Origin of the sequence: Stenotrophomonas sp. PE591 (assembly GCF_018320795.1) — a bacterium.
GTDB classification, from domain to species: domain Bacteria; phylum Pseudomonadota; class Gammaproteobacteria; order Xanthomonadales; family Xanthomonadaceae; genus Stenotrophomonas; species Stenotrophomonas maltophilia.
Genome location: NZ_JAAOKO010000010.1, coordinates 57069 through 112346 on the forward strand (window position 1 = coordinate 57069; position 55278 = coordinate 112346).

Below are 55278 nucleotides of genomic sequence, written 5' to 3' on the forward strand. Positions count from 1 at the left end.
GCCGACCATGAAGCCGGTGATGTTCTGCAGGAACACCAGCGGAATGTTGCGCTGGGTGCACAGCTCGATGAAGTGCGCGCCCTTCAGGGCCGACTCGGAGAACAGGATGCCGTTGTTGGCGATGATGCCGATCGGGTAGCCGTTCAGATGCGCGAAGCCGGTCACCAGCGTCGCGCCATAGCGCGGCTTGAATTCGTCGAAGCGCGAGCCATCGACCAGGCGCGCGATCACTTCGCGCACGTCGTAGGGCTTGCGCGTATCGGCCGGGATCACACCGTACAGTTCGTGTGCCGGCAGCAGCGGTTCTTCGCTGGCCTGCACCGCCATCGCCGGTTCCGGCTTGCGCCAGTTCAGCTGCGCGATGATCGCACGCACCCGTGCCAGTGCCTGCAGATCGTTGTCAGCCATGTGGTCGGCCACGCCGGATATGCGCGTGTGCACGTCGGCGCCGCCCAGTTCCTCGGCGGTCACTACTTCACCGGTGGCCGCCTTCACCAGCGGCGGGCCGCCGAGGAAGATCGTGCCCTGCTCGCGCACGATCACCGTCTCGTCGCTCATCGCCGGCACGTAGGCGCCACCAGCGGTGCAGCTGCCCATCACGCAGGCGATCTGCGGAATGCCCTGCGCCGACAGGTTGGCCTGGTTGTAGAAGATGCGGCCGAAATGGTCACGGTCGGGGAAGACTTCGTCCTGCAGCGGCAGGAACGCGCCGCCGGAATCGACCAGGTAGATGCACGGCAGGTGGTTCTGTTCGGCAATCTCCTGCGCGCGCAGGTGCTTCTTCACCGTCATGGGGTAGTAGGTGCCGCCCTTGACCGTGGCATCGTTGGCCACGATCACGCACTCCACGCCGCTCACCCGACCGATGCCGGCCACCACGCCGGCGGCCGGCACGGCGTCTTCGTACATGCCATGCGCGGCCAGCGGCGCGATTTCCAGGAAGGCGCTGCCGGGGTCGAGCAGGGCGTCGATGCGGTCACGCACCAGCAGCTTGCCGCGTGCGGTGTGCTTGGCGCGTGCGGCTTCGCTGCCACCCAGCGCGGTGCGCGCCAGGGTGGCGTGCAGATCGTCAACCACGGCCTGCATGGCCGCGCGGTTGGCTTCAAAGGTATCGCTGCCCGGTTGCAGCTGGCTGTTCAGGACGGTCATCGCGGTGGCCTTACAGGGTGCGCTGGAACAGTTCGCGGCCGATCAGCATGCGGCGGATCTCCGAGGTGCCGGCGCCGATTTCATACAGCTTGGCGTCGCGCCACAAGCGGCCGGTCGGGTATTCGTTGATGTAGCCGTTGCCGCCCAGGATCTGGATCGCCTGGCCGGTCAGCCAGGTGGCCTTCTCGGCGGCGTACAGGATGGCACCGGCGGCGTCCTGGCGGGTGGTGCGGCCCTGGTCGCAGGCGCGCGCCACGGCATAGACATAGGCGCGGCAGGCGCCCAGGCCGACGTACATGTCGGCGATCTTGGCCTGGATCAGCTGGAAGCTGCCGATCGCCTCACCGAACTGGTGGCGCTCGTGCACGTACGGCATCACCACGTCCATCGCCGCGGCCATCAGGCCCAGCGGGCCGCCGGACAGCACAACGCGCTCGTAGTCCAGGCCGGACATCAGCACGCGCACGCCACCACCGACCTGGCCCAGCACGTTTTCTTCCGGCACTTCGCAGTCCTGGAACACCAGCTCGCAGGTGGGCGAGGAGCGCATGCCCAGCTTGTCCAGCTTCTGCGCGGTGGAAAAGCCCTTCATGCCCTTCTCGACCAGGAACGCGGTGATGCCCTTGGCGCCGGCGTCCATGTCGGTCTTGGCATAGACCACCAGCACGTCGGCATCCGGGCCGTTGGTGATCCACATCTTGTTGCCGTTGAGCACGTAGCGGTCGCCGCGCTTGTCGGCGCGCAGCTTCATCGACACTACGTCCGAACCGGCACCCGGCTCGCTCATTGCCAGCGCGCCGACCAGGCTGCCGTCGCACAGGCCGGGCAGGAAGCGCTGCTTCTGTTCTTCGTTGCCGTTCTTGCGCAGCTGGTTCACGCACAGGTTGGAGTGCGCGCCATAGGACAGGCCGATGCCGCCGGAGGCACGCGAGATTTCTTCCATCGCCACCACGTGGGCCAGGTAGCCCATGCCGGTGCCGCCGTATGCTTCTTCCACGGTGAGGCCGAGCAGGCCCTGTTCGCCCAGCTTCGGCCACAGGGCCAGCGGGAACTGGTTGCTGGCATCGGCCTCGGCGGCCAGCGGTGCGACCTCGGCGGCGGCAAAATGGGCCACGCTCTGGCGCAGCAGGTCGATGTCTTCGCCAAGGTCGAAGTTCAGGGATGGCACGTGCATTGTGGTGGCTCCACGACGGGATGGCAGGAAATGGACGCACCCGGCGGGGGAGCGGGCGGCGGTCTGCAGGACCGCTGCCCGCACGGGCGATTGGACCCAGCGTAGCGGGGTTCGGATAAGAAGTGAATACAAATTCAAAAATTGAAACCAGAATCAAAACATGGCCTACAAACGCTCTGCACTGATGGAAGAACGCCTGGCCGGGGCCCGTGAACGGATCCTGCTGGCCACTCGCGAGCTGGTCGCCACCGGCGGCTGGCGCAATGCCCCGGTGACCGCCGTGGCAACCCAGGCGGGGGTATCCACCGGCCTGATCTATCGCCATTTCCCGTCCAAGGCCGAGCTGTTCGTGGAGGTGCTCAACGCCGCGGTGGCCCACGAGGTCGCGATCATGGAGCGCATCGCCAGTGGTCCGGAGGTGGCCAGCGAGCGCCTGCGGCTGGCGATCACCGCCTTCGTTCGCCGCGCCCTGGCCGGGCCGGGGCTGGCCCATGCCTTCATCGTCGAGCCGGTCGACCCGGACGTGGAAGCCGAACGCATGCGTGGCCGTCGTGCCTTTGGGGATGTCTTCCTGCGGCTGGTGGAGGAGGGCGTGGCCGCCGGCGAGCTGCCGGCGCAGGACGCGCATGTGGCCGCCGCCTGCCTGGTCGGCGCCTTCACCGAGGCGATGGTCGGCCCGACCGCACCCAGCCGCGAAGCGCACCGCGACGAAGACGCGCTGGTGGATGCGATCTGCAGCTTCTGCCTGCGCGCGATCGGCGCCCGGTAACGTGGTAGAGCCGGCCGCTGGCCGGCTTCTGTTGCTGGGGTCAGATCCCTTCTGCGCCGCAAAAGGGATCTGACCCCAGCCCCCGGCATGTTGCGCCGCACCAGCAGTGACGCCTGTTGTCGCACGCAAAGCGCGTTCTATACTCGGTCCATCACGCAGTCGCTCAGCCGTGGTCCAACGACTATCAGCCAGGGGTAACGAAGAGTGCGGAATTACGATCTGGAGTTCCTGAAACGCTTCTCCATGGTGATCGCGCTGCTGGCGACCATCACCCTCGGCCTCATCCTCCTTGCCGCCTACATCCACACCCGGATTCCGCCCGAGGTGTCGCCGACGGCGGCCAAGCGCACCGAACAGCGCATTTCGCCCACCGGCGCGGTCTATGCCGGCAGCACCGGCGCCGCCGCGCAGGCAGCGGCCAAGGCCGCCGCGCTGGCCAAGGCCGCGTCGCAGGTGGCGTACGGTGGCACCAAGGACGGCAAGGTCATCTTCGACAACCTGTGCACCGCCTGCCACACCACCGGCGTGGGCATGGCGCCGACGCTGGACCATTCGCACTGGGACAAGCGCATCGCGCAGGGCAAGGACACCCTCTACAAGCACGCCATCGAGGGCTACACCGGCCCGGATGGCGGCATCATGCCGCCCAAGGGTGGCAACCCGGCCCTGACCGAGGAACAGATCCACGCCACCGTGGACTGGATGCTGGGCAACCTGAAGTAAGCGCCGGAACGGCCAAACCGCGAAACGGCGGAAACGTCGAAACATGGAACCGCCGAACGGGATGGCGGAACCGCGGAACATGGAACGGCCGAATGGGATGGCGGAATCGCGGGAAGGGGGTAGAGTCGACTGCTCTTCCCAACGCCACCGAAAAAGCCCGCGCTGCGCGCGATAGTCGACTAACCGTCGACTCTACCCGCCGGTCGCCCCAATCGCCGCGGTCGTTCTCCGTCTGCCGCCGGCGGCTTTGCCGGCCAAGGCCAAAACCGCGCGCGTCGCTGGGGTTTCGCATTTCAAGGTTAGTCTGTGCGCCTCTTCCATGGAGTCGCCCGTCGATGCGCCGCCGTTCCCTCGCCCTTGCCCTGTCCCTGCTGCTGCCGGCCGGCGCCTTTGCCCAGCCGCAGGCCGCACCGGTCACGTCGCCCTCCGCTGCGCGCGGCAGCGCCACCGTGGTGCTGACCGCCGCGCCGGCCGACTGGCGTGCACTGGATGGCCAGCGCGTGCGCATCGCCGCACCGCTGACCCTGGCCGGTACCGACGGCCTGGAGCGCTTCGGCCAGCTCACCGTGGCCTTCGATGGCCGCCTCTGGCAGCCGACCGAAGTGGCCACGCCGGGCACTGCCGGCTATGAGCAGGTGAGGGCCGACAACCAGCGCCGCCGCCTGGTGCTGGAAGATGGCAGCGATGCCCGCGACCCGGCCAGCGTGGCTTACCTGCCGGGCAACCCGGTGCTGCGCACCGGCATGCAGCTGCGCGATGTGCAGGGCATCGTGCGCATGGACGCGCAGGGCCATCCGCGCCTGCAGGTCGAAGGCGCGCTGAAGCTGCCGGAACTGAAGCGCCCGGCGGTGCCGACCGTGCCGGGCAGCCTGCATGTGGCGGCCTTCAACCTGGAGAACTTCTTCAACGGCGACGGCCAGGGCGGTGGCTTCCCGACCCTGCGCGGCGCACGCACGCTGGAGGAACACAAGGCGCAGGTGGCCAAGCTGGTCACCACGGTCAACGCGCTGGGCGCCGATGTCGCCGCGCTGATGGAACTGGAGAACGACGGCTACGGCCCGCAGTCGGCCATCGCCGAACTGGTCGATGCGCTCAACCGCGACCGTGGCGCGCAGGGCGACTGGCGCTTTGTCGACGCGGGCAACGGCCCCGGTGACAACCCGATCCGGGTCGGCATCATCTACCGCAGCGCGCGCCTGCAGCCGGTGGGCAAGCCGGCCACGCTGACCGGTGGCCCGTTCGTCGAGCACAGCCGCGTGCCGCTGGCGCAGGCCTTCCGGGGCAAGCAGGGCGCGCCGTTCGTGGTGGTGGCCAACCACTTCAAGTCAAAGGGCTGCCGCGACGCCGCCGGTGCCGACGCCGACCACAACGACAACCAGGGCTGCTGGAACGCCACCCGCGTGACCTCGGCGCAGCAGCTGCACGCCTGGCTGCAGACCGACCCGACCGGTACCGGTGCAAAGGACGCGGTGCTGCTCGGCGATTTCAATGCCTACGCGATGGAAGACCCGATCCGCACCCTGCATGACCTGGGCTGGCAGGACGCGTTCAAGGTCGCCAAGGTCGAGCATCCCTACAGCTACGTCTACAACGGCTATACCGGCCGCCTCGACCACGCGCTGCTGAGCCCGGGCATGGCCAAGCGCCTGCGCGGTGCCGCCGAGTGGCACAGCAATGCCGACGAACAGGATGCCAGCGGCTATCAGGGCCGCAACGTGCAGGGCCCGTGGCGCAGCTCCGACCACGACCCGCTGTTGTTGGGTTTCGACAGATAAGGTTCGGCGGGGATCTGCTCTGGGAGGGACCTTGATCGGCACGGATCCTGCCGTTGCTTTTGATCTTCCAGTCCGTCTTCAAGCGAGCCGAGCATCGCAGGTGAATCAGGGGCGAAGAGGCGCCGATGTTTGAGCGCAGCGAGTTCGGCGCCGTCCCCTGGTTCATCGAGAAGCGCAGGGTACCGGTGCACAGCACCGGCTCGCGGCTGGCGGCGCGTTTCTTTTGGTTACTTTTCTTTTCGCGCGAAAAGAAAAGTGACATCCCACCGCGGGCGCGGAAATGGCCCTCCGCAACCAACGCTCACCCCCAGGCGATCAACCCGATCGCCAGCACCGCCAGCGCCAGGCCGGCGCGGTTCCACTTCGTGGTGGCCTCGCCGAAGGCGAACACGCCTACCAGCGCGCCCAGCACCACCACGCCGATGTTCATGCCGGCGAACACGGTGGCCGGGTTGTCCGGCATCGACTGGTGGGCGTGCACATAGAAGAGGATGTTGCCGCCATTGAGCAGGCCCAGCAGCGCACCTGCGCCGAGGTTGCGCCAGGCCAACCGGCTGCGGCCACTGGCGTGCCGCCACAGCTGCAACGCCAGCATCAGCACGAAGGCCACGCTGAAGCTGGCCAGCACCGCCGCCATCGACGGCGTGCCGGACAGCGCCACCTGCTTGAGCAGCACGTCCACCACCGCGAAGCCGGCCCATACCGCCAGCAGCCAGCCCCAGCCACCGGGCGAGGACGCCACCGCCGGTCCGCGCGGGCGCAGGCTGATGGCTACCATCGCCAGCAGGCCCAGGCCAAGCCCGGCCAGCTTCCACGGCGTGGCGGTCTGGCCGAAGAACAGGAAGGCTGCCGCCAATGACAGCAGCAGCGACAGCCGCTGCGCCACATCGCTGCGGACGATGCCGGCCACCGCCACCGCGCGGCCCAGCACCAGGAAAATCGAGGGCAGCACCACCGCCAGCGCCAGCAATGACAGCCACGGCGCGTGCGGCGCGCGCAGCGCATCCAGTGGCGGCCGCAGCACCACGGCGGTGAGCGTTGCCGCCACCAGATAGTTCCAGGTGACCATCTGCGAAACATCCAGCTGGCGGCGTCCGGCCACCTTCAACAACACCGAAACCAGCACGCTGCAGATCACGGCCAAAGACAGGTAGAGCATGGGACGGGCACAGGGCAGGGGCGGGGGACGGTATCATGGTGCCATGCACAAGCACTCGTTCCCCGTCGCCCCCGGCGAAACCGCCTGCCTCGAACTGGACGGCCCGGCCGGCCCGCTGGAAGTGGTCGTCGACCTGCCCAAGGCCGATGTGCCGGTGCAGCCGATCGTGGCCATCATCTGCCACCCGTTGTCCACCGAAGGCGGCACCCTCCACAACAAGGTGGTCACCATGACCGCCACCACCCTGCGCGAGCTGGGCATCGCCACGGTGCGCTTCAACTTCCGCAGCGTGGGTGGTTCGGCCGGTGAGTTCGACCATGGCGTGGGCGAGCAGGACGACCTGAAGGCCGTCGCCGCCTGGGTGCGCAGCCAGCGTCCGGACGACCGCCTGTGGCTGGCCGGTTTCAGCTTCGGCGCGTTCGTTTCACTGAAGGCCGCGGCCGAGTTGCAGCCGGAAGCGCTGATCTCGATCGCGCCGCCGGCCGGCCGCTGGGACTTCGACGGCATCGCACCGCCGGCCCGTTGGCTGGTGATCCAGGGCGAGCAGGACGAGATCGTCGACCCGCAGGCTGTCTACCAGTGGCTGGACTCGCTGGATTTCCCGCATGAGCTGGTGCGCATGCCCGAGACCAGCCACTTCTTCCACCGCAAGCTGATCGACCTGCGCGGCGCGCTGACCCACGGCGTGAAGCACTGGCTGGGCGCGGCGGCATGAGTGCAACCGAGCTGACCCCGTCGCAGCGGTACGCGGAAGGGGTTGCCCGTGGCGACTGGCAGAACGACCCGGCCCAGCATGCGGCGCTGGCCGAGCTGGACCGCATCCACCTGGGCCTGCTGGACAGTGCCGAGGACGGTTGGCTGGACCGCCTGTCCTCGTTCTGGAAGAAGCCCGAGCCGGTCAAGGGCCTGTACTTCTGGGGCGGCGTCGGCCGCGGCAAGACCTTCCTGGTCGACCTGTTCTACGACGGGCTGCCGATCAAGCAGAAGTACCGCACCCACTTCCATCGCTTCATGCGCAGCGTCCACGAGCGCCTGCGCGAGCACCAGGGCCAGAGCGACCCGCTGGCGAAGATCGCCCAGGAATGGCGCAGCAACCTGCGCGTGCTGGTGCTGGACGAGTTCTTCGTCACCGACATCGGCGATGCGATGCTGCTGGCGCGGCTGCTGGAGCGCCTGTTCGCCGAGGGCGTGACCCTGGTCACCACCTCCAACACCGCAGTGGAGAACCTGTACCTCAACGGCCTGCAGCGCGAGAGCTTCCTGCCGGCCATTGGCCTGCTGCAGCGCTTCTGCGTCGAGCTGTATGCCGAAGGTACCGAGGATTACCGCATGCGCGCGCTGACCCGCTCGCCGGTATACCGCGCACCGCTGGCGGCCGACAGCGATGAGTGGCTGGCCACACGCTGGAACGAGCTGAGCGGCGGCCAGCCGGCCAAGCCCGGCAACATCGAGATCGAGGGCCGCAAGATTCCGGTGCGTGGCCGCGGCAAGAGCATTGCCTGGTTCGATTTCGCCGCGCTGTGCGAAGGCCCGCGCGGGCCCTCGGATTACATCGAGATCGCGCACGAGTTCAACACGGTGCTGCTGGGCGGCATTCCCGCCTTCGACCGCCTGAACGAAGATGCCGCGCGCCGCTTCGTCAACCTGATCGACGAGCTGTACGACCGCCACGTCAACCTGGTCTGCACCGCCAGCACCTCGCCGATCGAGCTGTACACCGGCCAGCGCCTGCAAGGGGCGTTCGAACGTACCGCCTCGCGCCTGATCGAAATGCAGAGCGCCGAGTACCTGGGCACCCCGCACCGGGCGTGAGGGGGCCTGCGGGCGTGCGTTGCCGGCCAGCGGCCGGCACGACCCCCCTGGGATTCCGGTAGCGCCGGCCGCTGGCCGGCAATGATCGGGGGGAGGGCGCAACGGCGTTTCCCTGCGGCCGCTGCTCCGGCCTGGCCGACACATGCAGCCTCGGGTCGCTGCCCGGCGGGCGGTCCCGGCGTCCACCGGATTCCCACCGGCTGCCCACCACCTGTCCACAGGGTTGTCCCTAGCCAGTTTCATCACTGTCATGTGAAGCTGTCATTGTTCCGTTTTCGCGGTGCGTTGTACCACCGCAATGACGTCTTTCGGGCTTGACTGCGCAGCCCGTTCCGGCAGGTCTGAAGCGTCTGATCCGGACGCCGGTGGCACGATCCTTGCGGCGCAAGGGATTGCCGAATTTCACTACATTTGGCGTTGACGGGCCCCATCACCCCCACTATCTTGTGGCCGTCGGTCGCAGCAACCCCAATTCCAGGGATGCCCGGGTACCCATCCGCGATCGTCAACGGCAGTGGCAGGCGCAGGGTCTCATCCGCTGCGACGCCGTCCTGCCATCCTGGGCTGTCATGTCCCGGGCTGCGTCACCCGATGCATCGAGCACCCACCAATCACGCCAAGAGGACACACGCCGTGACCACCGAATCCAGCGCCACCATCGAGAAGGAAAGCGAATTCCTGTTGACGTCGCCGCCGACGGCCAACGCGATGAGTGTGACCAAGCGCAATGGCACGACCGAACTGGTGGACCTGAACAAGATCGTGCGCGCGGTGCAGCGTTCCTCCGAAGGCCTGCACGCCGTCGATCCGATGCGCGTGGCCACCCGCACCATTTCCGGCCTGTACAACGGCGCCACCACCCGCGAGCTGGACGAACTGTCCATCCGCACCGCCGCCCTGCTGATCGGTGAAGAGCCCGAGTACGGCCGCCTGGCTGCGCGCCTGCTGGCCAACTACATTGCCAAGGAAGTCTCGGGCCAGGAAATCTACGCCTTCTCGCAGTCGGTCAGCCGTGGCCATGAAGTCGGCCTGATCAACGACCGCCTGCTGAACTTCGTGCAGACCAACGCGCGCAAGCTCAACGATGCCATCGACATCTCGCTGGACCTGAACTTCGATTACTTCGGCCTGCGTACCCTGTACGACCGTTACCTGCTGCGCCACCCGCACACCCGCAAGGTGATCGAGACCCCGCAGCAGTTCTTCCTGCGCATCGCCAGCGCGCTGAGCGAGGACGTGTCCGAGACCCTGGCGCTGTACAAGCGCATGGGCAACCTGGACTACCTGCCGTCCAGCCCGACCCTGTTCAATTCCGGCACCACCCACGAGCAGCTGTCCTCGTGCTTCCTGCTGGACTCGCCGCAGGACTCGCTGGAGTCGATCTACTCCAAGTACGGCGACATCGCCCAGCTGTCGAAGTTCTCCGGCGGCATCGGCGTCAGCTACACCCGCGTGCGTTCGCGTGGTTCGCTCATCAAGTCGACCAACGGCCACTCCAACGGCATCGTGCCGTGGCTGAAGACCATGGATTCGTCCGTGGCCGCAGTGAACCAGGGCGGCAAGCGCAAGGGCGCGGCCTGCGTGTACCTGGAGACCTGGCACGCCGACATCGAGGACTTCCTCGAGCTGCGTGACAACACCGGTGACGAAGCCCGCCGCGCGCACAACCTGAACCTGGCCAACTGGGTGCCGGACCTGTTCATGAAGCGCGTCGAAGCCGACCAGGAATGGTCGCTGTTCGATCCGCGCGTCGTGCCGGAGTTCACCGACCTGTTCGGCGAAGCCTTCGAGGCCGCCTACCTGCAGGCCGAAGCCCAGGGCAAGGCCAACCGCACCATTTCTGCCCGCAAGCTGTACGCCCGCATGATGCGTACGCTGGCCGAGACCGGCAACGGCTGGATGACCTTCAAGGACAAGTGCAACCGCGCCAGCAACCAGACCCTGCGTCCGGGCAACGTGATCCACCTGTCCAACCTGTGCACGGAAATCCTGGAAGTCACCTCCAACGATGAAACCGCGGTGTGCAACCTGGGTTCGATCAACCTGGGCAACCACTTCGACGAGCACAACGAGTTCGATTTCGAGAAGCTGGCCGAGACCGTGCGCCTGGCCGTGCGCCAGCTCGACCGCGTCATCGACCTGAACTTCTACCCGATCGAAACCGCCCGCCGCGCGAACCTGCGCTGGCGTCCGGTCGGCCTGGGCTGCATGGGCCTGCAGGACGTGTTCTTCCGCAAGCGCCTGCCGTTCGACAGCGCCGAAGCCCGCGCCCTGTCGAAGAAGATTGCCGAAGCGATCTACTTCCACGCGCTGGAAACCTCCTGCGAGCTGGCCCAGGAACGTGGCAAGCACCCGTCGTTCAACGACACCCGCGCCGCCAGTGGCGAACTGCAGTTCGACGCCTGGAACGTGGTGCCGGAAGACACCGCACGCTGGGACGCCCTGCGCGCCCGCATCAAGGAACACGGCCTGCGCAATTCGCTGATGATCGCGATTGCGCCGACCGCGACCATCGCCTCTATCGCCGGCTGCTACGAGTGCGTCGAGCCGCAGGTGTCCAACCTGTTCAAGCGCGAAACCCTGTCCGGTGACTTCCTGCAGGTCAACCGTTACCTGGTGAACGAGCTGAAGAAGCTGGGCCTGTGGACGCCGGAAATGCGCGATGCCATCAAGCTGGCCGAAGGTTCCATCGCCGGCGTGGCGCAGATTCCGGAAACGCTGCGCGAGGTCTACCGCACCGCGTGGGAACTGCCGATGCGTTCGCTGATCGACATGGCCGCCGAGCGTGGCGCCTTCATCGACCAGTCGGCCTCGCTCAACCTGTTCATGGAAAGCCCGAACATCGGCGCGATGTCCTCCATGTACATGTACGCCTGGAAGCAGGGCATCAAGACCACCTACTACCTGCGTTCGCGCCCGGCCACCAAGATCGCCAAGACCACGGTGAGCGCTGCGGCCCCGGCCAAGGTATTCAGCCCGGACGAAGCCATCGCCTGCTCGCTGGAAAACCCGGAAGCCTGCGAGGCCTGCCAGTAACACACCGCGCGGTGGGTGCCGACCGTTGGTCGGCACTCGAACACCTCGCACCTGTAGAGCCGAGCCATGCTCGGCTGCGGAAAAACACCCACGGTAGCGCCGGGCCACGCCCGGCGGCTCACCCAGGAATTCAAGGAAACACCCATGGCCGACAAGCCCAAGCAGATGCTGCTCGATCCCGGTTTTGAACTGACCCTGCGCCCGATGCGCTACCCGCAGTTCTATGACATGTACCGGAACGCGATCAAGAACACCTGGACGGTGGAAGAGATCAACTTCCAGATCGACATCACCGACCTGCACAGCAAGATGTCGCCGGGCGAGCGCCACCTGATCCACCGCCTGGTCGCGTTCTTCGCCACCGGCGACTCGATCGTCTCCAACAACCTGGTGCTGAACCTGTACCAGCATCTCAATGCGCCGGAAGCGCGCATGTACCTGTCGCGCCAGCTGTATGAAGAAGCGCTGCACGTGCAGTTCTACCTGACCCTGCTCGACAACTACCTGCCGGATCCGGAAGAGCGCGCCAAGGCGTTCTCGGCGGTGGAGAACATCGACTCGATCAAGAAGAAGGCCGATTTCTGCTTCAAGTGGATCGACTCGATCCAGAGCCTGACCCGCATCGAGACCCGCGAACAGCGCCGCCAGTTCCTGCTCAACCAGATCTGCTTCGCCGCCTGCATCGAAGGCCTGTTCTTCTTCGCGGCCTTTGCCTACGTGTACTACTTCCGTTCGCGCGGCCTGCTGCCGGGCCTGGCCTCGGGCACCAACTGGGTGTTCCGCGACGAGAGCGCACATATGGAGTTCGCGTTCGAGTCGGTGCGCGTGGTGCGTGAGGAAGAACCGGACCTGTTCGACGAAGAGATGAAGCAGCAGGTCTACGACATGCTGGCCGAAGCCATCGAATGCGAAGTGCAGTTCGCCGAGGACGTGCTGTCCGGCGGCGTGGCCGGCATCTCCACCCGCGACATGCGCCAGTACCTGCAGCACTGTGCCGACCAGCACTTCGCCAAGCTGGGCATGGAAAAGAAGTACAACGTGCGCAACCCGCTGCCGTTCATGGAACTGCAGGACGTGCAGGAACTGACCAACTTCTTCGAACGCCGCGTCTCGGCCTACCAGGTCGGCGTGCAGGGCGAAGTCGCCTTCGACATGAATTTCTGATCGAACCGGCCCGGCCTGTCGCAACGAAGAACCCCGGCCAATGCCGGGGTTTTTCGTTGTGCATCAGAAGGATGAGCTATTCTCGCTGGACGCCAGTGGCGGTGCGTCGTACCCCTGCCGGGCCTGGAGGAGAAGGGGAGGCGACTGCAGGAATGACGCGCGGACAATCCCAGCGCCGGGTTCCCGTGCGCGTGGTCCTGCCATGGTGGCGCAACTGAATGGACCCTGGAGGTCGCAATGGAGACTGCAGTGCCTGGAACAGCAACCCGCAGGACCGTGTTTCGTGGGTGGACGGGAGGACTGTTCGCCGTCCTGGTCGCCTGTCCGCCCCTCGCCCATGGCACGAACTGCGATTCCAAGGTGACCAACGTTTCCATCGATGCCAGCGGCAAGGTGTTCGTGGCGACCACCGTCTCGCCCATCCACGCGGTCTGCAACATCGTCAGCAAAGGCGACTTCAGCATGCCGCCCGAGGTCTGCAAGGCAACCTATGCCATGCTGATGAGTGCGAAGGTCTCTGCCATACCCATCCGCCTGTACTACACCAGCGTGCCGCAATGTGGCGATATCAAGGCCTGGTCCGCACAACCCAGCTTCTACCACGCTGAACTGTTCTGATTACGGGGCCGGGCGTATCGCCTTGAGGGCACGCCGCGATCAGCGCCGCCCTTCCACCGCCATGCGCACCGCCAGCCCGGCCAGCACCGTGCCCATCAGCCAGCGCTGCACCATCTGCCAGGTCGGGCGTGCGGCCAGGAAGCCGGCGATGCTGCCGGCGGTCAGCGCGATCATGCCGTTCACGCTGACGCTGACCAGGATCTGGGTGGAGCCCAGCACGATCGACTGCATCAGCACGCTGCCTTCGCTGTCCGGGTGCAGGAACTGCGGCAGCAGCGACAGGTACATCACCGCCACCTTCGGGTTCAGCAGATTGGTCAGGAATCCCATCGTGAACAGCTTGCGCGGGCTGTCCTGCGGCAGTTCGCGCACCGCGAACGGCGAACGGCCACCGGGCTTGAGCGCCTGCCAGGCCAGGTACAGCAGGTACAGCGCGCCACCGATGCGCAGCGCGTCGTAGGCGAACGGTACCGTCATCAGCAGGGCGGTGATGCCCAATGCCGCGCACAGCATGTAGAACACGAAGCCCAGCGCCACCCCGCCCAGCGAGATCAGTCCCGCCATCGGCCCCTGGCAGATCGAGCGCGAGATGACGTAGATCATGTTCGGCCCGGGCGTGAGCACCATGGCCAGCGAAACCAGCGCAAAGGCCAGCAGGTCGGAAGTGGCGGGCATGGGAGGTCCTGGCAGTGGGCGTGGCGCAGTGTAACGCCTGCTGCAGGCGCGGCCTGCGCAGGCACCGCTGCCGGGTGACCGTTGCACGTGCATTCCGATGGCCGTCACGCCGGTCGCTTAGAATCCGCAGCACCCCACACCGAAGCTCCCCCATGACCCCGATCCCCGAGACCGTGCCGCCCATCGAAGTGCGCATGGCCGAAATCGTCTTCCCCAACCACACCAACCACCTCGGCACCCTGTTCGGTGGCCAGGCACTGGCGTGGATGGACAAGGCCGCATTCCTGGCCGCCGCCCGCTACTCGCGCCGTACCGTGGTGACCGCGCGCAGCGACCAGGTCGACTTCAAACTGCCGATCCGCATCGGCCAGATGGTGGAAACCATCGGCCGCATCGTCGAAGTCGGCCGCAGCTCGATGAAGGTGGAGGTGGAACTGGTCGCCGAAGACCTGCACAGCGGCGAGCGCAAGCTGTGCACCCGCGGCCACTTCGTGATGATCGCGCTGGACGAGGAAGGCCACCCGATCGCGGTGCCGCCGCTGCCGGCGGCCTGACCCGGCCAACCGACCGGCGCTTGCAGGGGCGCCGCAGCGCCCCCATCTGGCAGCCATGACCCCGCCACTGACCGACTTCATCGACCGCGCCCAGCGCCTGTTCGTGCTGACCGGCGCCGGCTGCAGCACCGCCTCGGGCATTCCCGATTACCGCGATAGCGACGGCCAGTGGAAACGCACGCCACCGGTGACCTACCAGGCCTTCATGGGCGAGACGGCTACCCGCCAGCGCTACTGGGCGCGCAGCCTGCTGGGCTGGCCGCGCTTCGGCCTGGCCCGGCCCAACGGTACCCACCAGGCCCTGGCCGCACTGGAAAGCCGTGGCAAGCTGCAGGTGCTGCTGACCCAGAACGTGGACGGCCTGCACCAGCGCGCCGGCAGCCGTAACGTGATCGACCTGCATGGCCGCCTGGACCTGGTGCGCTGCATGGGCTGCGAGCGCCGCAGTGGCCGCGAGGACTTCCAGCAGCGCCTGCTGGACGCCAACCCCGGCTGGGATGCGCTGGAGGCCGGCGTCGCGCCTGATGGCGACGCCGATCTGGAGACCGATTTCTCCAGCTTCGTGGTACCCGGGTGCCCGCACTGCGGCGGGGTGTTGAAGCCGGACGTGGTGTTTTTCGGCGAAAACGTGCCCTGCGAGCGGGTGGAGGCGGTGCACGAGCACCTGCAGCAGGCCGACGCCGTGCTGGTGGTGGGCTCGTCGCTGATGGTCTATTCCGGCTTCCGCTTCGTGCAGGCGGCGGCCAAAGCAGGACTGCCGGTGGCGGCGCTGAACCGTGGCCGCACCCGTGCCGACGACCTGCTGCAGTTCAAGGATGAACGCGATTGTGCTGAAGCGCTGGCGTCGGTTATCGAACCATCGGCTGGGTAGAGTCGACTGTCAGTCGACTATCGCGTGCAGCGCGGGCTTCTCGACGGCCGTTGGAAATGCAGTCGACTGTCAGTCGACTCTACAGGCCACCCGCCGCCGCGAAACAGCGATCCATCCAGATGGTTGATCCCGGAGCCGTGCGGCGGTGCAATACGCATCCCCTACGTCGTCCATCACTGTCTTGAGCCAGCTGTTTTCGCCGATCTCGTTCGGCCCCCTGACCCTGTCCAACCGCATCGTCGTCGCGCCGATGTGCCAGTACTCCGCCGAAGACGGTCGCGCCAGCGACTGGCATGCCATGCACCTGGGCAACCTGGCGCAATCCGGCGCCGGCCTGCTGATCCTGGAAGCCACCGCGGTCGAGCCGCGTGGCCGCATCAGCTGGGCCGACCTGGGCCTTTGGGATGACGGCACCGAGGCCGCGTTGGCACAGGTACTGGCCAGCGTCCGCCGCTGGTCGCCGATGCCGCTGGGCATCCAGCTCGGCCATGCCGGTCGCAAGGCCTCGGTGAACCGCCCTTGGGACGGCGGTGGCCAACTGCCGGCCGACGATGCGCGTGGCTGGGCCACCGTGGCGCCGTCGCCGCTGCCGTTCCATGCCGCCGACCCGGCGCCGCAGGAACTGGACGAGGCCGGCATCGCCGAGGTCGTCGCCGCCTTCGCCGCCAGTGCGGTGCGTGCCGAGCGCCTCGGCTTCGAGCTGATCGAGCTGCATGCCGCCCACGGCTACCTGCTGCACCAGTTCCTGTCGCCGCTGAGCAACCGCCGTACCGATGGCTACGGTGGCTCATTGCCGAACCGCCTGCGCCTGCTGGTGGAAGTGTTCGACGCCGTGCGTGCGGCGGTATCGGACAAGGTCGCCGTGGGCGTGCGCATCTCCGCCAGCGACTGGGTCGATGGCGGCTGGGATCTGGTGCAGAGCGAAGCGCTGGCCCAGGTGCTGGACGCGCGCGGCTGCAATTTCCTGCATGTCTCCAGCGGTGGCCTGGACGAACGCCAGAAGATCACCGTCGGTCCGGGCTACCAGGTGCCGTTCGCGGCAGCGATCAAGGCCAAGGTGCGCATGCCGGTCATCGCCGTGGGCATGATCACCGAGCCCGAGCAGGCCGAATCGATCCTGCGCCATCGCCACGCCGATGCCGTGGCCCTGGCGCGCGGCATCCTCTACGACCCGCGCTGGCCGTGGCATGCCGCTGCCGCATTGCGCGACAGCGTGGAACCGGCGCCACAGTACCTGCGCTGCGAGCCGCGCGATGCGCGCGGCGTGTTCAAGACGCGCTGAGGCTCACACCCGCCAGGCCGGCGCGATGCCGGCCTGAAGGTGTTCGAACAGCGCGCGGATCTTGGCGGTGAAATCGCGGCGGTCGCTGACGCAGAAGTAGACCTCCATCGGTTCCGGGCGCCACGCGGTGTCGGCGCCGAACACCGCCTGCAGGCGGCCCTCGCGCAGGTACGGCTCGGCCACGAATGCGGCCAGCCGGGTGATGCCGGCACCGGCCGCCGCCAGCGTCGCCAGCGCATCGATGTCATCGCAGACCATGCTCGGTGGCAGCGCGGCGTCCACGCGCTGGCCGTCCTTCAGCAGGCCCCAGCGCAATGGCCGGCCATCGGTGGGGAAGCGGTGCAGCAACCCGCGATGACCGCCCAGATCGGAAGGCTGTTGCGGGATGCCGTGCGCCTTCAGGTAGGCCGGCGAGGCACAGAACACGAACGGAACACGCGCCAGCTGCCGCGCGACCACGCCGTCCTCCAGCTGCGCCCCGATGCGGATGCTGGCATCCACCGCTTCCGGCCCATGCTGCACGGCGCGGTCGGTCAGGCGCAGCTCCAGCTGCAGTTGTGGGTAGCGCTGCTGCAGTGAAGGCAACAAGGGGGCAAGCACGTGGCGACCGAAGGCGCTGCTGCTGGCGATGCGCAGCGGCCCGGCCGGTTCGATGTCACCGGCGGTGACCATCGCCTGCGCGCGCGCCAGGTCGGCTTCGATGTGGCGCACCTGCGCCAGGTACAGCGCGCCGGCCTCGCTGAGGGCCAGCTGCCGCGTACTCCGGTTCAGCAACCGTACGCCCAGATGGGCCTCCAGTCGGTTGATGTTCTGGCCGACCGCGGTGGCGCTGATGCCAAGGATGCGGGCCGCGGCGGCAATGCTGCCGGTCTCTGCGGTGCGGGTGAAGCTGCGGATCAGTTGCAACAGGTTCATGACCGACCAGCTTGCCACGGGAAGATCCAAGTATCGCTTGGTACTGAACCAAGCAGGCCGGTTGCACCCGTGATCATCCGGCCGCTGGGCAGGGCGCTGCCCTACACTGTGGCGATGCGCCCCGATTCCATTCTTACCCTGTCCTGCCCCGACCGCACCGGCATCGTCTACCGCGTGTCCGGCCTGCTGTTCGACCACGGCTGCAACATCCTCGACGCCCAGCAGTTCGGCGATGAGGAGAGTGGCCGCTTCTTCCTGCGCGTGCACTTCGACCGCGATGCCGGCCTGCCGCTGGAAACCGTGCACGCCGCCATGGCCACGCTCGCCGAGGGCTTCGGCATGGACTGGCAGCTGCACGATGGCCGACGCCGCGCGCGGCTGCTGGTGCTGGTCAGCAAACAGGGGCATTGCCTCAACGACCTGCTGTTCCGCGCCCACAGCGGCCAGCTGAAGGTGGACATCGCAGCAGTGGCGTCCAACCACGCCGACTTTGCGCCGCTGGCGGCGTCCTACCAGGTGCCGTTCCACCACCTGCCGGTGACCGCCGATACACGCGCGGTGCAGGAGCAGCAGATCATCGACCTGGTCGAGCGCGAACGCATCGACCTGGTGGTGCTGGCGCGCTACATGCAGATCCTGTCACCCACGCTGTGCCGCGCGCTGGCCGGCCGTGCGATCAACATTCACCACAGCTTCCTGCCCAGCTTCAAGGGCGCGCAGCCGTACCACCAGGCACACGCGCGTGGGGTCAAGATCATCGGCGCCACCGCGCACTATGTCACCGAGGACCTGGACGAAGGCCCGATCATCGAACAGGACGTGGCCCGCGTGGACCATGCGATGGCACCGCGTGAACTGGTGCGGCTGGGAAGTGATACCGAATCGCTGGTGCTGGCACGCGCGGTTCGCCGCCATGTGGAGCACCGCATCCTGCTCAATGGGCATCGCACGGTGGTGTTCCGGTAATCGCCCATCCCGCGTCCGCCGGGCATGGCCCGGCGCTACCACGGGTGCTATCCGGTAGTGCCGGCCGCTGGCCGGCAACTGCAGAGATCCCGAGGTTGCCGGCCAGCGGCCGGCACTACCGAATCCTGATTTCATCCAATGAAAAGCCCCCGGTTCGGCCGTCCCGCGATCTGTAGGGGGGCGTAGTTAGGGGGCTGGATGAATCGATTGTGTTGTTGTGGGCAGGAGCGCGCAAGCGGCATAAGCGACGTGCGCGGTAGCGCCGGGCCATGCCCGGCGGTCACGCCTCAGACGATCGCGATCCCCGCCTTGCCCAGCGCCTCGCGCACCATCGCGTCGTTGGCTTCGGTCACCGGCTTGGTCAGCTCCCACAGGAACTTCACCCGGAAGCCGGACTTCACCGCGTCCTGCGCGCTCCACAGCACGCAGTAGTCACGGGCCAGGCCGCATACGTGCACTTCGCGGATGCGGCGTTCATGCAGCCAGCCGGCCAGGCCGGTGGCCGGGCGCTCGCCATCGGGGCCGTGGTTCTCGCGGAAGGCGCTGTACGAATCCACCTGTTGGCGCGTGCCCTTGCGCAGGATCAGGTCGGCTACGGTCCAGTCCACGCCCGGGTGCAGGGCGGCACCGGCGCTGCCCTGCACGCAGTGGTCCGGCCACAGGGTCTGCGGCTGCGCGTGCAGCAGGATGGTCTCGAACGGGCGTTGGCCGGGGTGCTGGCTGGCGAACGAGGCATGGTCGGCCGGGTGCCAGTCCTGTGTTGCCACCACGGTGCGGTAGCGGCGCTGCACCAGCACATCGGCAATGGGTGCCACCAGCGCATCGCCCTGGTCGCAGGCCAAGGCGCCACCGGGCATGAAGTCCGGCTGCAGGTCGATCACCAGCAGGGCGACATCGGCGGGCAGGGCGGTCATGGCAGTTCCGGTACAACAGAAGGGGCGACCAGCGTGGCCGCCCCATGCCTGCACGTCAATCGTCCTGCGGCGTCCCAGCGTCCTGCCCGTAGTACAACAGGCCGATCTTGATCCGCTCGCGGCCATTCTCGCGGCGATGGCGGTTGGCATCGCGCAGCGAGTACACGCAGCCGCAGTATTCCTGCTGGTAGAACTGCTCGCGCTTGCTGATCTCGATCATGCGGCTGGCACCGCCGCCCTTGCGCCAGTTGTAGTCCCAGTACTGCAGGCCTTCATAGCGCGAGGCGGCGCGGATGCCGCAGTCGCTGATCTGCGCCATGTTCTTCCAGCGCGAGATGCCCAGCGAAGAACTGATGGTGTCGTAGCCGTGCTCGTGCGCGTACAGCGCAGTGCGCTCGAAGCGCATGTCGAAGCACATCGTGCAGCGGATGCCGCGTTCAGGCTCGTTTTCCATGCCGCGTGCACGGCTGAACCAGTTGTCGGTGTCGTAGTCGCAGTCGATGAAAGGAATGCCGTGCTGCTCGGCGAAGCGGATGTTCTCCTGCTTGCGCAGCTCGTACTCCTTCACCGGGTGGATGTTGGGGTTGTAGAAGAAGATCGCGTAGTCGATCCCGGAGGCGGTGATCGCCTCCATCACTTCGCCGGAACAGGGCGCGCAGCACGAATGCAGCAGCAGGCGCTTGCCGTCGGCGGGCAGGGTCAGGGTGGGGCGTTGGAGCTCGGTCATCGTCAGGTACCGCATGGACCGCCGGCAACGGCGGTGGCCCATGCATCAGCGCGTGGGTGAACGGGTCTGGCCGGATACCGTGAACAGGACGCGCGCGGCCACACCGCCTGCACGCGCAGGACGACGACGGCCCCGGCAACCTCCCCGCGGAGATTCCAGGTCGAGTCAGGGGACGGTCGTGTCCCCCGGCCGGGGCCGGTATTCGGGCTGATGGACACGGGCCGCAGCCCACCTACTACCCGCCGCTTCCCAGGCGCGAGCCCAGTGCTGTTGGCAGGATTCGTTTCCATTCACCGCTGCGGGGCAGCTCCGGAATGGACGCGCGAGGCGCCTTCACCGGATTCCCGTTTAAATCCCTCCCCGCGCCGCAGCGATGGGAGGGATACCTTCGGCGTGTGCAAGGTGGACCTGTTGGTGGCGCCGGTCAAGAGCGCCGGGGTCAGAGCCCGATGCGCTGCAACGGGATCCGACCCCGGTCGGGATGCACCTTCAATGCCCCACGGCCGCCCGCGTGCGGATGTCGTCCAGCCGCTGGTCGTGCAGCAGGCGGCCGTTCTCCCACACGGTCACCATTGCGTCCTCGAAGCCGTCCGGCAGGGTGTCGTCGCCGTTGGCCGGCAGTGGCACCGTATGCAGGCTGCCATCGTCCAGATGGCGCAGCAGGCGCATGCGGCCGCGCTTGCTGGCCTTGCCGGCGTCGGTGACCGGATCCTTGTATACATCGACCCACTCACCGTCGACCCGTGCCGCCGAGCACTTCAGCGCGAACTTCTGCGTATCGCGGTCCAGCCGCTGCAGCAGTGCACCGCCCATGCCGAAGGCCACGTTGTCGGCGGCGTAGCCGCTGTCGGTGATGCGCTGCAGGATCGCGCGGATGGTGTCCGGATTGATGCCATCGCCCTGGATCACCCGCACGTGGTTGAGCACGCGATAGCCCTTGCCGTTGAGGCTGTGGCCGAAGGCTTCATCCAGCCGGCGCAGGCTTTCGGCCACCACCTCCACCGGGTCACCCGAGTCGGGACGGATGACCAGGGTGGCGCCCGACGCGATCACGTCATCGCGCAGGGTGGTGCCCCAGTGTTCGCTGATCGCGCGGTAGATGTCATAGCTGTCCGACACCACCGCCACGATCGAACCGGGCTTGCCGAACTGGCGCAGCATGTTGCGATAGGCGTCCACCTCGCGTTCGCGGCCCCAACTGGTGATGGTGCTGTGCTCGGCGGCCGGAATCGAATAGCCGGCCATCGGCGCGTGGTAGTGCGCGCGTGCCAGGCACAGCGCCGACACGGTATCGGTGCCGAGGAAGTTGACCAGGTGCGCGGCACCGCCCAACGCGGCCGATTCCAGGCTCGATACACCGCGCGCGCCGAAGTCGTGCAGCTTGAACGGCAGCTGCTCCTGCGGGTCGTCGCTGGTCTGCTGCAGGAACGCGGCGATGGTCTGCCGTGCGTGCCAGCTGATGGTGGCCACGGTGACCGGATACCACACGCGCAGCAGCAGCGTTTCCAGATACGACGGCACCCAGAACGCAGCCGGATCGGTCGACTCGATGGTCATCAGTGCCTGGTGGGTGGGCACCACGCTGCCCTCGGGAACGGCGCGGATGCGCACCGGCAGGTGGCCGCCAAGCCGGTCGACGATATCGCGCCAGCCGGCCTCGTTGAACGGTTCGCCATGCGCGGCGAATACCGCAGCAGCGTCGTCGATGTCGGCGTGGGTGACCGGTCGTGCCAGCGCGTCCTTGAGGATCGCCTGCAGGCCGAAGAACACCGTGCGATCGTGCAGGCCGCCACGTGATTCGACATAGAAGAACGTGGCATCGGTACCCGGCGGATACTGCAGCCAATGGCTGGCCTTGTAGCTGTCGGTGTTGAGGAGAAGATTATCGAGGTAGTGCATGACGGAAGCTCCTTCGCGTCGAGTGACACCAGCGGTCTGTCCGCCAGTGGGGAGGCCGGGCCTGTCAGCCGCGGCCGAGGAAATACTCCAGGATGTGCAGGTGGTCTTCGAACAGCTGCGGGCCCATGTCCAGGGCTTCGCTCACCGGGATCCAGCGCGCCTTGTCGGCGTCGTCGCCGCCGCGCACCGGCGGCAGGTCACCGGCCGGGAATTCGAAGTGGAAACCGTGGGTGATGGTGCGGCCGCGCTGGCTGCGGTCGGGGTGGTCGAAGACCTGCTGGCCCTTCAGCGAACCCTTCAGCACCGGCAGCGGAATCTTCAGCCGGGTTTCCTCGCGCAGTTCGCGCAGGCAGCTGTCGAGCAGGCTCTGTTCCTGGCCGACGAAGCCGCCGGGCAGCGCCCACAGCCCCTTGCCGGGTTCCGAGCGGCGACGCACTAGCAGCACGTGGCCTGAATGCACCACCACCGCATCGGTGGTGACGAAGGTGGGCGCGTAGGGCGCATCCTTCCAGGCGGCCTTGTACTGTTCGATGAAGCGGTACTCGGCCACCAGCTGGCCATAGGCAGGCGCGCTTTTGCGGAACGCTTCGAGCATGTCGTACACCGGCGCCGGCACATTGCCACGCAGCATCAGCAGCGCGCCGTGGAAGTCGACGTCGCCGGCTTCGAAGAGGTAGCGCCGCAGCTCGGTGGCCGACAGGGTGGCGGTATGCTGCACGTCCACCAGCGGCCACTGCGGGAATTCCCGCAGGTAGTAGCTGGACGCGTCCTTGTCCATGCCGATCAGGCCTACCTTCGCATCAGCGGCGGCGCCGTCGTTGCGCAGGGCGTCAGCCACCTGGCGCTGCACGTTGGCGATCCACTGCGCTTCGTTGTACAGGTGGTCACGCAGCGGGCGGATCAGCAGGCGGTCGGTGTGGCCATCGAGGGCGGCCTGGATCATCACGGCGCGTTCGGCCACGGTCCAGGGATTGCGCAGGCTGCGGGGGGTATCGGCAGAGCCGACCAGGAAGATCAGCTTGCGGGCCCGGCTCAGGGCCAGGCGGGCAACGGCGGCGTGGCCGTTGTGGAAGGGCTCGAATCGCCCGATGAAGACGAGATAGTCGAATTCCATGAGAATCCCTCATGTCGTTGTGGCAGCCGCGGGTCTGTCCCTTGGCTTGCTGCAGATGCTACGCCGATGGCGGGGCGGGTCAAGCCTGCAGCCGTGCTTTCTGCTGAACGGCGCATCGCGTGCGCGGACTGCGCCGTTGTTCTCAGGCCCTGAGAAGCCTCTGCGCCATACTGGCACCCACGCGGCGGACGGCATGCTCGGGGGCAAGACAGTGGCGGACAAGTACTGCGATCTGGTCATGAAAGGCGGCATCACCAGCGGCATCGTGTACCCCAATGCGGTACTGGCGCTGGCGCGCGAGTATCGCTTCAAGAGCATCGGCGGCACTTCGGCCGGCGCCATCGCCGCCGCCGTGGCGGCTGCGGCGGCCTGCGGTGATCGTCGCCAGCAGGCCGGCGAGCACCTGCCCGGCGATGCAGGCTATGGCGGGTTGTCGGCGGTGTCGGCGCAGCTGTCGCGGCGCGGCTTCATCTACAGCCTGTTCCAGCCCGCACGCGGCGCACGCGCGGCCTATCGCCTGCTGGTGGTGCTGACCGGCAATGCCAGCCTGCCGCACAAGCTGCTGTGCCTGGCCGTTGCCGTGTTCGAGATCGCGCCGCTGGAAGTGCTGGTGTCGCTGGCGCTGCTGCTCGGCCTGGGCTGGTGGGGCGGTGGTTGGAGCGGGGTGGCGGCCACGCTGCTGCCGTCGCTGCTGTGTGCGTACGGTGCGGGTGTGGCCGGTGCCGCGCTTCGTGTGGCACGCGTGGCGCGACGCAATCTGCTGGGCCTGTGCAGCGGCCTCGGCCGCGATGCTCGCACGCCGGCACTGACCGAGTGGCTGCACGAATGCCTGCAGCAGTTGTCCGGCAAGCCGCTGGATGCACCGCTCACCTTCGCCGACCTGCACGATGCGCCGCGCTATGCCGGCGAGCCGGACAGCCCGCATGCGATCAGCCTGCAGATGATCACCACCTGCGTGTCGCACAACGAGCCGCGCACGCTGCCGCTGGGCGGCGCGCAGTTCTGGTTCCTGCGCGAGGAATTCGAGCAGCTGTTCCCGGCCAGCGTGGTGCAGTGGCTGGTGACGCAGGCCGGCCCGCCGCTGGAAGTGGAAGGGCGGCAGTACTACCACCTGCCGCCGGGCCCGAAGCTGCCGGTGCTGGTGGCCACGCGCATGAGCCTGAGCTTCCCGCTGCTGATCAGCGCGGTGCCGCTGCATGAACCCTCACGCCGCGAACGACGCTGCGAGCCGACCGCGCCGGCGGCCGACCCCGAGCACAACGTGGCCGACAGCATGGAAGGGCTGACCAGCGCCGGGCAGGCTTGCGGCCCGGTGATCACCGCCTTCCGCATCTGCTGGTTCTCCGATGGTGGCATCAGCAGCAATTTCCCGATCCATCTGTTCGATGCCGCGTTGCCGCGCTGGCCGACCTTCGCCATCAATCTGGTCTACCCGCAGCACGCCGAAGAGGTGAACCACGGCAGCAGTGGCCGCCAGTCGCTGGAGCACGCGGTGTTCCTGCCCACCGAGAACCGACACGGCTGGCAGCGCACCTACCAGTCGATCGCCACACCGCTGGCGGCCGCCGAGCTGGGCCGCTTCCTGTTCGCGGTGGTGGCGACCATGCAGAACTGGCGCGATCTGCTGCAGGCGCGCGCGCCGGGCTACCGCGACCGCATCGTGCACGTCAGCCTGCAGGGCGACGAAGGCGGCATGAACCTGGACATGCCGCAGGAGGTGCTGACCCGCATCGCCGACAAGGGCAGCCTCGCCGGTGCGCGCTTCTGTTCGTTCTCGTTCGAGAACCACTACTGGATCCGCTGGCGCAACCTGGCCTCGGCCTACCAGCGCTACACGCTGGAAGTGGCACGCACCGATGATCCGGCGCAGCAGGTACTGGCCTACCGCGCGGCGTACGCGATGGTTGCCCGCGGGGAACCGGCACCGCCGTCGTACAAGCTGGGCTCGGAAGACAAGCGGCTGGCCTCGCAGCAGCTGTGGGGGTTGATGGTCGAGCAGGGACGTACCTGGGAAGACCTCGGCCCGGACCTTACCGACGGCGCACCGCGTCCGCTGCCGCAGATGAAGGTCACGCCGATCTACTGAGCCGGCAGTAGATCCACGCCATGCGTGGATGCATTTCGCGCAGGGCGAGAGCGTGCCGACCAACGGTCGGCACCCACCATCAGCATCAGCATCACCATCAGCATCAGCATCAGGTTCCAGCAGCAGGAGGAAACTGTCGAAGGCGGGGTGGTGTCGGATTGCGGGGTGTCCGCGGCATGGATGCCGGGGGTCACTTCAGGGACGAGTTCACGGCGTCCCCGCAATCCGACACCGCCCCGCCATCCCACGGAAAGCCCGCTGTTGCTTTTGAGGTTGCCGGCCAGCGGCCGGCACTACCGCAGGTGCAGGGCGCAGCCCTGCCGAACCAACCCTACCGCCCCGGCAACTGCGCGAACGCGCGCTGCATGCAGTCCTCGCGCGGGCACACCCGGCAACCCGGCCCGATCGACACCGAGTTCCCCGGGCTCTGTACATCCAGCCCCAGCGAATACACCAGTCGTTCGGCATGCTGCAGGTCGCAGCCCAACGCCACCGCGAACGTCTTGCGTGGCTGGCCATGGCCGACCGGCCCGCTGCTGACCTGCCGCGCCAGCCAGAAATGACGGCGGCCATCGGGCATGCGCGCGGTCTGGGTGAGGATGCGGCCGGGCTGGTTGAACGCCTCGTAGACGATCCACAGCGGGCACGACCCTCCCACCTGCGAGAAGTGGAAGTCGGTGGCCGAATGGCGCTTGGAGACGTTGCCGGCGCGATCCACGCGGATGAAGAAGAACGGCAGCCCGGGCGCACTGCGCCGCGCCAACGTGCTCAGCCGGTGGCAGACCGCTTCGAAGCCGACGCCGAACTGATGCGCCAACAGTTCGATGTCGTAGCTGCTGGCCTCGGCCGCACGCAGGAAACGCATGTACGGCATCACCAACGCACCGGCGAAGTAATTCGACAAGCCAATCCGCGCCTGCGCGATGCGTGCCTCATCGGTAAAGCCGGCGCGCGCCACCACCGCATCGATCTGCGGCAGATAGCCGTGAAGGGCCAGCTCGGCCGCCATCTGGAACGCCTGCTGGCCGGGCTCCAGGTAATCGGGTAGCCACAGCCGCCGCGCACCGGCATCGTATTGCCGTTTCTCGCGCCCGGCCTGCAGTGCGGCCACTTCCACCAGCACGCCATGGCGGTCGGCCAGCAGCTGGCGCAGCCGCGGTGCCACATGCCCGGGCGACAGCCCCCATTCGGCGAACAGCTGCTCGGCCAGCTCGTCCAGTTCGGGGATGTGGTTGTGCATGCGGTTGAAGAACTCGCGCACCTGGTCACCGGCCGGCAGGGTGCTGCCGGCACCGGGCTCGCCCAGCTGGAACTCCAGCGCGGCGGCATGCTCGCGCAGCGCCAGGTGGCGGCGGTGCAGGTCCAGCAGTGCGCGGCTGACCTGCGGCAGGTTGCCGGCCAGGGCGCGCAGCTCGGTCGCGCTGACTTCGGCCAAGCCGAGGTCGCGCAGGGTCTCGCCCAGCGCTTCCTGCAGGGCAGCGGGCTCATCTTCGTCGAACAGTGAGGAAACATCGCCCAGTACCTCGCCCAGCTTCTTCTGCACGGCCGGGGTGAGTGGGCGTTTGTTGCGCTCGATCTGGTTCAGGTAACTGGCCGACAGGCCCAAGGCGCGGGCCAGGTCCACCTGGCTGTAGCCGCGCTGCTCGCGCAGCCGTAGCAAGCGCAGGCCAAGCTGCCGCTGGGTGGCTGAATAATTCACAGAATTAACATGAATCGTCTGGCGTGTTGGCCAGATTAAGCGGATTCAGCCCGGAAATCGAGACGGGTGCTGTGAATAATGCCAAGCATCTTTCGCACCCCGTGGGATTGTCGTCATGACTGTTGCAGCGCCCCGTATCCGCATGCTGATCGATGGCCAGTTCGTTGAATCGGCCACCTCCCACTGGCAGGACGTGATCAATCCGGCCACCCAGGACGTGCTGGCCAAGGTGCCGTTCGCCACCACCGGCGAAGTGGACGCCGCCGTCGCCGCCGCCAAGGAAGCCTTCAAGACCTGGCGCAAGACCCCGATCGGCACCCGCGCGCGCATCTTCCTGAAGTACCAGCAGCTGATCCGCGAGAACATGAGCGAGCTGGCCCACATCCTCACCGCCGAACAGGGCAAGACCCTGCCGGACGCCGAAGGCGATGTGTTCCGTGGCCTGGAAGTGGTCGAGCACGCCGCCGCCATCGGCAACCTGCAGCTGGGCGAGCTGGCCAACAACGTGGCCAATGGCGTGGACACCTACACGATCATGCAGCCGCTGGGCGTGTGCGCTGGCATCACCCCGTTCAACTTCCCGGCGATGATCCCGCTGTGGATGTTCCCGATGGCGATTGCAACGGGCAACACCTTCATCCTCAAGCCGTCCGAGCAGGACCCGATGGTCACCATGCGCCTGGTCGAGCTTGCCCTGGAAGCCGGCATTCCGAAGGGCGTGCTGAACGTCGTCCACGGCGGCGAGGAAGTGGTCAACGCGATCTGCGACCACCCGGACATCAAGGCCGTGTCGTTCGTCGGTTCCACCCGCGTCGGTACCCACGTCTACAACCGCGCCTCGCTGGCCGGCAAGCGCGTGCAGTGCATGATGGGCGCCAAGAACCACGCCGTGGTGCTGCCGGACGCCAACAAGGAACAGACCCTCAACGCGATGGTCGGTGCCGCCTTTGGTGCCGCGGGCCAGCGCTGCATGGCCGCTTCCACCCTGGTGCTGGTCGGTGAGGCGCGCAACTGGGTGCAGGACCTGGTCGAAAAGGCCAAGACGTTGAAGGTCAGCGCCGGCACCGTGTCCGGCACCGACGTCGGCCCGGTCATTTCCTGCAGCGCCCGCGAGCGCGTGGAAGGCCTGATCGCCTCGGGCGTGGAGCAGGGCGCCAAGCTGGTGCTGGATGGCCGCAAGCCGCAGGTCGATGGCTTCGAGAAGGGCAACTTCGTCGGCCCGACCATCTTTGCCGGTGTCACCACCGACATGCGCATCTACCAGGAAGAAATCTTCGGGCCGGTTCTGGTCATCCTCGAAGCAGAAACGCTGGAAGACGCCATCGCGATGGTCAACAGCAACCCGAACGGCAACGGCACCGCACTGTTCACCCAGTCCGGCGCGGCCGCGCGCAAGTTCCAGGAAGACATCGACGTCGGCCAGGTCGGCATCAACGTGCCGATCCCGGTGCCGGTGCCGCTGTTCTCGTTCACCGGTTCGCGCGCCTCCAAGCTGGGTGACCTGGGCCCGTATGGCAAGCAGGTGGTGCTGTTCTACACCCAGACCAAGACGGTCACCGCGCGCTGGTTCGATGACGAGACGCTGAGCCACGGCGTCAACACCACGATCAGCCTGAAGTAACGGCAGGAGCAGCCATGAGCCACTCGATGACGACGGAACTGGAAGAAGCGCAGCAGGCGTACCGCGAGGCGGCGCGCGACTTCGCACAGGCCGAACTGGCGCCGCACGCCGCGCGATGGGATGCGGAGGGCATCTTTCCGCGCGAGGCGATCGCCAAGGCCGGTGAACTGGGCTTCTGCGGCCTGTACATGGACCCGGAAGTGGGCGGCAGCGGCCTGAGCCGACTGGACGCCGCCGTCGTCATCGAGGAGCTCGCCAACGTCGATCCGTCGACCGCGGCGTACATCAGCATCCACAACATGGCCTCGTGGATGGTGTCCAGGTGGGGCCAGCCGGCCCTGCGCGATGCGTGGGGCACCGATCTGTCCTCGGGCCTCAAGCTGGCCTCGTACTGCCTGACCGAACCGGGTGCGGGTTCCGATGCGGCGTCGCTGAAGACCACCGCCGTGCGCGATGGCGACTTCTATGTGCTGAATGGCTCCAAGGCCTTCATTTCCGGCGCCGGTGCCACCGAGCTGCTGGTGGTGATGGCTCGCACCGGTGGTGCCGGTGCCGGCGGTGTCAGCGCCATTGCGGTGCCGTCGGACCTGCCGGGCATCAGCTTCGGCCGCAAGGAAGAGAAGATGGGCTGGAACAGCCAGCCCACCCGTGGCATCACCTTCGAAAACGTCCGCGTGCCGGTCAGCCACCTTCTGGGAGAGGAAGGCGGCGGATTCAAGCTGGCGATGAAGGGCCTGGACGGCGGCCGCATCAACATCGCCGCCTGCTCGCTGGGTGCCGCGCAGGGTGCGCTGGATGCCGCACGCCGCTACATGGGCGAGCGCCGCCAGTTCGGCAAGGCGCTGGCCGAGTTCCAGGCGCTGCAGTTCAAGCTGGCCGACATGGTCACCCAGCTGGTCGCCGCCCGGCAGATGGTGCACACCGCCGCGCGCAAGCTCGATGCCGGTGCCAGCGACGCCAACGTGTGGTGCGCGATGGCCAAGCGCTTCGCCACCGATGCCGGTTTCAACGTCTGCAACGAAGCGCTGCAGATCCACGGCGGCTACGGCTACATCCGCGAGTACCCGATCGAGCGCCTGCTGCGTGACTGCCGCGTGCACCAGATCCTGGAAGGCACCAACGAGATCATGCGGGTGATCGTTGCCCGTCACCTGCTCAACACCGAAGAGGAACTGCGATGAAGGATTGGCGTACCCAGGAGCATGTGGGCCTGAAGGTGGAGGTGGATGGCCACACCGCCGTGGTCACCCTGAACAACCCGCCGGCGCACACCTGGACCGTGCACAGCCTGTCGGCGCTGCGCGACCTGGTGGGCGCGCTCAACGCGGACCGCGACATCTACGCGCTGGTGATCACCGGTGACGGCGAGAAGTTCTTCTCCGCCGGTGCCGACCTCAACCAGTTCGCCTCCGGCGACAAGGCCGCTGCACGCGAGGCCGCGCGCCGCTTCGGTGAAGCCTTCGAAGCGCTGTCCGGTTTCCGTGGCGTGTCGATCGCCGCGATCAACGGCTACGCCATGGGCGGTGGCCTGGAATGCGCACTGGCCTGCGACCTGCGCATCATTGAAGACCACGCCCAGGTCGCGCTGCCGGAGGCCACCGTCGGCCTGTTGCCGTGTGCCGGTGGCACCCAGAACCTGCCGCGCCTGGTCGGCGAGGGCTGGGCCAAGCGCATGATCCTGCTGGGCGAGCGCATCAATGCCGAGACCGCACTGCGCATTGGCCTGGCCGAAGAAAAGGTCGGCAAGGGCGAAGCCAAGGCACTGGCCCTGGAATGGGCGAAGAAGGCCGGCAAGCAGAGCCCGACCAGCATCGCCGCCTGCAAGACCCTGGTGCAGTCCACCCGCACCGGCACCCACGCCTCGGCGCTGGTGGCCGAGCGTGAAGCCTTCGTCGACCTGTTCGACACCGCCGACCAGGTCGAGGGCGTGACCGCCTTCCTGGAAAAGCGCACCGCGCAGTGGAAGAACGCATGAGCATCGACACCGTTGCCGACGACGCACCGGTGCTGTTCGAGGAGCGCGTGGCCGGCAACGGCGCGCGCATCGGCATCGCCACGCTCAATGCGCCGCGTACGCTCAATGGTTTCTCGCTGCCGATGGCGCACCTGCTGCTGAAGCAGTTGAATGCCTGGGCCGACGACGACGGCATCGCCATGGTGGTGCTGCAGGGTGCCGGTGAGAAGGCGTTCTGCGCCGGCGGCGACCTGCACAGCCTGTACAAGAGCATGGTCGCCTTCCGCGAGGCCGGCTGCAGCGACATCCGCGAGAACGACTACGCCGCCGAGTTCTTCGACGTCGAATACCGCGTCGATCATCTCATCCACACCTACGCCAAGCCGATCCTGTGCTGGGGCCATGGCATCGTGATGGGCGGCGGCATCGGCCTGATGTCCGGCGCCAGCCACCGCGTGGTCAGCGAGCGCTCCAAGCTGGCCTTCCCCGAAATCACCGTCGGCCTGTTCCCCGATGTCGGTGGCAGCTGGCTGCTGCCGCGCGTACCGGGCAAGGGCGGCCTGTTCCTGGCGCTGACCGGCGCGCTGCTCAACCCGGGCGACGCCATCTACGCCGGCCTGGCCGACGTGCACGTGGCCGAAGAACGCCGCAGCGCGGTGTTCGATGCGCTGCTGCAGGTGGCCTGGTCCAGTGATTCCGCACACAACCACGAACGTCTGACCCATCTGCTGCAGTCGCATGCCAGCGATGCCGCCACCGGCCCGCTGCTGGCCAATGCCGCGCAGGTCGAGGCGCTGTGCGAGGGCGATGACCTGCCCGCGATCATCAACCGCATCAGCAAGCTGCAGACCGACGATGCCTGGCTGCAGGCGGCACAGAAGACCCTGGCTGCCGGCGCACCGGGTTCGGCACGGTTGGCGTACGAACTGCAGCGCCGCAGTGCCGGGCAGGACCTGGCCGCGATCTATCGCCTGGAGTACATCGTCGCCCTGCACTGCGCCGCCCACGGTGATTTCGCCGAAGGCATCCGCGCGCTGCTGATCGACAAGGACCGCAATCCGCAGTGGAACCCGGCCACCCTGGCCGAGGCCACCGGCGCGTGGGCCGACACCTTCTTCGCTTCCCCCTGGGCCGATGCCGCGCATCCGCTGGCCGACCTGGGCACTCCCCTTGTTGAAAGGAGCCTTGCATGAGCCGCATTGCATTCATCGGGTTGGGCAACATGGGTGGCCCGATGGCCGCCAATCTGGTCAAGAACGGCCACAGCGTGCGCGTGTTCGATCTGGTCCCGGCCGCGGTGCAGGCCGCCGTTGACGCCGGTGCCAGTGCTGCGTCGTCGGCGCGCGACACCCTGACCGATGCCGAGGTGGTGATCTCGATGCTGCCGGCCAGCCGCCACGTAGAAGGCGTATACCTGGGCGACGACGGCATCCTTGCCGCGATCCCGGCCGGTGCGCTGGTCATCGACTGCAGCACGATCGCCCCGGCCAGCGCCCGCAAGGTCTCCGAAGCCGCTGCCGCACGTGGCCTGCAGATGATCGACGCACCGGTGTCCGGCGGTACCGCCGGTGCCCAGGCCGGCACCCTGACCTTCATCGTCGGTGGCGAAGAGGACGCGCTGGAACGCGCGCGCCCGGTGCTGCAGGCGATGGGCAAGAACATCTTCCATGTCGGCGCCAGCGGCGCCGGCCAAGTCGCCAAGCTGTGCAATAACATGGCGCTGGGCGTGATCATGGCGGTGACCGGCGAAGCCATCGCCCTTGGCGTGGCGCACGGGCTGGACCCGAAGGTGCTGTCGCAGATGATGGCGGTCAGCACCGGCCGCAGCTGGGCCACCGAAGTGTGCAACCCGTGGCCGGGCGTGCTGGAAAACGCGCCTGCGTCGCGCGGTTACAGCGGCGGCTTCGGCAGTGATCTGATGCTGAAGGACATGGGCCTGGCAGTGGAAGCGGCGATGAGTGTCGGCGCCTCGATTCCGCTGGGCGAAGTAGCCCGCAACCTGTACTCGATGAACCACCAGGCCGGCCGCGGCAAGCTGGATTTCTCCAGCGTCGTGCAGCTCATCACCAGCGAGAAGTGACCTGGTAGTGCCGGCCGCTGGCCGGCAACCTCATGCCCCCTGTGGGACAACGAAGGTGGGATGGGCGGATGTTCGGTTTCGACCGGCATCCGCCCATTTTTTTGCTCTTCACGTTGGTAGTGCCGGCCGCTGGCCGGCAGCACCCCATCAGGCAACGATCAGCGTCACGTCGATGTTGCCGCGGGTGGCGTTGGAGTACGGGCACACGATGTGCGCCTTCTGCACCAGCTCTTCCAGCTGCTCGCGCGGCACGCCCGGAGCGCTGATGGTCAGCTCGGCTTCGATGCCGAAGCCGGTCGGGATCTGGCCGATGCCGACCTTGCCGGTCACGGTGGTGTCGGCCGGCAGCGCGACCTTGGCCTGGCCGGCCACGAACTTCAGCGCGCCCAGGAAGCAGGCCGAATAGCCGGCGGCGAACAGCTGTTCCGGGTTGGTGCCCGGGCCACCGGCGCCGCCCAGCTCGCGCGGGGTCGACAGCTGGATGTCCAGCACGTTGTCGGAGGAGACGGAACGGCCTTCACGGCCGCCGGTGGAGGTGGCCTGGGCGGTGTACAGAACCTTTTCGATGGACATCGGGATGCTCCTGGTCGGTGGGTGGGTGGTGCGTTGGAGCGTACTTTGCCCGGTTTCCGCGTACGTTGGGTTGCAGGGCGTACGAAAAACTTGATCGATCGTCCTGGTGGCCTAGATCGTCCACTCGCGGTCGGTGGTGAACATGATGGTCAACCAGCGGTCCGGCGAGGCCTCGCCCAGCGCGTCGCCGATCTCGTCGCGCAGCTGGTCCCATTCCACCAGCGGCCGCGGCGGATCGTTTTCCGGCACCACGAAGAACAGCTCGATCTGCTCACCTCGCCCCACCTGCGCCACGTAGCTGCGGTGCTCGACGAAGCCATGCTTGGCCACGATCGCGCGTGCCACGGCATCCACGTGCGCCTGCAGCTCCGGCGGGGTGACCAGCAGGATGCCGGCCAGCGCCCGGCGCACGGTGCCGAGCGGGGCGATCATCACCAGCACGCAGACGAAGGCAAGGATGGCCGGGTCGATGTACGGCCCGACCCAGGCCCAGGACGTGCCCTGCACCAGCACGCCGCCGAGGAAGGCCAGCAGGTAGCAGGCCGACATGCTGGCCGCGATCACCCAGTTCTTCGCATCCAGTGCGATGAACTCCGAGCCGATGCGGCGGTTGGCGCGCAGGATGAACCAGGCCAGTGCGCCTTCGCCGACGATGGACAGCCCGGCGAAGGCGATGGCCGGGCCCAGCGCAATGTGGCGGCCCCCGGACATCAGTGCATCCACCGCATTGACCAGGGCATACAGTGCCGCACCGATCATCAGCGTGCCGCTGACCCCCAGCACGATCGGCTCAAGGTGCCAGAAACCCATGGTGAAGCGCTGGTTGAGCCGCGACTGCAACGCATCGGTCTGGGTGGACAGCGCGATCAGGCGTGCCACCAGCAGCGACAGCCAGGTCATCACCACGTCGATCAGGCCGTAGATGCCATCGAAGATGATCAGCGAGGAATTGGCCAGCAGGCCGAATACCACTGCGGCGGCGGCCAGCAGCAGCGAGGCGGCGATCGACAGGCGCAGCACGCCCTGTTCGGTGGCGGGGTCGAAGAACTGCGGGCGGTGGGTGGCCATGGCCCGATTGTAGAGCGGCGGCATGCTTCGCTGCCGTTGCGGCCTGCCGATGCTGTCCCTGGGCAGCTCTGTGCCGTAGACTGCGTCCCTCCCACGTACCGACGCCCGCCTGCAGTGATCACGCCACCCTGACCCTTGCCGCACATCGGCAGCCGGCCCGCCCGGCTCAGGAACCCGTGTCTTTCCACTGCAGCGCCATGCGGCCACGCCCGCCTGCGCGCGGAGTTTTCCCATGCAAACGTCCTACCCCCTGCGCCAGCAATGGCTCGGCAACATCCGTGGCGACCTGCTGTCCGGCATCGTCGTCGCCCTTGCCCTGATTCCCGAGGCCATCGCCTTCTCGCTCATCGCCGGCGTCGACCCCAAGGTCGGCCTGTATGCCGCGTTCTCCATTGCCGTCATCACCGCCATCGCTGGCGGCCGCCCCGGCATGATCTCCGCCGCCACCGGTGCAATGGCACTGGTGATGGTCGACCTGGTCAAGGACCATGGCCTGCAGTACCTGTTCGCCGCCAGCATCCTGGCCGGCCTGCTGCAGGTGCTGGCCGGCGTGTTCAAGCTCGGCTCGTTGATGCGCTTCGTCTCGCGCTCGGTCATCACCGGCTTCGTCAACGCGCTGGCGATCCTGATCTTCCTGGCACAGATGCCGGAACTGATTGGCCGCGGCCCGACTGTGTACGTGCTGTGCGCCGCCGCGCTGGCGATCATCTACCTGCTGCCGCGCCTCACCCGCGCGGTGCCGTCGCCGCTGGTGGCCATTGTGGTGCTTACCGCCGTGGTGATCGGCTTCGGCGTGGACGTGCGCAGCGTCGGTGACATGGGCCAGCTGCCCGACAGCCTGCCGCACTTCCTAATCCCCGATGTGCCCCTCACCTGGGAAACGCTGCGCATCCTGCTGCCGGTGTCGGCCACGCTGGCCGTGGTCGGCCTGCTCGAATCGATGATGACCCTGCAGATCGTCGAGGACATCGCCGAGACGCCCAGCGAGCGCAACCGCGAATGCGTCGGCCAGGGCGTGGCGAACACGGTCACCGGCTTCCTCGGTGGCATGGCCGGCTGCGCGATGATCGGCCAGTCGGTGATCAACGTGACCTCCGGTGGCCGCGGCCGCCTGTCCTGCCTGGTGGCCGGTGTGTTCCTGCTGGTACTGGTGGTGTACGGCAGCGACCTGGTGCGGCAGATCCCGATGGCCGCGCTGGTGGCGGTGATGATCATGGTCAGCATCGGCACTTTCAGCTGGCGCTCGCTGCGCGACCTGCGCACGCATCCGCGCAGCTCGTCTGCGGTGATGCTGCTGACCGTGGTGGTCACCGTGGCTACCCACGATCTGGCCAAGGGCGTGCTCAGTGGCGTGCTGCTGTCGGCCCTGTTCTTCGCGCGCAAGGTCGGCCGCATGCTGGACGTGCAGCGCGACGATGCCGGTGACACGCAGGTCTATCGCGTGCGTGGGCAGGTGTTCTTCGCTTCGGCGGGGCAGTTGGGTGCGGCGTTCGACTACCAGCACGTGGCGCCGAAGGTGCAGATTGATCTGCGCGATGCGCACCTGTGGGACCTGACTGCCGTGGCCGCATTGGAACGCGCGCAGGGAAAGCTGGCCGCACATGGAGCGGAGGTGACGGTGGCGGGGCTGAATGCCGCCAGCCAGACCCTCATCGAACAGGTGGGTGGCACGCGCGGGGGACATTGATCGCGTAGGGCATGCTGGTAGCGCCGGGTCATGCCCGGCGGGCGCAGTGGCAGCGATCATGCGGTGCCAGCGGGTGGCTTGTCGGCCTGCACGATGAGATGCACCCCGAGCGCTGACAGTACCCGCTGCACGGTATCGAAGCGTGGGTGTGCTCCCGGACGCAGCGCCTTGTACAGGCTCTCGCGTCCAAGACCGGAGACCTCGGCAACGCCGCCCATGCCGCGGGCGCGCGCCACTGTTCCGAGTGCCTCCTGGAAGTGGCCCGCATCACCTGCTGCCAAGGCCTCGCTCAGATAGGCGGCGATTGCGACGTCATCGTCCAGATAGTCTGCGGGATCGAAGGGAATCGTCTTCAGCTTGCTCATGGGGAGAGTCCGGGGAACGGCATGGAATCAAATGGTGGCTACAGCAACTCCGCGAGCCTGACCGCTTTTTCGATACCGCGACGCTGGCTCGACCTGTCGCCACCGTGCAGTAGCACGACGATGGATCTCCCGTGGCGTGTGAAATACACGCGATGTCCCGGTCCATGGTTGATACGCAGTTCGCTCACGCCATGACCCACCGATCGAACATCTCCCTCGAGACCGCGGCGACACGCTGCAGGCGTTCCACGATCACGGCTCGGGTTCCGCTGTTATTGAGCCTGCGCAGCCCGCGCGTGAACGTCTCTGTTGCCTGGAGAATCGCCATTCATCCATCGTATCCATAAGGATACAAGGTTCAATCGGCATCCGCGACGATCATCGACGCACCGTGCTCGACCCCGCTGGTCTGCATCAGGCCGACGACGGGGGCGGGCGCGAATGACGACAGCAGGCCCGTGGGCCTGCATTCCTCACGCCATCATGGCCCGCGGGCCGTGCTGCTGGGTCTGCTGGTCGATCTTCTGCTGCTCGCGCTGCTGATCGCTCACCTGCAATGCCCGCTCGCTGTTTTCCTGCACGCTCTGGCGCATCGCGTCCGCCGTCGATACCGGCGCGGTATTGCGGTTCAACGCGCTTTCGTCGTGCAGTGCATTGGCCTGCACCGCGCGCGCCATCGAGCCATCCTGGTTCAGTTCAACGCGATCAACCCGGTACAGGCCGGCACGTGCAGCTTCCACGGTAAGCGCAGCGGCCAGCTTCTCGCTGTGCTCGCCGGAGGGCAGGCCACGCGCTTCCTCGGCGAACTTCACCTGCACCAGGGTCTCGGTGTACAGCCAGTTCTGCGGGCTGCGCGGGTCGGACATCGGGTACACCGTCTCGCGCGCAGGCTCGGCCGCGGTCTGCTGTTCCGGGGTGCTGCCCTGTGCCTGCGCACGCTGCTGCACTTCATTGGCCAGCGCCTGGCGGGTTTCCGCATCGGCAATGCCGGTCGCAGGCAGGCCATGCTGCTGCTGGAAAGCGTTGATCGCATGGCGGCTGCCACCGCCCAGATAGCCATCGCTGCCGATGGCCTGGCCCTTGGCGTCGGTCAGCCCCAGCGCGGCCAGGTTGCCCTGGAGTTCGCGCGCGTCGCGGTCGATCGCGGCCAGCGTGGCTGGCCCGGCCTTGCCGTCCACCGGGTCCAGGTTGTGTGCGCGCTGGAAGTCTTCCACCGCCTTGCGGGTGGTGGCATCGAAGCGCCGGTCCGGATTCAGCGTCTGCTGGCCGCCAGCACTGGCATAGCCCAGCGTGACCAGATTGCTCTCCAGCTTCAGCACGTCACGGCCGCTGGACCCTTCCTTCAACGTCTGCGAACCGGCTTGCTGGCGCGGTGCGCCGATCTGGTCCAGCGCCACCTTGATGTCCGCATCGTTGTGCTCACCGGCGGGCGAGTAGTCGCGGCTGCTGACCTTGGCATGGGCGCGGTCCATTGCGTCCTTGTTGTTGGCGTAGGCATTTTCGTAGCGCACGGCGATGTCGCCGGCCTTGGGCGCGTCGAAGTACTGGTAGGTCTCGCGGATCTGCCCGGCCTTCGCGCGCAGCGCCTCGTAGTCACCGCCTTCTTCCAGCACCTTCTGCAGCTTGGGCAGCTGGCTGGGCAACTGGTTGGCGGTCTTGGCGATCAGGCTGATCGCTTCGAAGCGGTTTTCCTCGGCGATGCCGCTGCCGTGTGCGTCCACCATCGCCATGCCGATCCGGGTGGCGTTGCGCACCTGCGGGTAGTCGATGTTCGCGTGGATCCACTGCTTGCCCTCGGCCGAACCGGCCCAGGCGTTGATGCTGTCGCGCGTGTTGGTATCGATGAACTGGATCGAGCTGCGCCCGCTCAGGCCATTGCCGTGGCTGAGCAGGTCGCGGCGCAGGTCGGCGTGGTCCTGGGTGAAGGGCAGGTTGTGCGCCTTGGCATAGGTGCTGGCCTGATCGATCACGGCGTCGACATAGGTCGTCTCGCCCGCCTTCAGTGCGTGGCCGTCGATGGCGCCCAGCGCCCACTCGCCGCGCTGGCCGAAGTCGACCTGGATCGCGCCCAGGCTGTAACCGCTGTTCTGCGCGACTTTGTTCACCGTGCCCCAGTGCGGTTCGGTCACGCCCTGGGTGATGCCGGCGATGGCCAGATGGTAGGAGGCGGGACCCCCTTCGGTACCACGGCCGACGGCGAAATACACGGCGCCGGAGGTGGCATCGAGATCATGGGTATCGATGTTGGTTGGCATGTCTTACATCCTTGTGCAGTCAGAGGGTCTGCCCCTCAAGGGTCAGTCCAGCAGCTGCAGATACTTCTGCAGCTGGTCGGCACGCGCGCTCAGGCGCATCACATCGTTCAGCTCGCCCTGCAGGTTGCCGGGCTGCGAATCGTCGTACAGCGCGGTATCCAGTTCGCTATCGCGGCTGCGCGACTGCAGCCACGCGCGCTGGGCATTCACCAGCTTGGTCTTCTTTGCGCCACTCAGCTTTGCCTGCAGCTGGCGGTAGGCCTGGTTCAGGCGCTGGTCCTGGCGTGCGCTTTCCGAGGTCAGGCAGGCGGCCTGCTCGATCGCACCCTGTGCCCTGTCACGGCAGGTGGTGAAGGTCGGGCTCAGCCCGGTGGCAGCCGGTGCTGCGGTTGCCGTGCCGATGGCCAGTACGGCAACCGCCAGCGCGGTGGCGAGGGTCCTGCTCAAACGCTTGTGCTGCATCATCTGCTCCACACGTCCAATCCATTGCGAGCGACGGACTATAACGGCGTCAATATTTCGTCGTCGTCAACGAATCGCGACAACTGTGACCGGTTGCCCGTCATTGTGGGTTGGCGCCGCCCCGCTTGTGGACGGCCCTTGGGCCCGGGCGCTGCAGCGTTATCCGGGCGCCAGCCGCCGCCATTCAGCCGAGCGGTGTAAACTATTGATCTCACTGGCAATGCCAGTCTCCACGATCAACACCCCGATGACGTCCGCCACCGCCCGTTACGCTGATTCCCTGCGCCTGTCCGTTGCCCCGATGATGGACTGGACCGACCGCCATTGCCGCGTGTTCCATCGCGTGCTGGCGCCGGGTGCACGCCTGTACACGGAGATGGTGCACGCCAACGCGGTCATCCACGGCGACCGCGAGCGCCTGCTCGGCTTCGACCGCAGCGAACAGCCGCTGGCGCTGCAGCTGGGCGGCAGCGATCCGGCCCTGCTGGCGCAGGCTGCGCGCATTGCCGCCGAGTGGGGATACGACGAGGTCAACCTCAACTGCGGCTGCCCGTCCGACCGCGTGCAGGCCGGGCGTTTCGGCGCCTGCCTGATGCGCGAGCCGGTACTGGTGGCCGAGTGCGTGGCGGCCATGGTCGATGCGGTCGACATCCCGGTAACGGTGAAGTGCCGCCTGGGCGTGGATGAGGACAACGACTACGACGTGTTTGCCAGCTTCGTCGACCGCCAGGTCGCCGCTGGTGCGGCGATGGTGGTGGTGCATGCGCGCAACGCGTGGCTGAAGGGCCTGTCGCCGAAGGAGAACCGCGAGGTTCCGCCGCTGAAGTACGACTGGGCCTACCGCCTGAAGCAGGAGCGCCCGGCACTGCCGGTGGTGATCAACGGTGGCCTGGCCAGCATCGAGGCAGTACAGGCGCAGGCCGCGCACGTCGATGGCGTGATGCTGGGCCGGGCGGCCTATCACGACCCCTATCTGCTGCATCAGCTGGAGGCGCTGCACACCGGCGCCCCGCTACAGGCACGTGGTGACCTGCTGCGCGCGATGCGCCCCTACATCGAGGCGCGGCTGGGCGAAGGCCTGGCGCTGAAGCACATCACCCGCCACCTGCTCGGCCTGTTCCATGGCCAGCCCGGTGGTCGCGCATTCCGCCAGGTGCTGAGCGAGGGCGCACACCGCCCGGGCGCCGGCTGGAGCCTGATCGAACAGGCCTTGGCGGTCACCGAACGCGAAGCTGATCGCACCGCAGCGTGACGTCGGTCACAGTCCTGACTTGACAAGGGGCGGCGATTCGTCCCGAATGTTCACCTAGATGAACGACGCGAGCGCAGGGCCGGAAAAGTTCAGACCGGATTCACTGCCCCAAACCAAGAATTTGCAAAGGATTTGTAAAGCGCCGGGTCCCGAACCCGGCTCCCGGATTTACGACTTTTGAACGAATCGCCGTGCTCGGCTAGGATCGCATCGATGTCTTCCGCTCCCTTCCATCGCCGCATTGCCCTGGCCACCTGCGTGGTGCTGGCGGCTGCGCCGCTGTCTTCGGCGCTGGCGCAACAGCCGCCGCGTGGCGATCAGGGGCGCGCGGAGATGATGGAGCGGGGCGAGCGCGGTGGCCGTGGCGACGAGCGCTCGCTGTCCGATGCCGTGCGCCGCGTGCAGCGCACCACCGGCGGCCACATCCTCGGCGCCGAGCGCGTGCCGTTCGATGGGCGTGACATCAACCGGGTGAAGTACATGGACGACCGGGGCCGGGTCCGCTACATGGACGACCCCGCACCGTCGCGTTCACAGCCGCGCACGCCGCGGTCGGATATGTCATCACTACGCGGCGATAACCCCTGAACAGGGATAGTTGTCGCTATCAACCCGTACCCCACAGGCCTCCGGGCCACACCCAGGACACTAGGGAGAGTTCATGCGTATCCTTCTGGTCGAAGACGAAGCCCCGCTGCGTGAGACCCTGGCAGCCCGGCTCAAGCGCGAAGGCTTTGCCGTCGATGCTGCGCAGGACGGCGAGGAAGGCCTCTACATGGGGCGCGAAGTTCCGTTCGATGTCGGCATCATCGACCTCGGCCTGCCCAAGATGTCGGGCATGGAGCTGATCAAGGCCCTGCGTGACGAAGGCAAGAAGTTCCCGGTGCTGATCCTGACCGCGCGTTCGAGCTGGCAGGACAAGGTCGAAGGCCTGAAGCAGGGCGCCGACGACTACCTGGTCAAGCCGTTCCACGTCGAAGAGCTGCTGGCCCGCGTCAACGCGCTGCTGCGCCGCGCCGCCGGCTGGAGCAAGCCGACCCTGGAATGCGGCCCGGTCGCCCTGGACCTGGCTGCGCAGACCGTCAGCGTGGCCGGCAGCAATGTCGACCTGACCAGCTACGAATACAAGGTGCTGGAGTACCTGATGATGCACGCCGGTGAACTGGTCTCCAAGGCCGACCTCACCGAGCACATCTACCAGCAGGACTTCGACCGCGACTCGAACGTGCTGGAAGTGTTCATCGGCCGCCTGCGCAAGAAGCTGGACCCGGATGGCGAACTGAAGCCGATCGAGACCGTGCGCGGCCGCGGCTACCGTTTCGCGATTCCGCGCAACGAGGGCTGAGCCGGCTCAGCCTGGCGAGACCATGATGTCCGGCCGTCTGTGGTTCTTCCGACGCTGGCGGCCGCGCTCCCTGCAGGCGCGCCAGATGCTTGCCGCGTCCGTGGGCCTGGTCGCGTTCCTGGCCCTGGCCGGTTACGCACTCGACGCCGCCTTCGCCGATACGGCAAAGGCGAACCTGCGTGAGCGCCTGAAGAACTACGCCACCGCGTACGCGGCCGGCATCGACTTTACCCGCGACCGCTCGCTGTACATCCGCGAGCAGCCGCCGGATTCGCGCTTCGACGTGCCGGGCAGTGGCCTGTACCTGCAGGTGGTGATGCCGCACGGCAAGGGCAATTCGATGTCCGCCGAAGGCCCGATGCTGCCCACCGTCGGCGGCGGCCTGCTGGCGCCACGCCAGGAAGTGTTCGAAGGCCCGCTGCCGATGATCCAGATCGACGGCAGCCAGGGCTCGGTGTACCGCTATGGCCTGGGCCTGGTGTGGGACGCCGACGCCGACCCGGCCACCGAATTCCCGTACACCATCTATGTAATGGAAGACTCGCGCGCGCTGGGTGCGCAGCTGCGCGTGTTCCGCGGCCGTGTCTGGTTCTACCTGGGCGGCATCGGCCTGATCCTGCTGCTGCTGCAGACCGTCATCCTGCAGTGGAGCCTGCGTCCGCTGCGCCGGGTGATCACCGAGCTGACCAAGGTGCAGCGCGGCGAGACCGAGCGCATGAGCGAGCGCCACCCGCGCGAGCTGGAACCCCTGACCGACAGCATCAACGCCTTCATTGAAAGCGAGCGCGAGAACCTCGAGCGCCAGCGCAACACCCTGGCCGATCTGGCACACAGCCTGAAGACGCCCATTGCGGTGCTGCGCACGCAGATGGACAGCGGCGCGGGCGATGGCGCGCTGCGCGAAGAGCTGGACGTGCAGCTGCAGCGCATGAACAACCTGGTTTCGTACCAGCTGGCGCGTGCTGCGTCGTCGGGCCACAAGCTGTTCTCCGCGCCGCTTCCGATCGAGTCCAACGCCGAGGAAATCGTACGTGGCCTGGAGAAGGTCTACGCCTCCAAGGGCGTGTTGTGCGAGTTCGACATCGATCCGGCCGCGCGCTTCCACGGCGAACCGGGCGATCTGCAGGAACTGCTTGGCAACCTGCTGGAAAACGCCTTCAAGTGGGCCAACCGCCGCGTGCTGCTGACCGCGCAGCCGCTGCCGGCACCGAACGCGCGCCGCGCAGGCCTGCTGCTGGCGGTGGACGACGATGGCCCGGGCATTGCCCCGGACGACATCGGCAAGGTGCTGCAGCGTGGCGTGCGTGGCGACGAGCGCGTGCAGGGCCACGGCATCGGCCTGTCGATCGTGCAGGACCTGATCAAGGATTACCGCGGCGAACTGGCCGTAGGCCGTTCCAGCGAACTGGGCGGCGCCCGTTTCGAAGTGCGTTTGCCGCCGGGGCCGTAAACCTTCGCAATCGGTAGTGCCGGCCGCTGGCCGGCAACTTCATGATCTTCGGTGGCATTACCGGGTTGCCGGCCAGCGGCCGGCACTACCGTGTTTCGAACTTTGGCGGCTCGCCGTAGCACCGCCGCAGCCACGCGTTCCCGTCCGCCGGGCATCGCCTGACGTAATAACGCGTGTGTAATCCGGTAGTGCCGGCCGCTGGCCGGCACCCTCATGACCTTCGGTGGCATTGCCAGGTCGCCGGCCAGCGGCCGGCACTACCGTGTTTCGATCCTTTGCGGCTCGCCGTAGAACCGCCGCAGCCACGCGTTCCCGTCCGCCGGGCATCGCCTGACGCAACAGCGCGTGGTATTCCGGTAGTGCCGGCCGCTGGTCGGCACCCCCATGATCTTCGGTGGCATTGCCAGGTTGCCGGCCAGCGGCCGGCACTACCGTGTTTCGATCGTCAGCGGCTCGCCATGGAACCGCCGCAGCCGCGCGTTCCCGTCCGCCGGACATCGCCTGACGTAATAACGCGTGTGTAATCCGGTAGTGCCGGCCGCTGGCCGGCACCCTCATGACCTTCGGTGGCATTGCCAGGTCGCCGGCCAGCGGCCGGCACTACCGTGTTTCGATCCTTTGCGGCTCGCCGTAGAACCGCCGCAGCCACGCGTTCCCGTCCGCCGGGCATCGCCTGACGCAATAACGCGTGCGTAATCCGGTAGTGCCGGCCGCTGGCCGGCACCCTCATGATCTTCGGTGGCATTGCCAGGTTGCCGGCCAGCGACCGGCACTACCGTGTTTCGATCTTTGGCGGCTCGCCATGGAACCGCCGCAGCCGCGCGTTCCCGTCCGCCGGACATCGCCTGACGCAACAGCGCGTGCGTAGTCCGGTAGTGCCGGCCGCTGGCCGGCAACTTCATGATCTTCGGTGGCATTACCGGGTTGCCGGCCAGCGGCCGGCACTACCGTGTTTCGATCTTCGGCGGCTCGCCGTAGAACCGCTGCAGCTGCGCGGCCACTTCCGGCAACGCCTGCTGCAGCAGATCCGGTGCCGAGAAGTGATACTCGCTGGCCACCGCGAAGAACTCTTCCGGCGCCTCGGCCGCGTACGGGTCGATCAACGTCTCCTCGCCGACATCCACCTGCGCGCAGAAGGCGTCGTAGGAACGCTGGAAGGTGGCTGCCCACTCGCGCTGCCACTCGCGCGGCAGTGGCGGCGTGCCGTCCATCGCGCCATCCAGCGCATCCAGCTTGTGCACCATCTCGTGCACCGCCACGCAGTAGCCCTCGTGCGGCGTCGCCAGGTCGGCCTGCACATCGGCCCACGACAGGATCAACGGACCGCTGTCCCACGACTCGCCAATCAGTTCGTCATCCCACTCATGCAGTACGCCGGCCGCATCCATGTGGCTGCGATGTACGCGGAATGCATCGGGGTAGACGATCAGCTGCGACCAGCCTTCCAGACCCACCTCGCCGAACTCCAGCAGCGGCAGGCAGCACAGTGCCGCCAGCAGCACGCCATCGCCGGCCTCCAGCTGCAGCTCGCCGATCGGGGTAATGGTCTTCTCGTGCAGGAAGCGCGTGGCCAGCAGGCGCAATCGCGCGCGGCGATCGTCGTCCAGACCGTGCATCCAAGCCGCACGGCGGCAGGCCTCATCCCACAGTACATCGTCGATCGGCCGCGGCGCAGGCCGCAGCCACTGCAGCAACGACTTGATCAGCGGAACATTCCCGGCAGGTAGCTGTGCCACTTCGGTGCGCGGATGCGCTGCAGCACGTCGTCATCGCTGCCACCGCCGCCCGTGCTGGTGCTGGCTGCCGGGCGGACCGGTGCCGGCTTGGTGGTGGCGGCCGAAGCGGTCGCGGTCGGTGCACGCTGCGAAGCGGCATCGCCGTTGGAGGACACGCAGGCGCCGCGGCTGTCGTCCAGCGCTGCCGTCGCAGACGCCGCGAAGGGCATCGTCAGCAGGATCAGGCAATGGGCATAACGGCGCATTGACGACATCCACGTTAAGGGAAGGTGAGTTCCCGATTCTAGCCCGAACCCGGCGCCCCGTTGGAAGCCCCCGCGAAACCCAGCGTGGCGGGCGCCGCTGGCGGCTTTCCCGCATAATTCCTTCCTGACTTCGTGGAAGCTGCCGTGGACGACCGCCAATTGCTGGCCAAACTCGCTGCCGGTCGCCTCTCCGGCGACGCCCTGGCCCGTGAGCTGGGCCAGACCCGGGCGGCCATTTGGAAGCGTATTCAAGGACTTAGAGCCGCCGGTGTAGACATCGAGGGCCGCGCTGGCGAGGGCTATGGCCTGACCCGCCCGGTCGACCTGCTGGACCCGGATGCGATCCGTGCCGGCCTGCCCGCCGACGTCCAGGCCCTGCTGCACGACCTGCAGGTCGCTTGGACAGTGGACTCGACCAACGCCGAATTGCTGCGTTGCAGCGCGCCCCAGCGCGGGGTGAGCGTCCTGCTGGCCGAGCGCCAGACCGGCGGCCGCGGCCGTCGCGGCCGTACGTGGGCGTCGCCGCTGGCCGCGCATATCTACCTGTCGGTGCTGCGGCTGTTTTCCGGTGGCCTCGGTCGCCTGGCCGGGCTGAGCCTGGTGGCCGGCATCGCCGTGGCCGAAGCGCTGCACGACCTGGGCTACACCCAGGCGCAGCTGAAGTGGCCGAATGACCTGATCGTCGATGGCAAGCGCAAGCTGGTCGGCCTGCTCGCAGAAGGCGGTGGCGAATACGCCGGCCCGGCGCGCGCGGTGATCGGCATCGGCATCAACACGCACATGCCGCCGTCGTTCGCCGAGCAGATCAGCCAGCCGTGGGTGGACCTGGACACGTTGGCTGGCAAGCCAGTGGATCGAAACGTGGTCGTTGCCGCCGTGCTGGCGCGCCTGCTGCCGGCGCTGGAGGAATTCGATCGTGAAGGTCTTGCTCCGTTCCTGCCGCGCTACGCCGCCTTCGACATGCTGGCCGGCCGCGAAGTACGGGTGGAACTGGAAGGGCAGTGGCAGCATGGCACCGCACTCGGCCTGGCCGATGACGGCGCGTTGCGCGTGCGCATCGATGGCCGTGAGCGCCTGCTGCACGCCGGCGAAGTCAGCGTGAGGGCGGCATGAGCGATTGGTTGTTCGACCTCGGCAACTCGCGCTTCAAGTTCGCGCCGTTGCAGGGTGACCGTGCCGGTGACGTGCAGGCCTGGGCGCATGGCGCCGAAGGCATGGCCGGACAGCCGCCGCACAGCCTGCCCAGCGGCACCACCGCGTTCGTCGCCAGCGTGGCCGCACCGTCGCTGACCAGCGCCATGCTGGACCAGCTGCAGCGTCGCTTCGAGCACGTGCACGTGGTGCGTACCAGCGCCGAATGCGCCGGTGTGCGCATTGCCTATGCCAAGCCCGAAAAATTCGGTGTGGACCGCTTCCTGGCCCTGCTGGCCGCGGCCAAGGCGCAGCGCCCGGTGCTGGTGGTCGGGGTGGGCACCGCACTGACGATCGATCTGCTCGACGCCGACGGCCAGCACCACGGTGGCCGCATTTCCGCATCGCCCACCACCATGCGCGAAGCACTGCATGCCCGCGCGGTGCAGCTGCCGGCTACCGGCGGTGACTACAGCGAATTCGCCAACGACACCGCCGACGCGCTCGCCTCCGGCTGCGATGGTGCGGCCGTGGCACTGATCGAACGCAGCGCACAGCAGGCGCACACGCTGCTGGGCGTTGCGCCCTCGCTGCTGGTGCATGGTGGCGGCGCACCGGCGCTGATGCCGTTGCTGCCTGGCGCCGACTACCACCCCTCGCTGGTGCTGGATGGCCTCGCCCGCTGGGCGGTGCACCAGCCCGCAGGCTAGTATCCGCGCATGCTGACCCGTGCCCTGATCGTCGTACTGGCCATCCTCAATCTTGGCGTCGCCTGCTGGTGGCTGCTGCGCGATGCACCGCAGAAGCCTGCGCCGCCGCCGCAACCCGCCGGCGTGGCCGAGCTGCGCTGGGTGCCCGGTGGCGTGGATGCCGCGGCGGCCGCCGAAGCCACGGCCGCCGCGCCGACCGCGCCGTTGATGGAGCGCGAACCGGCGGAGAAGACGGCCGTGGCTGTAACGCCGGCGCTCGCCGCCCCGGCCAAGCCGGAGATTGCCAAGCCGCAGGCGGCTGAGGCTACGCCGGTTGCTGCCGCTGCCAAGCCGGCAACACCGCCTGCACCGACCCCGGCGCCGGAAAAGCCCGTAGCCCCGCCCGTGGCTGCCGAACCGCCGCGCTGCATCGCGCTGGGCCCGTTCGCCGACCGCGCCGCCGCGACCAATGCGCAAGGCAAGGCCAGCACGCTGCTCAGCCAGGTGCGCCTGCGCGAACAGCCCGCTGCCAGCGGCAGTGCCCGTTACCGGGTGATGCTGCCGGCCGCCGCCAACCGCGAAGAAGCCCAGGCCACCGTGAAACGCATCGTCGCCGCTGGCCTGAGCGACTACTACATCATCAGCCAAGGCGAGGAGGCCAACGCCGTGGCGCTGGGCCAGTACCGCAACCGCGAAGGCGCCGAGCGGCGCATGGCGGCGGTGCAGGCCGCCGGCTTCCAGCCGCGCCTTGTCGCCAGCGGCGACGCCGGCCAGTGGTGGCTGGAAGGGCAGCTGGCGGCAGGCACGCAGCCGGCCCAGGCCCAGCAGCGCAGCGGGGCGGCACAGAGCCGGTCGCTGGAATGCACGCGGTTGCGCTAGAATCCCCGGACCGCGGCGCTGCCGCCGGTGATCCACCCATGCCGCTTTAGCTCAGTTGGTAGAGCAACTGTCTTGTAAACAGTAGGTCATCCGTTCGATTCGGATAAGCGGCACCATAAGAGAATCGCCGAAACGCCTTAAAAATAGGGGTTTCAACGAGAAAAAGGCCAGCGCGGGGCGCTGGCCTTTCTGCGTCTACCCGGAAAATTACCGGGAAAAATTATTAGCGGCTCTTTCTTGGTTTCACGGCTGCTTTGACCACTGGCACGGAATGGTCGTACAGCTGGCGCATGGCCTCGGTCACGTGGCCGTCAGTGATCGCTTGTGCGGGTGTGTGGGCTGTAGGGCTATCGCAGCGCGTGGACGACAGAAGCTGGGTGGCAACGCTGGACCGGCAGCGGCAAGGGCCAGGCGGTCCATGGCGCTGCAGCAGCTTCGAGCAGGGCCGTGCCGTTGCTGAGTTGTGGGTGGGCAGGCACGAGGACCGCCTGCGCGAGTACGTGGGCAGGATTACGGCGTTTCGGGAGGCAGTGCGCGCGAACAGGCTGGCCAAGCTGCACCCCGCGCCGCCGTTCGGCTGGATGGGATAAGCGCTAGCTCTTCACCTGGGTAGCAATAGCTGCAAGTAGCGCGCGGCTCCTGCTACCGACTTCGCCAGCCAGCTGGTCGAGCTCCGCATACTCCGCTTCGCTTGCCGGCTGCCTGGATACCACGACCTCACGAAACCTGTCAGGGCGCTGTGCAATCAACTCAATGGGGTGGAATCGAGAGTTCCAAGCGTTCTGGGCCGCCTTAACTGCCGCCGCTGCTTCGATCAGCGCTGGAGACCCATACACGTCACGCAGAAGCTCCATGCGGGATAGCTCCACCTTGGACTTCTCGCCCTGTTGCAGCTGAAGGTCGACGTACTGCTTATAGGTGAGCATGCCTTTCGCGAGGCGCAATCCCAGAATGTTGAACTGTGCGAGGCCTGCCGTCCAGTGGCCTGCCAGTACGTACAGCTCCTCAAGGCGTTCTCGCGTAACGCGTTGGTTCTCGCGCTGCAGATCGTGGGTCTGCTGCATTCGCAACCTGTGATCGCTGCTGCGGTTATTCATCACAGCAAGCGAAACCGCTACCACGCCGGTAAGGATGGTACCGATCGCTACACCAACGAGTTGCCCGTAGGTCTGCAGCCAACCTGAGCCTGCGTTGGAAATCCCCTCAACCGAGTTGTGTGCCACTATATTCGCAATCAGCACGCAACCGTTCACCCACTCCAACATCTCAGTCTCCAAATTGCCCGGATAGAAGCCGTCGACGGCGATTGGGACTGCCAGTCGTCGTCGATCGGTAACCCAGCCTGTTTATCACCTTCAGCGGCGCTTCTCTTTCGCAATCCGAATGTTGATCAAATGGCTACGGAACGCCGGATGGATTTCCCAATTGGACGCCTGCAAATTGTTCCAGTTTGAGTACCTGACGAACTTTGGATCATCAGAAAAATTCTTGTGGTCAAAGCCCTTCGGCTTTGTTTTATCAGGTAAGCGCGCATTGATGAATCCGACCTCGTGAAGGAGGGCGAGCAGCTGGATCAAGTGTTCATCCCTGTTCTGGATGGAGATGCCTCGGAGCTGGATGGACGTCACTCCCAAGGTGCGCCCCAGATGCTCTCTTAGCTCTTCGAAGCTCATGTCGAAGTTGCCCGAGTAGAACGACTCAATGACTTCACGGATAGCGGGGCAATCCATCGCGTATTCATTAACAACGTCGTCCACGCGTTCTGAAGAATAAACGTGCATTGCTCTCGATGCATCATCGTCGCCAATCTTCTGGTGACTTTGGTCCAATGCGGCCTCAATCATGCTCTTGATTAGTTGCAACGCATCGCGCGGTCTTTCTCGCGCTGATTTTGAGATGAAGTCTGGCCACGATCGGCGCTGATCGCTATCGGGGAGCAGGACGTCACGGCCTTCAAAGTAAGGCCCGTAGGGTGTCAAGATCGGAATGCGATTCGCCAGCGAAGCGGTGCGCATGCGCTTCTCCACGATCTCAACAATAGTCGGGTCACTTGAGCGCAAGTGAATGGATAGTGGGCGTATGTGGTCTACCTGGTCCCGCTGGCCGGCACTTTCATAGCTCAGTCGCGCCCAAACGCTAGATCTCAATGTGACTATCGGACGAACCGAGTTGCAATCCATCGCTAATCTGCGGACAGCCAAAATAAGCGCCCAGATCTTATTTAGTTGGGCTTTGTCGTCCGGTGTTGCTAGCTGGTCAGTGTCGTCAATCAATAGCAAGAAAGAACTCTTCGTCTTGTTCAGAAGGTGGGAGTTTAAGGCCTCGCGAAGTTGAGCATTTGGCATTTTACTCTTGGTTTGGGCAAACAGTTTATCGGCATCCAGCCCTGTGGCGGGTCGAGATAGTGCCGCCAATAGTGGAAGCGTCCGGGTAATCACGTCTCCGCGAGTCGTTCCCTGTGCAACTGCGTGATCGTAGAGAGTGGCTTGATTGCCAACGAGCGGAAGGTATGAGGTGATCTGACTTCCAACTTCGGATGCAACGGTACGGAGAAGCTTTTCGTAGAAGTATCCTTTGAGGGTAGCTAGGTCGCTTGAGGTTGGCGCGACCATGTCAGCGAGCTGATCAGGGCGAAGCAGGACACAAGGAAGCTTCGCGTCAATTGCAGTGCGCTTGAGCCATTCAACTAAGGCTGACTTTCCCGCGCCCTTGTTGCCAACGAGTACACGCATGCTGCCAGGTTCAATGCTGCATACGTCTGCCAGCTGGGCAGGAGTAACGAAAACGTCCTTCAGGTAATTCAGATCACCCTCGGTCGTACCCGAGCGCACGTACGGCATCAGTCCGGGAAGATAGGTCATTAGATCGTCCTTTGGTTGTATAAGCCTGAGGGCTACTTCGCCGCCTTGGCTTCCAATAGTCCAAATTACGCGGTTCTGTGGATTTCAACAACGGCACGAATAGCACGGATCTGGTGGTCAAATGGGTCCTAGCCAATGCATGGCTGTAAACGGGGTAGCCACTTTCTCTGGTGAGGTCTGGGCTGAGGCTATACAGCGTTTGCCCAAGCTATGGGGCGTGGCCACGCGACCTTCCTATTGCTGTTGACAGGGTATCGATCCGCTTGACGGTCTCGCGGGTTGATCCCCCCGGCGATCACTGAAACACTCCCGCGCCTAGCTGCTCAAATGAGGGCCGACCCTGATTGACCTTGAAGTGGCGTGGGGCCATGTCCCAGCACCTGGCCGAGGCAAGGCCTGCATTGGATTGAGCCAGGCGACGGAAGCTGGACAAGCAGTAGCCGGGGCAGGGGTGTGTCAATGCTGAGATGTGGATGGAAGATGCAAGGGCGGTCGCACGACACGTCGGCCAGGTCCGCTCGCGGCGCAGGATCGCGTGGGCGAGCGGGTTAGCCAGGTCGACCATTGATCCGCCCTTCGGCTGGGTGTGGCGGGGCGCCATCAGCATTGGCCGGAGCTCGTCGTCCATCCGTCCCGTCACCACGGTGGGAGGGTGCTCAAGCACCGGGAAAATTGACCCCCGACCATAGCAAGGGCGGGCGTTCCACGACATACCTCCGGGAAAAAGAAACAGCCTAAGTCACTGATTCCAGGCCTAAGTGCAACTGTCTTGTAAACAGTAGGTCATCCGTTCGATTCGGATAAGCGGCACCAATGGGCATCTGCCAATCTCTTTTTGCAGCGGCTGCGCGTTGGCCAGTCGGGCGCCGATCCCGCCCCCCCTCCTTCCTTCTCCGCTGTTCTCCCTCGCGGCGTGTGATGCGTCGCTCTGCACTTCCCTGCGCGCGATCCTGATTGTTGAACCTGATTGTTGAAAGTATGTAGCCAGTAGGCTACATTTCTCCATGAAGATCCAGCGTACCCGTCAGTTCGCGACATGGATTGACGCTCTCAAGGACGTAACCGCACGCGCTCGCATCCTGGCCCGTATCGGTCGGCTCGCTGAAGGCCATCCTGGTGATCACCGCTATCTGGCGGATGGCGTTTCTGAATTGCGTATCGATGCAGGACCCGGTTACCGCGTGTACTACACCCAGCGGGGCAGGCAGTTGGTGATTCTTCTGGTCGGAGGCGACAAGGGTTCGCAACAGCGCGATATAGAGAAGGCCAAGGAGATTGCGCGTGCCCTGCGAGCATCGAACTGGTTGTAGGCGAAACGACTCAATACCGAAGTACTGGAGCTGTCCCATCATGGCTATCAAGAAGAAAGTTGAACTCGAAGCATTTGATGTGGCCGAACACCTTCATACACCGAAGGAAATGGCGGCCTATCTCGATGCATGCATCGAAGAAAGCGACGGCGATTCGGCATTCATCGCCAAGGCGCTGGGCGATATCGCGCGTGCCCAAGGGATGAGCAAGGTCGCACGTGCGGCGGGCCTGTCGCGGGAGAGTCTGTATCGTGCCCTGTCTGGCGAGCGCAGCCCTGATTTCTCGACCATCCTGAAGGTGACTCGTGCCCTGGGTGTGCGCCTGCATGCCAGCGCTGCATGAGCGTACGTGCGGACCTTGATGCGTTGGCACGTCGCTGGACGTAAAGCGCACGGAAAAGCATGAAAAAACCGCCTTTCGGCGGTTTTTTCGTCCCAAGCCGGTGAGTCAACTCAATGACGCGGCAAAGGAGGAGTCGTTTGGCCATTCTGGCTCGAAGCAGCTTGTGTGCCACGCTGCGCATTGATGCCTCACGCGTCTGCCGTTGCCAGATCAAGGCATTCGGCGCGAACAGGTTCAATCAAACCGGATGATGCGGATCAACCCTTTGTTGATGATCCGTCTCCGAAGGCGGCCAACGTGCCACAAGTGAACACCTCCTTCGCACCTTCGTAATTGATGAATGAGATTGTGCAATTCGCCCGCGTTCCAGGACGGATCCGGGCGATGGCTCTGTCATTCAGCACGAAGCTGTACCACATGAGTTCAGGGCTTATGGACAGCGCCATGGGGCGCGCGGTGGAGGCGATCATCTCGGCAACAGCGCCGCCGCGCGAATCCACTTCGTCCAGCCGCAGCTCAACGAGGACAGGTTTCAGGTTTGGGTAGGGTGTGCTCATTCCAGCAGCGGGTCTGCCTGATTCGTTCGTCGGGGTTGCGGCGTGTTGAATCTGTGCGTTGGAGACGCCAATGTTCCGCATTATTGAGCCCCGCCCACCTGCAACGCCACATACTCCGCCAGCCCCCGACAGGCCAGCATCAGCCCTTCGCGCGTGCCATCGCCGATATCGTCCTTCTCTTCCCCGTCCACGCGCACGCGCTCTGCGGCGTGATACAGCTCCAACAACGACACCAGGCCGACTGCGGCGCGATCCCGGCGTGCGGCGGCCACGGCCTGGCCGGGTGTGCTGGCGGGCCCCGTCCACGGCTGTCCGTCGGCGGCATCACCGGCGCGGATGCGCTGCAGGCATCCGGGCAGGTTGATCGGCGCAGGGGCCTCGTTGGCGGCGGCGAAAGCGGCTTCCAACGGCTGCGCCAGTTCGGGCGGCAGGCGCAGGGCAGCCTCGCCCAGGGTGGCGGTCAGGTACGGGTGATGGGCCTTGGGCATGCGGGCATCCTCGTCGGGAACAGAGGTGCCACCCGAGGAGGGTGGCGGGCGATGCGTGGCTTCCAAGACCGGGTCAACGAATCGGCGGGCACGAGGCCCCCACGCACCGCCCGCCGTCGATCGGCTAACGGATTGCCAGCCGGCGCCGTACTTGGGAGGACGACGCCGGCTGGCAAGCGTATACATCGTTGACAACACGGGCTTGGAAGTCCCGGCCACCCTCGCAGGTGGCGATTCATCATGCGCACGTGAAATCACCGCCTGCCAGTCGTTTGTTTCGATGGCATCGGGTGATCTGAAAGGAAAAATGAATTATCGCGTTTGGCCCGTTTCGAGCATTGCAATGCCAGAAGCGACATTTCGCGCGGGGCTGCAACCAACGATGAATCCTGGTGCGTCATTGCTGTCGCAGGGCCTTTCATGGCCCAGGAAGTAAAGCTGGCTTAACTTCCCCGGCAGGGCTTCCAGAACACCTTACCAGACATGAATCCCCACGCGCGCTACCCGGAAATTGATATTCCTCACGGACAGCCCGCAGCGCTCCACCGCATACTGCCACCACACGCCCATCCTGGGCCCCTTCGGGATCCGCACATGCGTCGCCATGCCCTGTCGCTCACCGTCGCACTGGTATCCACCGCCTTCGTGGTCCCAGCCATGGCCGCGGTACCGTTCTTCAACGCCAGCTGCCCGGGCGGCATCGATGTGCACGCCGACGAAGGCGGTCCGGTCTACGTGCAAGGCCGCGAGGCGGCGCTGAAACGCTTCAACGACCGCTATTTCGAAGCACGCGATGCGAACTCCGGCATCACCCTGTCGATCAGCAGCAACGAGGACGGCACGCCGCAGATCAGCTACACCGGCCGAGGCGGCGCCAATGGCATCTGCCAGGTCAGTAGCAGTGGTGCGCCTGCGCCCGCCGCAAACAGCGTTCGCCCTCGCGACGCTGCCTCCGGGGATGCCGCGCTACCCCGCGAAGTCACCTGCGAATCCACCGGTCAGCAGCAGGTGTCGTGCGATCTGAATACCCGTGGCAACGTGGAAATCGTGCGCCAGCTCAGCCGCACCCGCTGCGAGGAAGGAAAGAACTGGGGGCTGGCGCGGCATTCGGTGTGGGTCAACGGCGGCTGCCGCGCGGTGTTCCGCAATGTGTCCTCGGTGGCCACCCCGGCGCCGGCAGGCGATACCGCGCTGGGTTCCTGCAACATGCGCAAGGGCGCGCAGGGCACGCTGGTGACCCAGATGCCGGTGGGCAGCGACTACCAGGAACTGATCATCGATTATCCCGATGGCCGCTTCCTGTGCATGATGCGCAACAACGGCCAGGTGCAGAGCCTGACGCCGGTTCGCCGCCGCGGCGGTTGAGTTCATCGCGCCAGCGGCCTTATGGTGACCGCCCATACACCCGTCTGGTAGCACCTATATGTCCCATCTTCTGGCCAAAGCAGCTGAGAAGCAGGATCTCGCCCGAATCGACGCGCTGCTGGATGAGGGTGCCGATATCGAGTGGCAGCACAAAGGCACGGGGCGCACCCCGCTGCTATCGGCTGTGATCGCCGGGAAGGCTGACTCGGTGGAGCGGCTACTGGACCGTGGCGCCAACATCCAGCACGCCTGCGTTGCACTGGGTTACACCGCGCTGGGTTGGGCTGCCAACGCAGGCGATACGGAAATCGGACGCGTGCTGGTCGCTCGCGGCGCATTGCTGGATGTTGCTTCGCCGGAATCGAAGTACACGCCGCTGATGTTGGCGTCTTCGGGCGGCCACCTGGCTATGGTCGAACTGTTGCTGGATAGTGGAGCTGCCGTCGCACCGTTGAACTTCGAGGGGCGAAACGCACTGGCA

The 55278-nt window shown here is 66.4% G+C and carries 52 protein-coding genes, 2 tRNA genes and 1 riboswitch (2 of these 55 running past the window's edge); of the genes, 32 read left to right on the plus strand and 22 right to left on the minus strand.

The features are described from left to right. Both JLDANKMP_RS19005 and JLDANKMP_RS19010 read right to left on the minus strand, forming a co-directional pair. On the minus strand, positions 1–1149 hold the 5' portion of the coding sequence (locus JLDANKMP_RS19005; protein WP_212561849.1) for a carboxyl transferase domain-containing protein. The gene continues 462 nt to the left of window position 1, outside the view; only the first 1149 of its 1611 coding nucleotides appear in the window; the start codon lies at positions 1147–1149; its stop codon lies off the left edge, out of view. Positions 1150–1159: 10 nt separating this feature from the next. Beyond that, positions 1160–2323 carry an isovaleryl-CoA dehydrogenase gene (locus JLDANKMP_RS19010; RefSeq protein ID WP_005407660.1) on the minus strand — a complete coding sequence of 388 codons (1164 nt, stop codon included), beginning with the start codon at positions 2321–2323 and terminating at the stop codon, positions 1160–1162. Between the two features lie 160 nt (positions 2324–2483). Between JLDANKMP_RS19010 and JLDANKMP_RS19015 the strand changes: the two genes are divergently transcribed. The 3 genes from JLDANKMP_RS19015 to JLDANKMP_RS19025 all read left to right on the plus strand — a co-directional run bounded on the left by JLDANKMP_RS19015 (position 2484) and on the right by JLDANKMP_RS19025 (position 5590). Next, positions 2484–3092, plus strand: coding sequence for a TetR/AcrR family transcriptional regulator (locus tag JLDANKMP_RS19015; protein ID WP_005407661.1), 609 nt, complete (start codon positions 2484–2486; stop codon positions 3090–3092). A 204-nt stretch (positions 3093–3296) separates the two neighbouring features. Beyond that, positions 3297–3815 carry a c-type cytochrome gene (locus JLDANKMP_RS19020; protein WP_005407662.1) on the plus strand — a complete coding sequence of 173 codons (519 nt, stop codon included), beginning with the start codon at positions 3297–3299 and terminating at the stop codon, positions 3813–3815. 335 nt (positions 3816–4150) lie between these two features. After that, on the plus strand, positions 4151–5590 hold the full coding sequence (locus tag JLDANKMP_RS19025) for an ExeM/NucH family extracellular endonuclease (RefSeq protein WP_212561850.1): 1440 nt from the start codon (positions 4151–4153) through the stop codon (positions 5588–5590). A 301-nt stretch (positions 5591–5891) separates the two neighbouring features. Here JLDANKMP_RS19025 and JLDANKMP_RS19030 read toward each other — a convergent pair whose 3' ends face one another. After that, on the minus strand, positions 5892–6749 hold the full coding sequence (locus tag JLDANKMP_RS19030) for an EamA/RhaT family transporter (protein WP_212561851.1): 858 nt from the start codon (positions 6747–6749) through the stop codon (positions 5892–5894). A gap of 43 nt (positions 6750–6792) precedes the next feature. On the opposite strand from JLDANKMP_RS19030, the gene JLDANKMP_RS19035 reads away from it, so the two are divergent. The 5 genes from JLDANKMP_RS19035 to JLDANKMP_RS19055 all read left to right on the plus strand — a co-directional run bounded on the left by JLDANKMP_RS19035 (position 6793) and on the right by JLDANKMP_RS19055 (position 13379). Next, positions 6793–7464, plus strand: a complete 672-nt coding sequence (locus JLDANKMP_RS19035; protein WP_049460816.1) for a CocE/NonD family hydrolase — start codon at positions 6793–6795, stop codon at positions 7462–7464. Next, a complete protein-coding gene (zapE, locus tag JLDANKMP_RS19040) occupies positions 7461–8561 on the plus strand; it encodes a cell division protein ZapE (protein ID WP_059034176.1) in 1101 nt (366 codons plus the stop codon). The genes JLDANKMP_RS19035 and zapE overlap by 4 nt, the downstream gene beginning before the upstream one ends. 633 nt (positions 8562–9194) lie before the next feature. Next, a complete protein-coding gene (locus JLDANKMP_RS19045) occupies positions 9195–11597 on the plus strand; it encodes a ribonucleoside-diphosphate reductase subunit alpha (RefSeq protein WP_005407668.1) in 2403 nt (800 codons plus the stop codon). Between the two features lie 144 nt (positions 11598–11741). After that, complete coding sequence (locus tag JLDANKMP_RS19050) at positions 11742–12761, plus strand: ribonucleotide-diphosphate reductase subunit beta (RefSeq protein WP_005407669.1); 1020 nt, start codon at positions 11742–11744, stop codon at positions 12759–12761. A 237-nt stretch (positions 12762–12998) separates the two neighbouring features. Then, the gene (locus tag JLDANKMP_RS19055) at positions 12999–13379 is read left to right on the plus strand and encodes a hypothetical protein (protein ID WP_024956223.1); all 381 of its coding nucleotides are present in this window, start codon (positions 12999–13001) and stop codon (positions 13377–13379) included. A gap of 39 nt (positions 13380–13418) precedes the next feature. On the opposite strand, the gene JLDANKMP_RS19060 is transcribed toward JLDANKMP_RS19055, so the two are convergent. Next, entirely contained in the window at positions 13419–14054 is a 636-nt protein-coding gene (locus JLDANKMP_RS19060; protein ID WP_005407671.1) for a LysE family translocator, read from the minus strand. 152 nt (positions 14055–14206) lie between these two features. On the opposite strand from JLDANKMP_RS19060, the gene JLDANKMP_RS19065 reads away from it, so the two are divergent. The 3 genes from JLDANKMP_RS19065 (at position 14207) to JLDANKMP_RS19075 (ending at position 16761) form a co-directional block, all read left to right on the plus strand. Continuing rightward, a complete protein-coding gene (locus JLDANKMP_RS19065; RefSeq protein ID WP_005407672.1) occupies positions 14207–14608 on the plus strand; it encodes an acyl-CoA thioesterase in 402 nt (133 codons plus the stop codon). Positions 14609–14663: 55 nt separating this feature from the next. Beyond that, positions 14664–15479: an NAD-dependent protein deacetylase gene (locus JLDANKMP_RS19070; protein WP_212561852.1), complete on the plus strand. Its 816-nt coding sequence runs from the start codon at positions 14664–14666 to the stop codon at positions 15477–15479. Positions 15480–15660: 181 nt separating this feature from the next. Continuing rightward, entirely contained in the window at positions 15661–16761 is a 1101-nt protein-coding gene (locus tag JLDANKMP_RS19075; RefSeq protein WP_212561853.1) for an NADH:flavin oxidoreductase/NADH oxidase, read from the plus strand. Positions 16762–16764: 3 nt separating this feature from the next. Here the strand turns inward: JLDANKMP_RS19075 and JLDANKMP_RS19080 are convergent, their stop codons facing one another. After that, a complete protein-coding gene (locus JLDANKMP_RS19080; protein ID WP_032966340.1) occupies positions 16765–17676 on the minus strand; it encodes a LysR family transcriptional regulator in 912 nt (303 codons plus the stop codon). Between the two features lie 114 nt (positions 17677–17790). On the opposite strand from JLDANKMP_RS19080, the gene purU reads away from it, so the two are divergent. Beyond that, entirely contained in the window at positions 17791–18642 is an 852-nt protein-coding gene (gene purU / locus JLDANKMP_RS19085; protein WP_005411937.1) for a formyltetrahydrofolate deformylase, read from the plus strand. A gap of 287 nt (positions 18643–18929) precedes the next feature. Here purU and pncA read toward each other — a convergent pair whose 3' ends face one another. The 4 genes from pncA to JLDANKMP_RS19105 all read right to left on the minus strand — a co-directional run bounded on the left by pncA (position 18930) and on the right by JLDANKMP_RS19105 (position 23302). Next, complete coding sequence (gene pncA / locus JLDANKMP_RS19090; protein WP_212561854.1) at positions 18930–19556, minus strand: bifunctional nicotinamidase/pyrazinamidase; 627 nt, start codon at positions 19554–19556, stop codon at positions 18930–18932. Between the two features lie 55 nt (positions 19557–19611). Continuing rightward, on the minus strand, positions 19612–20283 hold the full coding sequence (locus tag JLDANKMP_RS19095) for an epoxyqueuosine reductase QueH (protein WP_212561855.1): 672 nt from the start codon (positions 20281–20283) through the stop codon (positions 19612–19614). A gap of 175 nt (positions 20284–20458) precedes the next feature. Next, a riboswitch (cobalamin riboswitch) is annotated at positions 20459–20688 on the minus strand. 84 nt (positions 20689–20772) lie between these two features. Continuing rightward, positions 20773–22182, minus strand: coding sequence for a nicotinate phosphoribosyltransferase (locus JLDANKMP_RS19100; protein WP_212561856.1), 1410 nt, complete (start codon positions 22180–22182; stop codon positions 20773–20775). Positions 22183–22246: 64 nt separating this feature from the next. Beyond that, positions 22247–23302: a bifunctional nicotinamide-nucleotide adenylyltransferase/Nudix hydroxylase gene (locus JLDANKMP_RS19105; protein ID WP_086010223.1), complete on the minus strand. Its 1056-nt coding sequence runs from the start codon at positions 23300–23302 to the stop codon at positions 22247–22249. Between the two features lie 187 nt (positions 23303–23489). Between JLDANKMP_RS19105 and JLDANKMP_RS19110 the strand changes: the two genes are divergently transcribed. Next, positions 23490–25382 (plus strand): patatin-like phospholipase family protein, encoded by a 1893-nt coding sequence (locus JLDANKMP_RS19110; protein WP_033833254.1) that lies wholly within the window; start codon positions 23490–23492, stop codon positions 25380–25382. A 331-nt stretch (positions 25383–25713) separates the two neighbouring features. On the opposite strand, the gene JLDANKMP_RS19115 is transcribed toward JLDANKMP_RS19110, so the two are convergent. Continuing rightward, on the minus strand, positions 25714–27081 hold the full coding sequence (locus JLDANKMP_RS19115; RefSeq protein ID WP_012478808.1) for a short-chain fatty acyl-CoA regulator family protein: 1368 nt from the start codon (positions 27079–27081) through the stop codon (positions 25714–25716). Positions 27082–27196: 115 nt separating this feature from the next. Here JLDANKMP_RS19115 and JLDANKMP_RS19120 point away from each other — a divergent pair, with 115 nt between their 5' ends. Genes JLDANKMP_RS19120 through mmsB form a run of 5 tightly spaced genes read left to right on the plus strand, consistent with a single transcriptional unit; the run spans position 27197 to position 32736 of the window. Beyond that, the gene (locus JLDANKMP_RS19120; protein WP_012478809.1) at positions 27197–28702 is read left to right on the plus strand and encodes a CoA-acylating methylmalonate-semialdehyde dehydrogenase; all 1506 of its coding nucleotides are present in this window, start codon (positions 27197–27199) and stop codon (positions 28700–28702) included. Between the two features lie 14 nt (positions 28703–28716). Next, positions 28717–29883 carry an acyl-CoA dehydrogenase family protein gene (locus tag JLDANKMP_RS19125; RefSeq protein ID WP_060380143.1) on the plus strand — a complete coding sequence of 389 codons (1167 nt, stop codon included), beginning with the start codon at positions 28717–28719 and terminating at the stop codon, positions 29881–29883. Further along, entirely contained in the window at positions 29880–30677 is a 798-nt protein-coding gene (locus JLDANKMP_RS19130) for an enoyl-CoA hydratase (RefSeq protein WP_005411946.1), read from the plus strand. Before JLDANKMP_RS19125 ends, JLDANKMP_RS19130 begins: the two co-directional genes overlap by 4 nt. Further along, a complete protein-coding gene (locus JLDANKMP_RS19135) occupies positions 30674–31849 on the plus strand; it encodes an enoyl-CoA hydratase/isomerase family protein (RefSeq protein ID WP_212561857.1) in 1176 nt (391 codons plus the stop codon). The genes JLDANKMP_RS19130 and JLDANKMP_RS19135 overlap by 4 nt, the downstream gene beginning before the upstream one ends. Beyond that, on the plus strand, positions 31846–32736 hold the full coding sequence (gene mmsB / locus JLDANKMP_RS19140) for a 3-hydroxyisobutyrate dehydrogenase (protein ID WP_043035424.1): 891 nt from the start codon (positions 31846–31848) through the stop codon (positions 32734–32736). Before JLDANKMP_RS19135 ends, mmsB begins: the two co-directional genes overlap by 4 nt. Before the next feature lie 147 nt (positions 32737–32883). Here mmsB and JLDANKMP_RS19145 read toward each other — a convergent pair whose 3' ends face one another. Continuing rightward, positions 32884–33309, minus strand: a complete 426-nt coding sequence (locus JLDANKMP_RS19145) for an organic hydroperoxide resistance protein (RefSeq protein ID WP_014035621.1) — start codon at positions 33307–33309, stop codon at positions 32884–32886. A gap of 111 nt (positions 33310–33420) precedes the next feature. Next, on the minus strand, positions 33421–34401 hold the full coding sequence (locus tag JLDANKMP_RS19150; protein ID WP_005407688.1) for a cation transporter: 981 nt from the start codon (positions 34399–34401) through the stop codon (positions 33421–33423). 208 nt (positions 34402–34609) lie between these two features. Between JLDANKMP_RS19150 and JLDANKMP_RS19155 the strand changes: the two genes are divergently transcribed. Further along, positions 34610–36064, plus strand: a complete 1455-nt coding sequence (locus tag JLDANKMP_RS19155) for a SulP family inorganic anion transporter (RefSeq protein ID WP_212561858.1) — start codon at positions 34610–34612, stop codon at positions 36062–36064. Positions 36065–36120: 56 nt separating this feature from the next. On the opposite strand, the gene JLDANKMP_RS19160 is transcribed toward JLDANKMP_RS19155, so the two are convergent. The 4 genes from JLDANKMP_RS19160 to JLDANKMP_RS19175 all read right to left on the minus strand — a co-directional run bounded on the left by JLDANKMP_RS19160 (position 36121) and on the right by JLDANKMP_RS19175 (position 39146). Continuing rightward, positions 36121–36429, minus strand: a complete 309-nt coding sequence (locus tag JLDANKMP_RS19160; protein WP_249336999.1) for an addiction module antidote protein — start codon at positions 36427–36429, stop codon at positions 36121–36123. A gap of 38 nt (positions 36430–36467) precedes the next feature. Beyond that, a complete protein-coding gene (locus JLDANKMP_RS22355; RefSeq protein ID WP_343237750.1) occupies positions 36468–36629 on the minus strand; it encodes a type II toxin-antitoxin system RelE/ParE family toxin in 162 nt (53 codons plus the stop codon). A gap of 273 nt (positions 36630–36902) precedes the next feature. Continuing rightward, positions 36903–38684 (minus strand): peptidoglycan-binding protein, encoded by a 1782-nt coding sequence (locus JLDANKMP_RS19170; protein ID WP_212561859.1) that lies wholly within the window; start codon positions 38682–38684, stop codon positions 36903–36905. A gap of 42 nt (positions 38685–38726) precedes the next feature. Then, positions 38727–39146 carry a lysozyme inhibitor LprI family protein gene (locus JLDANKMP_RS19175; protein ID WP_249337000.1) on the minus strand — a complete coding sequence of 140 codons (420 nt, stop codon included), beginning with the start codon at positions 39144–39146 and terminating at the stop codon, positions 38727–38729. Between the two features lie 220 nt (positions 39147–39366). On the opposite strand from JLDANKMP_RS19175, the gene dusA reads away from it, so the two are divergent. From dusA to JLDANKMP_RS19195, 4 genes are all read left to right on the plus strand, one after another. Continuing rightward, on the plus strand, positions 39367–40398 hold the full coding sequence (gene dusA / locus JLDANKMP_RS19180; RefSeq protein WP_099497407.1) for a tRNA dihydrouridine(20/20a) synthase DusA: 1032 nt from the start codon (positions 39367–39369) through the stop codon (positions 40396–40398). Between the two features lie 213 nt (positions 40399–40611). Next, a complete protein-coding gene (locus JLDANKMP_RS19185) occupies positions 40612–40986 on the plus strand; it encodes a hypothetical protein (protein WP_005407693.1) in 375 nt (124 codons plus the stop codon). 73 nt (positions 40987–41059) lie between these two features. Next, complete coding sequence (locus JLDANKMP_RS19190; protein ID WP_004136763.1) at positions 41060–41743, plus strand: response regulator transcription factor; 684 nt, start codon at positions 41060–41062, stop codon at positions 41741–41743. A gap of 25 nt (positions 41744–41768) precedes the next feature. Beyond that, positions 41769–43193 (plus strand): sensor histidine kinase, encoded by a 1425-nt coding sequence (locus JLDANKMP_RS19195; RefSeq protein ID WP_032953760.1) that lies wholly within the window; start codon positions 41769–41771, stop codon positions 43191–43193. 944 nt (positions 43194–44137) lie between these two features. On the opposite strand, the gene JLDANKMP_RS19200 is transcribed toward JLDANKMP_RS19195, so the two are convergent. Beyond that, the gene (locus tag JLDANKMP_RS19200; protein ID WP_212561861.1) at positions 44138–44929 is read right to left on the minus strand and encodes a M90 family metallopeptidase; all 792 of its coding nucleotides are present in this window, start codon (positions 44927–44929) and stop codon (positions 44138–44140) included. Further along, entirely contained in the window at positions 44896–45174 is a 279-nt protein-coding gene (locus JLDANKMP_RS19205; protein WP_005407696.1) for a hypothetical protein, read from the minus strand. Before JLDANKMP_RS19205 ends, JLDANKMP_RS19200 begins: the two co-directional genes overlap by 34 nt. Before the next feature lie 144 nt (positions 45175–45318). Between JLDANKMP_RS19205 and birA the strand changes: the two genes are divergently transcribed. The 4 genes from birA to JLDANKMP_RS19225 all read left to right on the plus strand — a co-directional run bounded on the left by birA (position 45319) and on the right by JLDANKMP_RS19225 (position 47989). Then, positions 45319–46287, plus strand: coding sequence for a bifunctional biotin--[acetyl-CoA-carboxylase] ligase/biotin operon repressor BirA (gene birA / locus JLDANKMP_RS19210; protein ID WP_212561862.1), 969 nt, complete (start codon positions 45319–45321; stop codon positions 46285–46287). Further along, complete coding sequence (locus JLDANKMP_RS19215) at positions 46284–47015, plus strand: type III pantothenate kinase (protein ID WP_005407698.1); 732 nt, start codon at positions 46284–46286, stop codon at positions 47013–47015. The genes birA and JLDANKMP_RS19215 overlap by 4 nt, the downstream gene beginning before the upstream one ends. A 9-nt stretch (positions 47016–47024) precedes the next feature. Then, the gene (locus tag JLDANKMP_RS19220; RefSeq protein WP_088428794.1) at positions 47025–47873 is read left to right on the plus strand and encodes an SPOR domain-containing protein; all 849 of its coding nucleotides are present in this window, start codon (positions 47025–47027) and stop codon (positions 47871–47873) included. A gap of 40 nt (positions 47874–47913) precedes the next feature. Further along, a tRNA-Thr gene (locus JLDANKMP_RS19225) sits at positions 47914–47989 on the plus strand. Between the two features lie 477 nt (positions 47990–48466). On the opposite strand, the gene JLDANKMP_RS19230 is transcribed toward JLDANKMP_RS19225, so the two are convergent. Beyond that, entirely contained in the window at positions 48467–49138 is a 672-nt protein-coding gene (locus tag JLDANKMP_RS19230; protein WP_005407700.1) for a hypothetical protein, read from the minus strand. Positions 49139–49228: 90 nt separating this feature from the next. Then, positions 49229–50734, minus strand: a complete 1506-nt coding sequence (locus JLDANKMP_RS19235; RefSeq protein WP_005407701.1) for a hypothetical protein — start codon at positions 50732–50734, stop codon at positions 49229–49231. Positions 50735–51466: 732 nt separating this feature from the next. On the opposite strand from JLDANKMP_RS19235, the gene JLDANKMP_RS19240 reads away from it, so the two are divergent. The 3 genes from JLDANKMP_RS19240 (at position 51467) to JLDANKMP_RS19250 (ending at position 52387) form a co-directional block, all read left to right on the plus strand. Further along, a tRNA-Thr gene (locus tag JLDANKMP_RS19240) sits at positions 51467–51547 on the plus strand. Positions 51548–51738: 191 nt separating this feature from the next. After that, positions 51739–52044: a type II toxin-antitoxin system RelE/ParE family toxin gene (locus JLDANKMP_RS19245; RefSeq protein ID WP_005407702.1), complete on the plus strand. Its 306-nt coding sequence runs from the start codon at positions 51739–51741 to the stop codon at positions 52042–52044. Between the two features lie 40 nt (positions 52045–52084). Next, on the plus strand, positions 52085–52387 hold the full coding sequence (locus JLDANKMP_RS19250; protein ID WP_005407703.1) for an addiction module antidote protein: 303 nt from the start codon (positions 52085–52087) through the stop codon (positions 52385–52387). 257 nt (positions 52388–52644) lie between these two features. Here the strand turns inward: JLDANKMP_RS19250 and JLDANKMP_RS19255 are convergent, their stop codons facing one another. Together JLDANKMP_RS19255 and JLDANKMP_RS19260 are read right to left on the minus strand one after the other, a co-directional pair. Beyond that, positions 52645–52944 carry a hypothetical protein gene (locus tag JLDANKMP_RS19255; protein WP_005407704.1) on the minus strand — a complete coding sequence of 100 codons (300 nt, stop codon included), beginning with the start codon at positions 52942–52944 and terminating at the stop codon, positions 52645–52647. A gap of 80 nt (positions 52945–53024) precedes the next feature. Next, a complete protein-coding gene (locus tag JLDANKMP_RS19260; protein ID WP_005407705.1) occupies positions 53025–53432 on the minus strand; it encodes a hypothetical protein in 408 nt (135 codons plus the stop codon). A gap of 594 nt (positions 53433–54026) precedes the next feature. Here JLDANKMP_RS19260 and JLDANKMP_RS19265 point away from each other — a divergent pair. Beyond that, entirely contained in the window at positions 54027–54797 is a 771-nt protein-coding gene (locus tag JLDANKMP_RS19265; protein ID WP_005407706.1) for a DUF3011 domain-containing protein, read from the plus strand. A 58-nt stretch (positions 54798–54855) separates the two neighbouring features. Further along, a protein-coding gene (locus tag JLDANKMP_RS19270) for an ankyrin repeat domain-containing protein (protein WP_049449941.1) crosses the window boundary here: on the plus strand, positions 54856–55278 show its beginning. Its footprint extends 522 nt past the window's final position; 423 of the gene's 945 nt are visible here — the first part of the coding sequence; it begins with the start codon at positions 54856–54858; its stop codon lies beyond the right edge, outside the window.

Excerpts from the sequence above, each read along its gene's own strand:
- JLDANKMP_RS19010 (WP_005407660.1), bottom strand. The coding sequence starts at position 2,323 with ATGCACGTGCCATCCCTGAACTTCGACCTTGGCGAAGACATCGACCTG.
- JLDANKMP_RS19015 (WP_005407661.1), top strand. The coding sequence starts at position 2,484 with ATGGCCTACAAACGCTCTGCACTGATGGAAGAACGCCTGGCCGGGGCC.
- JLDANKMP_RS19025 (WP_212561850.1), top strand. The coding sequence starts at position 4,151 with ATGCGCCGCCGTTCCCTCGCCCTTGCCCTGTCCCTGCTGCTGCCGGCC.
- JLDANKMP_RS19030 (WP_212561851.1), bottom strand. The coding sequence starts at position 6,749 with ATGCTCTACCTGTCTTTGGCCGTGATCTGCAGCGTGCTGGTTTCGGTG.
- JLDANKMP_RS19035 (WP_049460816.1), top strand. The coding sequence starts at position 6,793 with ATGCACAAGCACTCGTTCCCCGTCGCCCCCGGCGAAACCGCCTGCCTC.
- zapE (WP_059034176.1), top strand. The coding sequence starts at position 7,461 with ATGAGTGCAACCGAGCTGACCCCGTCGCAGCGGTACGCGGAAGGGGTT.
- JLDANKMP_RS19050 (WP_005407669.1), top strand. The coding sequence starts at position 11,742 with ATGGCCGACAAGCCCAAGCAGATGCTGCTCGATCCCGGTTTTGAACTG.
- JLDANKMP_RS19055 (WP_024956223.1), top strand. The coding sequence starts at position 12,999 with ATGGAGACTGCAGTGCCTGGAACAGCAACCCGCAGGACCGTGTTTCGT.
- JLDANKMP_RS19060 (WP_005407671.1), bottom strand. The coding sequence starts at position 14,054 with ATGCCCGCCACTTCCGACCTGCTGGCCTTTGCGCTGGTTTCGCTGGCC.
- JLDANKMP_RS19065 (WP_005407672.1), top strand. The coding sequence starts at position 14,207 with ATGACCCCGATCCCCGAGACCGTGCCGCCCATCGAAGTGCGCATGGCC.
- JLDANKMP_RS19070 (WP_212561852.1), top strand. The coding sequence starts at position 14,664 with ATGACCCCGCCACTGACCGACTTCATCGACCGCGCCCAGCGCCTGTTC.
- JLDANKMP_RS19080 (WP_032966340.1), bottom strand. The coding sequence starts at position 17,676 with ATGAACCTGTTGCAACTGATCCGCAGCTTCACCCGCACCGCAGAGACC.
- purU (WP_005411937.1), top strand. The coding sequence starts at position 17,791 with ATGCGCCCCGATTCCATTCTTACCCTGTCCTGCCCCGACCGCACCGGC.
- pncA (WP_212561854.1), bottom strand. The coding sequence starts at position 19,556 with ATGACCGCCCTGCCCGCCGATGTCGCCCTGCTGGTGATCGACCTGCAG.
- JLDANKMP_RS19095 (WP_212561855.1), bottom strand. The coding sequence starts at position 20,283 with ATGACCGAGCTCCAACGCCCCACCCTGACCCTGCCCGCCGACGGCAAG.
- JLDANKMP_RS19100 (WP_212561856.1), bottom strand. The coding sequence starts at position 22,182 with ATGCACTACCTCGATAATCTTCTCCTCAACACCGACAGCTACAAGGCC.
- JLDANKMP_RS19110 (WP_033833254.1), top strand. The coding sequence starts at position 23,490 with ATGCTCGGGGGCAAGACAGTGGCGGACAAGTACTGCGATCTGGTCATG.
- JLDANKMP_RS19120 (WP_012478809.1), top strand. The coding sequence starts at position 27,197 with ATGACTGTTGCAGCGCCCCGTATCCGCATGCTGATCGATGGCCAGTTC.
- JLDANKMP_RS19125 (WP_060380143.1), top strand. The coding sequence starts at position 28,717 with ATGAGCCACTCGATGACGACGGAACTGGAAGAAGCGCAGCAGGCGTAC.
- JLDANKMP_RS19130 (WP_005411946.1), top strand. The coding sequence starts at position 29,880 with ATGAAGGATTGGCGTACCCAGGAGCATGTGGGCCTGAAGGTGGAGGTG.
- JLDANKMP_RS19135 (WP_212561857.1), top strand. The coding sequence starts at position 30,674 with ATGAGCATCGACACCGTTGCCGACGACGCACCGGTGCTGTTCGAGGAG.
- mmsB (WP_043035424.1), top strand. The coding sequence starts at position 31,846 with ATGAGCCGCATTGCATTCATCGGGTTGGGCAACATGGGTGGCCCGATG.
- JLDANKMP_RS19145 (WP_014035621.1), bottom strand. The coding sequence starts at position 33,309 with ATGTCCATCGAAAAGGTTCTGTACACCGCCCAGGCCACCTCCACCGGC.
- JLDANKMP_RS19150 (WP_005407688.1), bottom strand. The coding sequence starts at position 34,401 with ATGCCGCCGCTCTACAATCGGGCCATGGCCACCCACCGCCCGCAGTTC.
- JLDANKMP_RS19155 (WP_212561858.1), top strand. The coding sequence starts at position 34,610 with ATGCAAACGTCCTACCCCCTGCGCCAGCAATGGCTCGGCAACATCCGT.
- JLDANKMP_RS19160 (WP_249336999.1), bottom strand. The coding sequence starts at position 36,429 with ATGAGCAAGCTGAAGACGATTCCCTTCGATCCCGCAGACTATCTGGAC.
- JLDANKMP_RS19170 (WP_212561859.1), bottom strand. The coding sequence starts at position 38,684 with ATGCCAACCAACATCGATACCCATGATCTCGATGCCACCTCCGGCGCC.
- JLDANKMP_RS19175 (WP_249337000.1), bottom strand. The coding sequence starts at position 39,146 with ATGCAGCACAAGCGTTTGAGCAGGACCCTCGCCACCGCGCTGGCGGTT.
- dusA (WP_099497407.1), top strand. The coding sequence starts at position 39,367 with ATGCCAGTCTCCACGATCAACACCCCGATGACGTCCGCCACCGCCCGT.
- JLDANKMP_RS19185 (WP_005407693.1), top strand. The coding sequence starts at position 40,612 with ATGTCTTCCGCTCCCTTCCATCGCCGCATTGCCCTGGCCACCTGCGTG.
- JLDANKMP_RS19190 (WP_004136763.1), top strand. The coding sequence starts at position 41,060 with ATGCGTATCCTTCTGGTCGAAGACGAAGCCCCGCTGCGTGAGACCCTG.
- JLDANKMP_RS19195 (WP_032953760.1), top strand. The coding sequence starts at position 41,769 with ATGTCCGGCCGTCTGTGGTTCTTCCGACGCTGGCGGCCGCGCTCCCTG.
- JLDANKMP_RS19205 (WP_005407696.1), bottom strand. The coding sequence starts at position 45,174 with ATGCGCCGTTATGCCCATTGCCTGATCCTGCTGACGATGCCCTTCGCG.
- JLDANKMP_RS19215 (WP_005407698.1), top strand. The coding sequence starts at position 46,284 with ATGAGCGATTGGTTGTTCGACCTCGGCAACTCGCGCTTCAAGTTCGCG.
- JLDANKMP_RS19220 (WP_088428794.1), top strand. The coding sequence starts at position 47,025 with ATGCTGACCCGTGCCCTGATCGTCGTACTGGCCATCCTCAATCTTGGC.
- JLDANKMP_RS19230 (WP_005407700.1), bottom strand. The coding sequence starts at position 49,138 with ATGTTGGAGTGGGTGAACGGTTGCGTGCTGATTGCGAATATAGTGGCA.
- JLDANKMP_RS19235 (WP_005407701.1), bottom strand. The coding sequence starts at position 50,734 with ATGACCTATCTTCCCGGACTGATGCCGTACGTGCGCTCGGGTACGACC.
- JLDANKMP_RS19245 (WP_005407702.1), top strand. The coding sequence starts at position 51,739 with ATGAAGATCCAGCGTACCCGTCAGTTCGCGACATGGATTGACGCTCTC.
- JLDANKMP_RS19250 (WP_005407703.1), top strand. The coding sequence starts at position 52,085 with ATGGCTATCAAGAAGAAAGTTGAACTCGAAGCATTTGATGTGGCCGAA.
- JLDANKMP_RS19255 (WP_005407704.1), bottom strand. The coding sequence starts at position 52,944 with ATGAGCACACCCTACCCAAACCTGAAACCTGTCCTCGTTGAGCTGCGG.
- JLDANKMP_RS19260 (WP_005407705.1), bottom strand. The coding sequence starts at position 53,432 with ATGCCCAAGGCCCATCACCCGTACCTGACCGCCACCCTGGGCGAGGCT.
- JLDANKMP_RS19265 (WP_005407706.1), top strand. The coding sequence starts at position 54,027 with ATGCGTCGCCATGCCCTGTCGCTCACCGTCGCACTGGTATCCACCGCC.